Annotated in this window: 57 protein-coding genes (2 of these 57 running past the window's edge); all 57 read right to left on the minus strand. The window is 41.8% G+C overall.

The features are described 5' to 3' along the window. Positions 1–1,382 carry the 5' portion of a DNA translocase FtsK gene (locus AC3ZVC_RS20760; RefSeq protein WP_490065045.1) on the minus strand. 961 nt of this gene lie to the left of the window's left edge, so the window shows 1,382 of its 2,343 coding nt (coding positions 1–1,382); its start codon is at positions 1,380–1,382; its stop codon lies beyond the left edge, outside the window. 173 nt (positions 1,383–1,555) lie between these two features. Further along, positions 1,556–1,777, minus strand: coding sequence for a YlzJ-like family protein (locus tag AC3ZVC_RS20765; protein WP_144542549.1), 222 nt, complete (start codon positions 1,775–1,777; stop codon positions 1,556–1,558). Next, positions 1,774–2,526 (minus strand): ClpP family protease, encoded by a 753-nt coding sequence (locus tag AC3ZVC_RS20770; protein ID WP_214728503.1) that lies wholly within the window; start codon positions 2,524–2,526, stop codon positions 1,774–1,776. The genes AC3ZVC_RS20765 and AC3ZVC_RS20770 overlap by 4 nt, the downstream gene beginning before the upstream one ends. A gap of 155 nt (positions 2,527–2,681) precedes the next feature. After that, positions 2,682–4,349 (minus strand): ribonuclease J, encoded by a 1,668-nt coding sequence (locus AC3ZVC_RS20775; protein WP_490065046.1) that lies wholly within the window; start codon positions 4,347–4,349, stop codon positions 2,682–2,684. Positions 4,350–4,822: 473 nt separating this feature from the next. Further along, positions 4,823–5,689, minus strand: a complete 867-nt coding sequence (dapA, locus tag AC3ZVC_RS20780) for a 4-hydroxy-tetrahydrodipicolinate synthase (protein ID WP_490065047.1) — start codon at positions 5,687–5,689, stop codon at positions 4,823–4,825. A gap of 154 nt (positions 5,690–5,843) precedes the next feature. Further along, a complete protein-coding gene (dapG, locus tag AC3ZVC_RS20785) occupies positions 5,844–7,088 on the minus strand; it encodes an aspartate kinase (RefSeq protein WP_490065048.1) in 1,245 nt (414 codons plus the stop codon). 44 nt (positions 7,089–7,132) lie between these two features. Beyond that, complete coding sequence (gene asd, locus AC3ZVC_RS20790; RefSeq protein WP_490065049.1) at positions 7,133–8,182, minus strand: aspartate-semialdehyde dehydrogenase; 1,050 nt, start codon at positions 8,180–8,182, stop codon at positions 7,133–7,135. Between the two features lie 295 nt (positions 8,183–8,477). Continuing rightward, positions 8,478–9,077 carry a dipicolinate synthase subunit B gene (dpaB, locus tag AC3ZVC_RS20795; RefSeq protein WP_490065050.1) on the minus strand — a complete coding sequence of 200 codons (600 nt, stop codon included), beginning with the start codon at positions 9,075–9,077 and terminating at the stop codon, positions 8,478–8,480. Continuing rightward, positions 9,074–9,976: a dipicolinic acid synthetase subunit A gene (gene dpaA, locus AC3ZVC_RS20800; RefSeq protein WP_490065051.1), complete on the minus strand. Its 903-nt coding sequence runs from the start codon at positions 9,974–9,976 to the stop codon at positions 9,074–9,076. The genes dpaB and dpaA overlap by 4 nt, the downstream gene beginning before the upstream one ends. 452 nt (positions 9,977–10,428) lie before the next feature. After that, positions 10,429–10,683: a YlmC/YmxH family sporulation protein gene (locus AC3ZVC_RS20805; protein WP_490065052.1), complete on the minus strand. Its 255-nt coding sequence runs from the start codon at positions 10,681–10,683 to the stop codon at positions 10,429–10,431. A gap of 123 nt (positions 10,684–10,806) precedes the next feature. Further along, positions 10,807–12,042, minus strand: a complete 1,236-nt coding sequence (locus tag AC3ZVC_RS20810; protein ID WP_490065053.1) for a M16 family metallopeptidase — start codon at positions 12,040–12,042, stop codon at positions 10,807–10,809. Positions 12,043–12,083: 41 nt separating this feature from the next. Beyond that, the gene (locus tag AC3ZVC_RS20815; protein ID WP_490065054.1) at positions 12,084–13,100 is read right to left on the minus strand and encodes a polysaccharide deacetylase family protein; all 1,017 of its coding nucleotides are present in this window, start codon (positions 13,098–13,100) and stop codon (positions 12,084–12,086) included. Positions 13,101–13,278: 178 nt separating this feature from the next. Continuing rightward, entirely contained in the window at positions 13,279–15,399 is a 2,121-nt protein-coding gene (pnp, locus tag AC3ZVC_RS20820; protein ID WP_490065055.1) for a polyribonucleotide nucleotidyltransferase, read from the minus strand. A gap of 505 nt (positions 15,400–15,904) precedes the next feature. Then, positions 15,905–16,174 (minus strand): 30S ribosomal protein S15, encoded by a 270-nt coding sequence (rpsO, locus tag AC3ZVC_RS20825; RefSeq protein ID WP_490065056.1) that lies wholly within the window; start codon positions 16,172–16,174, stop codon positions 15,905–15,907. Positions 16,175–16,296: 122 nt separating this feature from the next. Further along, on the minus strand, positions 16,297–17,247 hold the full coding sequence (ribF, locus tag AC3ZVC_RS20830; RefSeq protein WP_490065057.1) for a bifunctional riboflavin kinase/FAD synthetase: 951 nt from the start codon (positions 17,245–17,247) through the stop codon (positions 16,297–16,299). 77 nt (positions 17,248–17,324) lie between these two features. Next, a complete protein-coding gene (gene truB / locus AC3ZVC_RS20835; RefSeq protein ID WP_490065058.1) occupies positions 17,325–18,242 on the minus strand; it encodes a tRNA pseudouridine(55) synthase TruB in 918 nt (305 codons plus the stop codon). A gap of 56 nt (positions 18,243–18,298) precedes the next feature. Then, positions 18,299–18,679, minus strand: coding sequence for a 30S ribosome-binding factor RbfA (rbfA, locus tag AC3ZVC_RS20840; protein ID WP_110065649.1), 381 nt, complete (start codon positions 18,677–18,679; stop codon positions 18,299–18,301). Between the two features lie 17 nt (positions 18,680–18,696). Further along, the gene (locus AC3ZVC_RS20845) at positions 18,697–18,978 is read right to left on the minus strand and encodes a DUF503 domain-containing protein (RefSeq protein WP_009330702.1); all 282 of its coding nucleotides are present in this window, start codon (positions 18,976–18,978) and stop codon (positions 18,697–18,699) included. After that, on the minus strand, positions 18,978–21,194 hold the full coding sequence (infB, locus tag AC3ZVC_RS20850) for a translation initiation factor IF-2 (RefSeq protein ID WP_490065059.1): 2,217 nt from the start codon (positions 21,192–21,194) through the stop codon (positions 18,978–18,980). The genes AC3ZVC_RS20845 and infB overlap by 1 nt, the downstream gene beginning before the upstream one ends. 19 nt (positions 21,195–21,213) lie before the next feature. Further along, positions 21,214–21,516: a YlxQ family RNA-binding protein gene (locus AC3ZVC_RS20855; protein WP_490065060.1), complete on the minus strand. Its 303-nt coding sequence runs from the start codon at positions 21,514–21,516 to the stop codon at positions 21,214–21,216. Further along, entirely contained in the window at positions 21,513–21,797 is a 285-nt protein-coding gene (gene rnpM, locus AC3ZVC_RS20860) for an RNase P modulator RnpM (RefSeq protein ID WP_490065061.1), read from the minus strand. Before rnpM ends, AC3ZVC_RS20855 begins: the two co-directional genes overlap by 4 nt. A gap of 18 nt (positions 21,798–21,815) precedes the next feature. Then, the gene (gene nusA, locus AC3ZVC_RS20865) at positions 21,816–22,973 is read right to left on the minus strand and encodes a transcription termination factor NusA (protein ID WP_490065062.1); all 1,158 of its coding nucleotides are present in this window, start codon (positions 22,971–22,973) and stop codon (positions 21,816–21,818) included. Between the two features lie 189 nt (positions 22,974–23,162). Continuing rightward, positions 23,163–23,630: a ribosome maturation factor RimP gene (gene rimP, locus AC3ZVC_RS20870; protein WP_214725800.1), complete on the minus strand. Its 468-nt coding sequence runs from the start codon at positions 23,628–23,630 to the stop codon at positions 23,163–23,165. 237 nt (positions 23,631–23,867) lie between these two features. After that, positions 23,868–28,178, minus strand: coding sequence for a PolC-type DNA polymerase III (locus tag AC3ZVC_RS20875; RefSeq protein ID WP_490065063.1), 4,311 nt, complete (start codon positions 28,176–28,178; stop codon positions 23,868–23,870). A 574-nt stretch (positions 28,179–28,752) separates the two neighbouring features. Beyond that, positions 28,753–30,456: a proline--tRNA ligase gene (locus AC3ZVC_RS20880; protein ID WP_490065064.1), complete on the minus strand. Its 1,704-nt coding sequence runs from the start codon at positions 30,454–30,456 to the stop codon at positions 28,753–28,755. Between the two features lie 163 nt (positions 30,457–30,619). Beyond that, positions 30,620–31,882: an RIP metalloprotease RseP gene (rseP, locus tag AC3ZVC_RS20885; protein WP_490065065.1), complete on the minus strand. Its 1,263-nt coding sequence runs from the start codon at positions 31,880–31,882 to the stop codon at positions 30,620–30,622. Between the two features lie 122 nt (positions 31,883–32,004). Further along, positions 32,005–33,147 carry a 1-deoxy-D-xylulose-5-phosphate reductoisomerase gene (locus AC3ZVC_RS20890; protein WP_490065066.1) on the minus strand — a complete coding sequence of 381 codons (1,143 nt, stop codon included), beginning with the start codon at positions 33,145–33,147 and terminating at the stop codon, positions 32,005–32,007. 86 nt (positions 33,148–33,233) lie between these two features. Further along, the gene (locus tag AC3ZVC_RS20895; RefSeq protein ID WP_490065067.1) at positions 33,234–34,028 is read right to left on the minus strand and encodes a phosphatidate cytidylyltransferase; all 795 of its coding nucleotides are present in this window, start codon (positions 34,026–34,028) and stop codon (positions 33,234–33,236) included. Positions 34,029–34,044: 16 nt separating this feature from the next. Next, positions 34,045–34,824, minus strand: coding sequence for an undecaprenyl pyrophosphate synthase (gene uppS / locus AC3ZVC_RS20900; protein WP_490065068.1), 780 nt, complete (start codon positions 34,822–34,824; stop codon positions 34,045–34,047). A gap of 357 nt (positions 34,825–35,181) precedes the next feature. Continuing rightward, entirely contained in the window at positions 35,182–35,739 is a 558-nt protein-coding gene (gene frr / locus AC3ZVC_RS20905; RefSeq protein ID WP_490065069.1) for a ribosome recycling factor, read from the minus strand. Next, a complete protein-coding gene (gene pyrH / locus AC3ZVC_RS20910; RefSeq protein WP_490065070.1) occupies positions 35,739–36,464 on the minus strand; it encodes a UMP kinase in 726 nt (241 codons plus the stop codon). Before pyrH ends, frr begins: the two co-directional genes overlap by 1 nt. Positions 36,465–36,604: 140 nt before the next feature. Then, on the minus strand, positions 36,605–37,486 hold the full coding sequence (gene tsf / locus AC3ZVC_RS20915; protein ID WP_214725791.1) for a translation elongation factor Ts: 882 nt from the start codon (positions 37,484–37,486) through the stop codon (positions 36,605–36,607). A gap of 190 nt (positions 37,487–37,676) precedes the next feature. Next, positions 37,677–38,378 carry a 30S ribosomal protein S2 gene (gene rpsB, locus AC3ZVC_RS20920; RefSeq protein WP_490065071.1) on the minus strand — a complete coding sequence of 234 codons (702 nt, stop codon included), beginning with the start codon at positions 38,376–38,378 and terminating at the stop codon, positions 37,677–37,679. A 147-nt stretch (positions 38,379–38,525) separates the two neighbouring features. After that, positions 38,526–39,122, minus strand: a complete 597-nt coding sequence (locus AC3ZVC_RS20925; protein WP_490065072.1) for a DUF6115 domain-containing protein — start codon at positions 39,120–39,122, stop codon at positions 38,526–38,528. Positions 39,123–39,262: 140 nt separating this feature from the next. Continuing rightward, positions 39,263–39,478: a hypothetical protein gene (locus tag AC3ZVC_RS20930; protein WP_490065073.1), complete on the minus strand. Its 216-nt coding sequence runs from the start codon at positions 39,476–39,478 to the stop codon at positions 39,263–39,265. Between the two features lie 39 nt (positions 39,479–39,517). Further along, positions 39,518–40,279, minus strand: coding sequence for a FliA/WhiG family RNA polymerase sigma factor (locus tag AC3ZVC_RS20935; protein WP_490065074.1), 762 nt, complete (start codon positions 40,277–40,279; stop codon positions 39,518–39,520). Between the two features lie 389 nt (positions 40,280–40,668). Continuing rightward, positions 40,669–41,166, minus strand: coding sequence for a chemotaxis protein CheD (locus AC3ZVC_RS20940; protein ID WP_490065075.1), 498 nt, complete (start codon positions 41,164–41,166; stop codon positions 40,669–40,671). Then, positions 41,159–41,803 (minus strand): chemotaxis protein CheC, encoded by a 645-nt coding sequence (locus tag AC3ZVC_RS20945; RefSeq protein ID WP_490065076.1) that lies wholly within the window; start codon positions 41,801–41,803, stop codon positions 41,159–41,161. The genes AC3ZVC_RS20940 and AC3ZVC_RS20945 overlap by 8 nt, the downstream gene beginning before the upstream one ends. A 1-nt stretch (position 41,804) precedes the next feature. After that, positions 41,805–42,278, minus strand: coding sequence for a chemotaxis protein CheW (locus tag AC3ZVC_RS20950; protein ID WP_490065077.1), 474 nt, complete (start codon positions 42,276–42,278; stop codon positions 41,805–41,807). A 117-nt stretch (positions 42,279–42,395) separates the two neighbouring features. Continuing rightward, on the minus strand, positions 42,396–44,432 hold the full coding sequence (locus AC3ZVC_RS20955; RefSeq protein WP_490065078.1) for a chemotaxis protein CheW: 2,037 nt from the start codon (positions 44,430–44,432) through the stop codon (positions 42,396–42,398). Between the two features lie 19 nt (positions 44,433–44,451). Continuing rightward, on the minus strand, positions 44,452–45,552 hold the full coding sequence (locus AC3ZVC_RS20960; RefSeq protein WP_490065079.1) for a protein-glutamate methylesterase/protein-glutamine glutaminase: 1,101 nt from the start codon (positions 45,550–45,552) through the stop codon (positions 44,452–44,454). A 5-nt stretch (positions 45,553–45,557) separates the two neighbouring features. Further along, the gene (locus AC3ZVC_RS20965; RefSeq protein ID WP_490065080.1) at positions 45,558–46,046 is read right to left on the minus strand and encodes a MinD/ParA family ATP-binding protein; all 489 of its coding nucleotides are present in this window, start codon (positions 46,044–46,046) and stop codon (positions 45,558–45,560) included. Positions 46,047–46,096: 50 nt separating this feature from the next. Continuing rightward, the gene (locus tag AC3ZVC_RS20970; protein ID WP_490065081.1) at positions 46,097–46,432 is read right to left on the minus strand and encodes a P-loop NTPase; all 336 of its coding nucleotides are present in this window, start codon (positions 46,430–46,432) and stop codon (positions 46,097–46,099) included. After that, on the minus strand, positions 46,429–47,598 hold the full coding sequence (gene flhF / locus AC3ZVC_RS20975; protein WP_490065082.1) for a flagellar biosynthesis GTPase FlhF: 1,170 nt from the start codon (positions 47,596–47,598) through the stop codon (positions 46,429–46,431). The genes AC3ZVC_RS20970 and flhF overlap by 4 nt, the downstream gene beginning before the upstream one ends. Then, the gene (gene flhA / locus AC3ZVC_RS20980) at positions 47,595–49,631 is read right to left on the minus strand and encodes a flagellar biosynthesis protein FlhA (protein WP_490065083.1); all 2,037 of its coding nucleotides are present in this window, start codon (positions 49,629–49,631) and stop codon (positions 47,595–47,597) included. Before flhA ends, flhF begins: the two co-directional genes overlap by 4 nt. Positions 49,632–49,738: 107 nt before the next feature. Continuing rightward, positions 49,739–50,824, minus strand: coding sequence for a flagellar biosynthesis protein FlhB (gene flhB, locus AC3ZVC_RS20985; RefSeq protein WP_490065084.1), 1,086 nt, complete (start codon positions 50,822–50,824; stop codon positions 49,739–49,741). 4 nt (positions 50,825–50,828) lie between these two features. Then, complete coding sequence (fliR, locus tag AC3ZVC_RS20990) at positions 50,829–51,605, minus strand: flagellar biosynthetic protein FliR (RefSeq protein WP_490065085.1); 777 nt, start codon at positions 51,603–51,605, stop codon at positions 50,829–50,831. Positions 51,606–51,609: 4 nt separating this feature from the next. After that, positions 51,610–51,879 (minus strand): flagellar biosynthesis protein FliQ, encoded by a 270-nt coding sequence (gene fliQ / locus AC3ZVC_RS20995; RefSeq protein WP_053436462.1) that lies wholly within the window; start codon positions 51,877–51,879, stop codon positions 51,610–51,612. A 17-nt stretch (positions 51,880–51,896) separates the two neighbouring features. After that, a complete protein-coding gene (fliP, locus tag AC3ZVC_RS21000; RefSeq protein ID WP_490065086.1) occupies positions 51,897–52,562 on the minus strand; it encodes a flagellar type III secretion system pore protein FliP in 666 nt (221 codons plus the stop codon). Next, entirely contained in the window at positions 52,559–53,221 is a 663-nt protein-coding gene (locus tag AC3ZVC_RS21005) for a flagellar biosynthetic protein FliO (protein ID WP_490065087.1), read from the minus strand. The genes fliP and AC3ZVC_RS21005 overlap by 4 nt, the downstream gene beginning before the upstream one ends. 29 nt (positions 53,222–53,250) lie before the next feature. After that, the gene (gene cheY, locus AC3ZVC_RS21010; protein WP_490065088.1) at positions 53,251–53,613 is read right to left on the minus strand and encodes a chemotaxis protein CheY; all 363 of its coding nucleotides are present in this window, start codon (positions 53,611–53,613) and stop codon (positions 53,251–53,253) included. A 22-nt stretch (positions 53,614–53,635) separates the two neighbouring features. Continuing rightward, positions 53,636–54,940: a flagellar motor switch phosphatase FliY gene (gene fliY / locus AC3ZVC_RS21015; protein ID WP_490068978.1), complete on the minus strand. Its 1,305-nt coding sequence runs from the start codon at positions 54,938–54,940 to the stop codon at positions 53,636–53,638. After that, positions 54,927–55,928 carry a flagellar motor switch protein FliM gene (fliM, locus tag AC3ZVC_RS21020; RefSeq protein WP_490065089.1) on the minus strand — a complete coding sequence of 334 codons (1,002 nt, stop codon included), beginning with the start codon at positions 55,926–55,928 and terminating at the stop codon, positions 54,927–54,929. Before fliM ends, fliY begins: the two co-directional genes overlap by 14 nt. 40 nt (positions 55,929–55,968) lie before the next feature. Then, positions 55,969–56,397 (minus strand): flagellar basal body-associated protein FliL, encoded by a 429-nt coding sequence (fliL, locus tag AC3ZVC_RS21025; RefSeq protein WP_214725774.1) that lies wholly within the window; start codon positions 56,395–56,397, stop codon positions 55,969–55,971. After that, positions 56,387–56,608, minus strand: coding sequence for a flagellar FlbD family protein (locus AC3ZVC_RS21030; protein WP_490065090.1), 222 nt, complete (start codon positions 56,606–56,608; stop codon positions 56,387–56,389). Before AC3ZVC_RS21030 ends, fliL begins: the two co-directional genes overlap by 11 nt. 52 nt (positions 56,609–56,660) lie before the next feature. After that, positions 56,661–57,509 carry a flagellar basal body rod protein FlgG gene (gene flgG, locus AC3ZVC_RS21035; protein ID WP_490065091.1) on the minus strand — a complete coding sequence of 283 codons (849 nt, stop codon included), beginning with the start codon at positions 57,507–57,509 and terminating at the stop codon, positions 56,661–56,663. Between the two features lie 76 nt (positions 57,510–57,585). Then, positions 57,586–57,671 carry the 3' portion of a TIGR02530 family flagellar biosynthesis protein gene (locus tag AC3ZVC_RS21040; protein WP_490065092.1) on the minus strand. Its footprint extends 304 nt past the window's final position, so the window shows 86 of its 390 coding nt (coding positions 305–390); its start codon lies beyond the right edge, outside the window — the gene reads right to left on this strand; the stop codon is at positions 57,586–57,588.

Genomic DNA, 57,671 nt, shown 5'->3' on the forward strand with positions numbered 1-57,671 from the left:
CCGGCAACAAGCAAATGGGGCATTTTATTCAATTCAGCAAGTACAGCTTCACCCGTTATATCACGGCCAAGCCCAATCAGCAGCTTGGAGTCTGGCTTGTCATTTTGTTTGGATTCGATAACTTCCCTTAAAGAAACCATGGCCACTTCCGAGTTCGGCACCTCAATTCCGATTGCTGATTTTCCCGGAATAGGGGCTTCAATACGGATATCCTTAGCTGCAAGTGCAAGTGCCAAATCATCGTTAAGACTGACAATCTTGCTTACTTTTACGCCAACGTCAGGATGGACCTCATACTTCGTTACTGCCGGCCCTAGATGTACCTGTGTAACTCTAGCCTTTACACCAAAGCTTTGGAAAGTTCTTTCCAGCTTTGCTGCATTGGCATGTATCAGTTCATATTCACCGCTTTGATCCGTTTGCCTTGGCAATTTTAATAGCCTTATAGGGGGCAGTTCATAATCCTTATTCTCCACCTCCGTAAACGTAATCGGCGGTGCATTTTCCTCTTCTGATCCTGAGTCTCCCGGATTTTCTGCCGGCTGGGGTTCGGTTGCTACCTGGTGTTCCTCCTGATAGGCCCTTTCAGCAAAACTTGAAATGATTGGCTCAGGAAGCGGTTCATCAGCTGTCTCTGAGGAATTATTAATCGTAATAACGGTCTCTGGTTCTTCTTCAACCTGTGCTTGTGCCTGCTCCTCTTCTCTTCTGGCGCGCCTTTCTTCCCGTCTTTCTCTGCGGTTTTGAGCCCACTCCTTCATATCATTAACAAAAGCCGTCCATTGTTTTTTGCAGAAATTTATGATCGCAGCCATCATTTTGCCTGCAGCATCTCCAAATGTTTTGCCTGTGATCAGGACAAACCCAATTATGATTAATAAAAAGGCAACGATCTTAGAGCCAGCTTCATCAAATAAATAATAGAAAAGGGCAAAAAGAATGGCTCCAATCATTCCACCGCCCAGATCAGTCGTGCTCGTTTCGCCTCCCACTTCCATGCGGAACAACTCCCATGTATTTGCTATTACGCTTGGATCGTCAAACTTGCCGCCATTTGAAAGAAGCTGAAATAATGTAACATGGCTTAATAACAGCAAGGAGCTAATGATTAAATATGTACCGATCAGTTTAGTATGAAATAAGAAGGGAAGAGTCCTCTTCCACATAAGATAACCTGCAAAAATGACTAGCCCTATTAGGCTGAGCATGTACCATTCTCCCATAAAAAAACGGAAGAAAAGAACGGTCGATTTTCCGACAGCGCCCAGCTTAGCGATTGATATAACTGCAAGCGCCAATAAGACGAGCGCAATTAATTCAAATTTCATTGTTCGTTTTAATGTTTCTTTTTTCCTGGATTGTCTTCTCTTTTTTTTGGCCATTTTATCACCTTATCATTTTTCTTATTAACAGTATCATCCAAATTCAATTATGTAATCATTCCGGATTTACCAGCTATGAAAGAAGAAGCAGCCATTTTTTGGCTGCTTCTAAAGTTACTTTTATTATATCACAATGCTTCTTGAGAAGGTGATGATAAAAATATAAAAAGGTCTTAGGATAGCTGGGATAGAGTGATCATGGATCCCGGCGTGTATCTTTCATCCATATAGTGGGATGGGTCACTGCTCATTACCCGCAAAATTCGGCATTCCTGACCTGCATTCATTTCTACAAGAAGAGGGATTCCTTCATAAGACACAATCTTCTGCTTGCCAAAATCATCATTCTCAGTTTGGTAAATCAGTTCCTGAGGCATCATTGTATACAAGATCATTGGACAATCACTTCTTCTTTTGGCTTATTCATATCAATTAATTCATTTAGCTTTGCGAGCGCTGGGCCTACACCGCCAACTTCATCAATCAATCCATATTCAACTGCGTCCCTTCCTACAACGTTTGTTCCTATGTCGCGTGTGAGGTTGCCTTTGTCAAACATGAGGTCTTTAAATTTCTGTTCAGAAACATTTGAATGTTTGGTTACAAAATTAATAACCCTGTCCTGCATTTTATCCATATATTCAAAGGTTTGCGGAACCCCAATCACAAGGCCTGTCAGCCTGATTGGGTGGATGGTCATCGTAGCTGTTTCAGCTATGAACGAGTAATCACATGACACAGCAATAGGTACACCAATTGAATGGCCTCCCCCAAGAACAATGGAGACAGTTGGCTTGGATAATGAAGCAAGCATTTCGGAGATGGCCAGCCCTGCTTCCACATCTCCTCCCACAGTATTCAGAATGACAAGCAGTCCTTCAATTTTAGGATTTTGCTCAATCGCCACAATTTGAGGAATTAAATGCTCATATTTTGTGGTTTTATTTTGCGGCGGAAGCTGTAGATGCCCCTCTATTTGCCCAACAATCGTTAAGCAATGGATTTTGGAATCCTGTGACAGCTGCGGGACATTTGTTTGGCCAAGCTGCTGAATTTTTTCCATAAGGCCTGACGGTTTATCTTCTTTAGGCTGTTCTTGCCCTTCTCCGCTCTCAGTACGGTTATTTTGTATATCGTTTTCCATCCTTATTTCTCCCTTCAAGCAATATATTGTTAGTATGAACTCTGGATAGTTTTTCATGCGTGATAATGTTTGCGGAAGATTTTAAAAGCAGAGCAGATAAAAGTTAACCTAAAAAGAAAAACAGCCCGGCACTTACCAGGCTGCTTCTAAGGCGATTAACCTTCCATAAGGATAGGCAGGATCATCGGCCTCCGTTTTGTTTTTTCATAAAGATATTGATTCAGGCTGTCTCGCATATCCTGTTTTATGCCCGACCAGTCAAATGCTTCTCTGACAAGATTGTGCTCGACCGCTTCTTTTACTATTTTGACTGCTTCTTCAAGCAGCTTTTCTGATTCCCTGACATACACGAACCCTCTTGTAATGATTTCAGGCCCAGCTGAGATTTTTTTCTCGCGTTTATTCAAGGTGACCACAACCAATAAAATTCCATCCTGCGAGAGGAGCTTTCGGTCTCTTAAAACGATGTTTCCAACATCCCCTACTCCAATGCCATCAATCAAAACATTGCCGGAAGGGATTTTTCCGCCAGATAAAATTTTGCCGTTTTTGATTTCAGCTACATCCCCTTTATCCGGGATGAAGATTTGTTCATTTGTTAAACCGCACTCCTTAGCAACCCCTGCGTGGGCTTTCAGCATACGGTATTCACCATGTACCGGAATAAAAAATTTCGGACTCATAAGGTTGATCATGAATTTAAGCTCTTCCTGGCTTCCATGGCTGGAGGTATTAAACGTACCCTTCCCTGAAATCACTTCAGCACCGGCTCTGAATAGCATGTCAACTGTTTTAAAAATAAAGACTTCCGTTCCCCTTAACGGAGATGCGGCAAGCAGGACTGTATCGCCCTTTTTAATATTTACCTGTCTGTGGGACTGCTTAGCCATTTTTTGAAGAGCTTCAATCGGTTCTCCCTGCGAACCAGTCGTGAGTACAGCGATTTCATTGTCTTGGTATTTTCCGATTTCCGAAACGGGAATGATTAAGTCATCCCCTACCTGCAGATATCCCAATTGCAGGGCTATATCATAAATTTTTTGAAGGCTTTTTCCGACAACCGCCACTTTTCTGCCGGTTTCCAGCGCAGCATCAAAAATATGCTGGATGCGGATTAGGTCGGAAGCAAATGAAGCAGCAATTACCCTTCCTTTGGCAGCATAAAAGGCAGCTGTCATTTCTCTGGCAACTTTAGCTTCTGAGTTTGTATATCCTGGCTTTTCTGCTTCAGTGCTGTCGGATAGAAGGCATAGTACCCCCTCTTCGCCCAGGCGCGACATTTTTCCTATATCAGGCTTATAAAGCGAGGCTGCTGCCTGATCAAACTTAAAATCGCCCGTATATACGATAGCACCCTCTGAAGTATGGATGGCAACTCCCACACTGTCCGGAATGCTGTGACTAGTCCTAAAAAAGGTAACTTCAGCCGAATCGAACTCAAGCTTTGAATCTGAATTTATTTCAATAAATTTGGCTTTACCTTTGTATTCCTGTTCCTTCAGTTTTGCCTTTGCAAGCGCAAGCGTCAGCTTTGTCCCATAAACAGGAACATTGACCTTAGCCAATATATAAGAAAGGGCTCCGATATGATCTTCATGCCCATGTGTTAAAAAGATTCCCTGTACCCTTTCTTTATTTTGGACTAGATAAGTAATATCCGGGATTACAATATCAATTCCGAGCATTTCATTTTCAGGGAACATTAATCCAGCATCGACAACGTAAATGTCTTCGTCCACCTCTGCTAAATACATATTTTTCCCCAGTTCACCGACTCCTCCAAGTGCTGTTAACTTGATGCTTTCATTCTGTCTCTTTTTCAATGTACGTTTCCTCCCATGCATGTTCAGCCGATCAAGATCAGTTATCCTCATTATACTTGATGTTCTAAAACCATGACAACCAAATTTATACAAAGGGTAAGCGCTGCCAGGCTTAGAAATACTCAGTATCCTTTGGATATAGATTTCGCGCCTTATAACGGCAGCTTTTTGAAAGGAGCAGTTTTTACTCCTTCACAAACACGGTTTATGTACAGGATTCTGTTCTCTGATTGAGATTTATTAGGGTAATAGAGCGCTTATAAAGACGATTCTTTTCCATGGATGAAGAATATGGGCTTCACAGAGAGTTTATGAAGACGATTTTTCCATGACCAGTCGAAATTTGGGCCGCATAGTGCCTTCATAAAGACGATATTACCTATCGCAAAAGGGGAATGTTCTTCATAGTCCTGCTTTATAGAAGTAGAAAAGCCAATCAGCTTAATATCTGATTGGCTTAACTCTTAATTTAATTATTTGAATAATGCAGCTATTGCATTTCTCTCCTGCTCGGTTAAAGGAACCATCGGTAGGCGGACGGATCCGACATCAAGTCCCTTGATTTGAAGCGCTGTTTTTACAGGCACTGGGCTTGGAGCATTGAAAAGCCCTTCCATAATCGGAAGAATCTGCTGGTGTATTTTTGCTGCCTTTTCATTATCACCGTTAAGATAGGCATTGACCATTTCCTGCATTTCGTTTCCAATTACATGAGAAGCAACAGATACAATTCCTGTTCCTCCAATTGCCATACATGGAAGAGTAAGGCCATCATCACCGCTATAAAGCAAGAAATCGTCATCAGTATTGGCAATTATTTTTGCCATTGCATTCAGATCACCGCTCGCTTCCTTCACTGCAACAATGTTTGGAATTTTGGAGAGGCGGATAACCGTCTCCGGCAGAATATTTACGGAGGAGCGCCCAGGAATGTTATATACCATTAACGGAAGCTTCGTATTTTCTGCGATTGCCTTGAAATGCTGATACAGCCCTTCCTGATTTGGCTTATTGTAATATGGTGCAACGATCATGATCGCATCTACACCAATTTGTTCTGCTTTTTTCGTTAATTCGATTGATTCATAGGTATTGTTGCTGCCAGTACCGGCAATAACGGGTACACGTTTGTCAGCCACCTTTACTGCGTGCTGGAACAGTGCCAGCTTTTCCTCTTTGGACAGTGTTGGGGACTCGCCGGTTGTTCCGGCGACAACGATTGAATCTGTACCGTTTTCGATAAGATGGTTGATAAGCTGTGTCGTTTTAGGGAAATCAATATGTCCCTTATGATCGAACGGCGTTACCATTGCTGTGGATACTCGACCAAATAAAACCATTTTTACACTCCTTGCGGCTGTTCAAAAAGTACGGGGAAAAGAAGCGGTCAAATCTGCTTGCACGTGATGACGGGGCGGCCTCTAACGGGCTGCATCAGCTTTCTTTACTGTACTTTTCACCCATCTTTATGAACTTTTATATTTTTTCAACAAATTAAATATCTGTTCTCTCATATTCTGTCAGATCTTGTTCAAGATGAAAAGCATCATGCAATGCATTTACCGCTTTTGTAAGATCTGCTTGCTTAACCAAAACCCAGATGGTTGTATGGCTGTCTGCGGATTGCAGAATGCGGATACCCTGCTCGGATAGGGCCGTAACAATTCTGGAAGCCACACCAGGAACCCCCTGCATACCTGCTCCGACGACAGATACTTTAGCGCACTCTCTTTCCACCAGCGGATCATGGCCAAGGCTCTTTAGAATGCTAATGGCTTTATCGGTCATTTCTTCAGTTACCGTATAATTTACGCCATTGGGATAAATGTTGATAAAGTCTACACTGATCCCCTGGTTTGCCATTGCCTTAAATACCACTGATTGTAGATCATATTGGTCCTTCTTAGCAAGAACCTTAATCTGGGTTACATTGGATAGGTGTGCTATTCCGGTAACAGACCGTTCCTTAATATCTGTACCTCGTCTATTTTTATTAAGAGTTGTGACAAGAGTTCCGGGACTGTCCGAATAAGTTGAACGGATCCGAATTGGAATCTTTGCCTGCATTGCAATTTCTACTGCGCGAGGATGAATAACCTTCGCACCCTGGTATGCCATGTTGCAGACCTCAGTGTAAGTCACAACTGACAGCGGCCGTGCATTTTCTGCAATTCGCGGGTCAGCTGTCATAATGCCTTCTACATCTGTAAAAATATCAATCCACTCTGCATTTAGTGCCGCACCGAGTGCAGCTGCGGAGGTGTCGCTGCCTCCCCTGCCGATTGTGGTAACATCACCGTTCTTCGAAGATCCCTGGAAGCCTGCCACGACGACTACTTCATGCTCTTCTAATTCTTTTAGGAGCCTGTCACATTTCATATCAATAATTTTTGCGTTTGTATGATCATTATTTGTCCTAAATCCTGCCTGCGCGCCCGTTAAGGCTACCGCATTAATGCCGTTATCTTTGAGCATGTTTGAAAAAACCACACTCGAAATCACTTCACCGCAGGATAAAAGAAGGTCTGTTTCCCGCTTGCTAATCTTGCTGCTGTTTCCTTCTACAAGGGAAAGCAAGGTATCTGTTGCATATGGGTCACCTTTTCGCCCCATTGCTGAAACGACAACTACAACCTTATATCCATCAGCCAGCGCTTTCTGAATATGCTTAAGTGCATGATCACGGCTATCTATATCGCGTACTGATGTGCCTCCATATTTTTGAACGATAATATTCATTAAAACACCTCTAACTTCTCTTTACATGAAGAGAAACTCGTTAACTACTTGACTAAACCAAGCTTAATTAAGCTTTCGGCAATTTGCACGGAGTTCCATGCTGCCCCTTTTAGAAGATTATCAGAAACAACCCACATATGGAAGCCTTTATCCTCATCTAAGTCTTTGCGGATACGGCCTACGAATACATCATTTTTCCCAACACATTCAGCAGGCATCGGGTACATTTGGTTTGCCGGATCATCCTGCAGGACAACTCCTGGTGCATTTTCCAGAAGGCTCTTTACTTCATTCGCCGTTACATCATTTGAATCCACTTCAAAATAAAGTGATTCCGAATGGCCTGTTGCCACCGGAAGGCGCACGCATGTAGCTGCCACTTGCAGTTCCGGCATATGCATAATTTTCTTTGTTTCGTTAATCATTTTCATCTCTTCAAAAGTGTATCCATTATCCTGAAACTTATCAATTTGCGGAATCGCATTGAAAGCAATTTGATAGTGCTTTTTATCGCCTTTGACCGGAAGAATTGCCGGTTCAAACTCTTCATTATTTATAATTGCCTTTGTCTGCTCGTTAAGCTCATCTACAGCTGCTGCTCCTGAACCTGATACAGCCTGGTAAGTAGATACAATCACTTTTTTCAAACCGTACTTTTCCTTAACAGGCTGAAGGGCTACAACCATTTGGATTGTAGAACAGTTTGGATTCGCAATAATGCCATTATGCTTGTTAAGATCCTCTTCGTTAACCTCAGGAACAACAAGCGGCACATTTGGATCCATACGGAAAGCACTTGTATTATCCACCACAATTGCACCGTGTTCAACCGCATGGGGGGCAAGCTCTTGTGAGACACTGCCTCCAGCACTGAATAATGCGATATCCACACCTTTGAAGCTTTCAGGCTTTGCTTCCTGAACGGTAAACTCCTGTCCTCTAAAAGTAACCTTCGAACCTGCAGAACGTGCTGATGATAAAAGAGTTAATTGTGAGATAGGAAAATCTCTGTTTTCAAGTGTTTGAATCATTTGCTGGCCAACTGCACCAGTTGCACCTACTACTGCTACATGAAATCCTTTTTTCTGTTCCAATTTCCTTTTCCCCTTCCAGTACCAATATATTTTTCTAGCAAAATTAGTTTTTTAGTGAAAAAGCAATATGCCCAGAATTCAATAGAACGGCGGCCAAATTAAATTGGCAGCCGCCTTCCTGCCTTTAACGTTAGAATGGCAGGTATCCATTTATATTATCAGCATATTGGCCATAATCCCAAGGTGTTAATAAAGCATTTTTAAACACAGCTTGGAGGTTGGTTATCTTAATAACTTTTATTCTAACATATTCGTTCACTAAAGGACTAAATTTTTTTGCTAGAAAAAATAGGGGCTATTGATCGTCTTTATACCTTTCCACTACAACAGGCTGCAGCTGCTTGCCCTCCATCGCATGCAGAATTGTGTCTGACAATGCAGTCATTCTTGCTACCATCGAATTTGGCTTTTTCACTGGGTCATCCTGTCCGTAAGGGATAAAAAAAATATTTTTGGTTGCCATTAGTCTCATTAAGTTTACACCATTCAAACCAAGCGCATCATTTGTCGAGATTCCCAGAACGACGGGTTTTCCATTTCTAAGTGTGGCTTTTGCCGCCATTAATACCGGTGAATCGGTCATGGCATTTGCAAATTTGCTCATGGAGTTTCCAGTTAATGGAGCAACGACCATGCAATCAAGCGGAATTTTGGGTCCAAGCGGCTCAGCCTTTACGATTGAATCGATCACCTTATTGCCTGTTAAATCTTCAATTCTTTGTACCCAGTCTTCTCCATTGCCGAATCTCGTTTCCGTACTTTTAACTGTAAAGGTAACAACAGGAAGCACCTCTGCACCTGCGTTAACCAGCTTTTCTATTTCCGGAAACACAGCGTCATACGTACAATGGGATCCCGTTAATCCAAATCCGATTCTTTTCCCTTTTAAACTCATATTGTATTCTCCTTTCTCTTTTGCAAATCTTCCCTAATCAATTGAGAAAGAACGTTCGCCAATATTTGCCCTGCCGTCTTTGGAGCGACAATTCCAGGCAATCCTGGGGCAAGCAGAGCTTTCACTCCCCGCTTTTCCGCATAGCGGAAATCAGTGCCTCCAGGCTTGGAAGCAAGGTCAATAATGAGGGTATGTGCCGGCATTTTAGAAATAACAGAAGCTGTTACAACCAAATGAGGTGCTGTATTAATGCAAATATCTGTATCCTTTACCGCATCCTCGATATCTTTTAAGTGAAATGGAGTAAGTCCCATTTCTGAAATCCGGGCAATATGTTCACTCTTTCTTGCCCCTACTTTCACTTTTGCTCCCAAAGCATGGAATGTTCTGGCTACACTCATTCCTACTCTTCCAAGCCCAATAACCGCAATATTGGAACCATGAATGGTAAAATCCGTATGCTGGATAGCCATCATAATTGTTCCTTCAACAGTTGGAATGGAATTGTATATTGCCACGTCATCTCTCTCGAATAATTGCACAAGGCGGCGGTCTGCCTGCTTTGTAATTCCTGTTAAATAAGAATTTGTTATGCCAGAATAAACTGTACAATGCGTAGGGGTTTGCGAAAGTATTTCTTCCTCAAAAACCACCTTTTCATTGGAGAATATCGTCTCAATCTGGCCCTCCAGGCCCGTGCCAGGCACTGGCAGGATAATGGCGTCTATATTGGAAAAGTCCACTTCATCTATTTTTTCTTTTACCGCACCAGAAAACGCATGATCCAGCTGCTCGAAACCAATTAATGAGAGCTTTGCATCAAGCTCTGTTAGTTTCCTGATGATTTCCAGCTGCCTTGCATCACCGCCGATAACTGCAATTTGGGTTCCTGTCAGCATGCAACACTCACCTTCTTTTTTCTTTCTTTCTTGAAGAAAGCATATATTTTTGAAGCCATTTATTCGCCTGGCTTCGGGTAAAAATGTACTCGCACCGGCAACGCCACTGTACAATAGCTGTGGCACGAGACAGCAATTGCATAAGCAGGTTTACCTTTGAATAAAATGTGGCGCATTTCATGGCCGGCAATTTCATGTAAATACCATATAGGAATTGTTATATTGAACTACTTCAACATCTTATGTACGCAAGGCGCAATAGGTGAGTTTTCCACCTAAAAGAAAATGGGTTTATAATTGAAAAGATGAAAGGTAATAACTGAAAAAGAAATGGAGAAAGGAAAACGAGGAATTGCTTAATACATGCCGTTTAAGCGGCGTATGCTAATAAGCTAAACTGCGAGTAGGCAAAAATAAAAAAGGACCCTTCCCGGCCCTTCTTCAGCAGCATTTTATTCAGTTTCTTCGTCATTTTCCGGTATATCGATAATAATCATGTCATTGCCGATTTTTCTGATATGCTGCCAGGAAACCCTGATTTCATCTCCATGCCGTTTGAATCCAAACCATTTCAAAGAGGGGATAAGCAAAGCCTGAATTTGTCCGTTTTTTTCATTAATCTCAAGATCTGTCTGCCCAAGGACTCCCAGCCGTTCTGCCCTTTTTACATCAACGATTTCTTTTCCGCTTAACTCACTTAATCTCATGATCAGCCCTCCTTTTCTTCCTCTATATATCTTTATCTCTTATCCGCCATTTTTAGAAGTCTTGGACAAAAGAAAACAGCCTGGCAGTGGCACAGGCTGTTTTTGAGTATTTTTATACTGATTTTAAAGATTTTTAGGAAGCTCTCCATCCGGGCTGATTAATGCCACAGAGTATTTATCCGTAAATATGGTATTCGCCATATTGTTCACACCCTGCATGGATACGGCATCAATTTCCTCAACAATTTCATCCATAGAGCGGTGGCGCCCAAGCAGAAGCTCATTTTTGCCGTTTCGGCTCATTCTGCTGTTTGTGCTTTCAAGGCTCAGCATTAAGCTGCCTTTAAGCTGTTCTTTACTGTTGTTCAGCTCCTTGTCAGTAATGCCTTCCTTTTTAAGCGTAGCCAGCGTTTCCTGAATGGTGTCAAACAGGACGTCCAGCTGCTTTGCCCCCGTTCCGCCATAAAGCGTCACAATACCGCTATCCTGGAATGCAGAATGATAGGAAAAGACTGAGTAAGCTAATCCTCTTTGCTCCCTCACATCCTGGAACAGACGGCTGCTCATGCTTCCGCCCAGAATATTATTTAGGACAATTAGGTTGTAAATATCCTTATGTCCAACCTGTAATCCTTCAAATCCAAGGCAAAGATGTGCTTGCTCGGTATCCTTTTTGCGGGCAATATGGTTTGAATGGAAATCAGGTTTCTGTTCTGCTCTTTCCCTGCTGCCGCCTTCGTAGGAACCGAAATATTTTTCTACTTCCTTAATAAAGGATTCAGTAATATTTCCGGCAATGGAGATAACGACATTTTCAGGTGTGTATGTTTCATGCATGTATTGTTTCAATGTATCGCCGTTAAACGTTGCAAGTGTTCCTTCAGATCCAAGGATTGGATAACCAAGGGAATGATTTTCATAGATCGCTTTGCTTAAAAGATCATGGACTATATCATCCGGTGTGTCCTCATACATTTTGATTTCTTCGTACACGACATTTTTTTCTTTATTCAGTTCTTCATCAACAAAAGTAGAGTTAAAGAACATATCCGAGAGTACTTCCAGGGCAAAATCCGAATGTGTATCCAGAACCTTTGCATAATAGCAGGTATACTCTTTCGAAGTAAAGGCGTTAACCTGGCCCCCAATGCTATCAAAACTCTCAGCAATTTCCCGGGCAGATCTTGTTTTCGTTCCCTTGAAAAACATATGCTCAAGGAAATGGGAAATTCCGTTATTTTCAGTATCTTCGTTTCGTGAGCCTGTTCCGATCCAAACTCCTATCGCCACGGAACGCACGGTTGGAATATTTTCTAGTACGACTCTTACTCCGTTTTGGCAAGTATATTTCTTTATCAAATAAATTCCTCCTGTTCTGAAACCCTAGACATACGCTTCCATTAGTTTATATCATTAATGTTATTTTTTCCAAAACCCTGATTATTATTTTCCCGATTCTGGATTCTATTTTCACTTAATAGTTCAGAAACCGTCCCAATTTGGAGATTTTTCTGCTTTAGACCCAAGATTAATTGATTCAGCGATTTTTCAGTCGAATCAGTCGGGTGCATTAAAATTAATGCCCCATTATGAACCTTGCTTAAAACCCGATTAATTAGCTGCTCTGGTGATGGCTTTTTCCAATCTACTGTATCAACTGTCCACATAACCGTACCGAGGTTTTCTTGTGCCGCAATTTTGACAATTTCGTCTCTATAGCTCCCGCTTGGCGGGGCAAACCATGTAATCTGCTTACGCGTATTTTCAGCCATGGTGGCTTCAATTACATCGTTGGTCTTCTGGATTTCTTCCCTTGCCTTTGCAGAAGATATCACTTTCATATCTGGATGAGTATATGAGTGATTGCCAACTTCATGGCCGGCATCCATGATCAATCTGGCAAGCTCCGGATTATTCTTTACCCATCTTCCTTCTAGGAAAAAACTCGCAGATACATTATGCTTTTTCAAAGTGGCAAGCATTCCTGATAAATATTCATTTCCCCACGCAACATTTATTATGAAACTGACCATTGGTTTATCAGGATGGCCTTTATATACAGGAGCCGGGGGAAGATCACTTAGCTTTACTTTAGGTTCCACCTGTTTAAAAACAAGCTTTTCTTCGTTAAACTTTTTCCCTGCCTTCATCTTTTTATAGGATGTCTTAACATCAACTGCAATTCCATTGTAGCCTGGTATGGCTTTCCAGACGGGATCTATTTTTGCATCCTGAGCAGGTATGCTGTATTCGGCTGCTTTAGCCTCTATTTCATCATAAAGGGAGTCTTGAGGCTTTGACACCGCCACTGCCCCCGAGTCCTCTTTCAATCCTGCAACGTATTGATCTGTAAGCGGGTTATTGACAAACACTAATGCGATAACAAACATAATAGCAATATGGATAAACTTTCTCATTCTGCATGCCTCCTTCCATTCATATTATGATTTGAAGGGACAAGGTAGAACGAATGGGTTTTGCAAAGTTATGTATTTAGACAGCCGAAACCTCAAGAATTTAAATATGTAAAAAGCCAGGGTTTCCCCTGGCTTTATTGGAATTTCAGCAGGCTGCTGCTTCTTCCGATTTTCTTTATTACTGCTGAGCTTTTTCCTTTTGCTCACGCTGTTCACGCAATACCGCTTTGCGGGAAAGGTTTACGCGGCCCTGCTTATCAATTTCAGTTACTTTTACTAAAAGTTCGTCACCAATGGATACCACGTCTTCCACTTTTCCAACACGCTCTTCAGCAAGTTCGGAAATGTGGACTAATCCGTCTTTTCCAGCGAAAATTTCAACAAATGCACCGAATTTTTCAATTCGTTTTACCTTGCCTAGGTACATTTGTCCAACTTCAACTTCACGTACGATGTCTTCGATGATTTTTTTCGCTTTTTGGTTCATCGCTTCGTCTACTGAAGAAATGAAAACAGTTCCATCCTGCTCGATATCGATTTTAACACCTGTTTCTTCGATGATCTTATTGATTTGCTTGCCGCTTGGTCCAATAACATCACGGATTTTATCAGGATTAATTGACATCATTAAGATCTTAGGAGCATATTCGGAAAGCTCTTTTCTCGGCTGTTCAATCGTGCTCAGCATGGAGTCAAGAATCTGCATGCGGCCTTTTTTCGCCTGCTGAAGTGCTTCCTCAAGGATTTCACGGGATAGGCCTTCAATTTTAATATCCATTTGAAGGGCAGTTACACCCTTGGAAGTTCCTGCAACTTTGAAGTCCATGTCGCCAAGGTGGTCTTCCATACCCTGGATATCAGTTAAAATGGAGTAATGCTCTCCTGATTTAATAAGTCCCATTGCAATACCTGCTACTGGGGCTTTAATCGGAACACCTGCATCCATCATCGCCAAAGTACTTGCACAAATACTTGCCTGGGATGTTGAACCATTTGATTCCAATACTTCCGAAACAAGTCGGATCGTATATGGGAAGTCTTTCTCAGATGGAATAATCGGTTCCAATGCACGCTCACCCAGAGCACCATGTCCGATTTCACGACGGCCCGGTCCTCTAATTGGACCTGTCTCGCCCACACTGAAGTTAGGGAAGTTATAGTGGTGCATAAATCTCTTTTCTTCTTCAATTCCCAAACCATCCAGAATCTGAACGTCTCCAAGTGCACCCAATGTACAAATGCTCAGGGCCTGTGTTTGTCCGCGCGTAAATAATCCCGAGCCATGAGTACGAGGAAGCAAGTCAACTTCAGAAGATAGCGGGCGGATTACATCCAGGCCTCGGCCATCAGGGCGTACTTTGTCTTCAGTAATTAAACGGCGCACTTCTGCTTTTACAATTTTATCAAGGATTTGCTTGATTTGCTTAAGCTTGTCGTCATCCGCTTCTTCTGCTTCATATTTAGCTGTAATTTCTTCTTTTACAGCTTTTATGGCAGCTTCACGCGCATGTTTCTCCTGCACTTGAATTGCAGCAATCATATCCTTCTCACAGATGCCGCGCACTTCAGCCTCAAGATCCTGGTCAACCTGGTATAAAACTACTTCCATTTTCTCTTTGCCAATCTCAGCCGCAATCTCTTCCTGGAAGGCGATCAGGCGTTTAATTTCTTCATGGCCAAACATGATGGCTTCAAGCATAATCTCTTCCGGTACTTCTTCCGCACCAGCTTCAACCATGTTGATCGCATCCTTTGTTCCGGCAACAACAAGACTGATGTCGCTCTTTTCTGCCTGGTCCACAGATGGGTTGATAATGAATTCGCCATCAATACGGCCGACACTTACTCCGGCAATCGGTCCTCCGAAAGGTATATCAGAAACGCAAAGCGCCAATGACGAACCAAACATTGCAGCCATCTCGGATGAACAGTTTTGGTCTACACTCATGACCATGCTGACTACTTGTACATCATTTCTGAATCCGTCAGCAAATAATGGTCTGATCGGCCTATCAATTAAGCGGCTAGCCAAAATCGCTTTCTCGCTTGGACGGCCCTCTCTCTTAATAAAACCGCCCGGGATTTTACCAACTGCATATAAACGTTCCTCGTAGTTCACTGTCAGTGGAAAGAAATCCAGGTTTTTCGGTTCTTTTGATGCTGTAGCTGTACTAAGAACTACAGTATCTCCATAGCGCACTAAAGCAGCACCGTTAGCCTGCTTAGCCAGCTGGCCAATTTCAACGGTCAATTTGCGCCCAGCCCAGTCCAGGCTGTAGACATGTTTATCTTGTCCCATATTTTTACCCCTCTCTGCAATTCACTTGAAGACCGGCGTCTCATCTGCCTGGCCTATTCAATCATTATTTATCCTGCATTGGCTACCGATAATCCTGGACAAGGCACTAAAGTCCTTGTACTTGCATTACCCTCCAATGCTCCTAGCTAACTAAAATCTGAACTGTACCTGCAGCAGATTTAGTTTTTATATAGAAAAGCATTAGATGCTCTTAAATCATAAATAAAATATGCATATTATAGTATGCACAGTTTTCCCGCCCGCTAAAATAAGAAAAGATTATGTATGTACAAAAGAAAAGCGTATGACCCCCGCTTATCGGCGGCAAGTCCCTTGAGCCGATGGCGCCTCCTCCTAAAAGCAAACGCTATTAGCCTTGCGAAGAAAATTATGTCAAAGCCTTGTTTGTGAAGGTGGACAGTGCTAGTAAAAAGCACATGATTTGGAACAAAATTCAACTTTTTAAAGCTAATAAAAAAGCGGGAAAAAATCCCGCTTCTGTTGATTATCGACGTAAGCCAAGCTTATTGATTAACTCACGGTAACGTGCAACATCTTTGTTACGAAGGTAAGTCAATAGGTTACGACGCTTACCAACCATTTTCAAAAGACCGCGACGTGAATGGTGGTCTTTCTTATGAGTACGTAAATGGTCGTTCAAATTGTTGATTTCTTCAGTAAGGACAGCGATTTGAACTTCTGGATATCCAGTGTCGCTTTCATGAGTTTTGAACTCATTGATTAGCTCATTTTTACGTTCTTTAGTGATTGCCATCCGGTTCACCTCCTAATTTTTCAATCCCCTGTTACTGAGCAAGCGTCGGTGACTCGACTTGCCAAGCAAAGGTTCATTTGGTACGTTACTAAGAATACAACTTTTTGTGACAAAAAGCAAGGCTAAACCCTGTTTTTCTCAAAATATTGCATTGCATGCTGTTTATCTTTTCCGATTTGGCCGATCAATTCCTGAACACCCGAAAATTTTTGCTCGCTTCTTAGATGCCTATGCCATTCAACTGTAACTTTCCGGCCATAAATATCTTCGGAGAAATCAAATATATGAACTTCTACCGATGGCTTGTCCTCTTTTTCATTATTGAAGGTGGGTTTATAGCCAACATTGCATACACCTTCATGCCATTTGCCGTCCGTTAAAAGCCTTACGGAGTAAACACCGACCGGCGGAAGGATATATTCATCTAAAAGATCGATATTCGCGGTTGGAAAACCGATTGTCCGCCCTCTTTTATCGCCATGAACGACCACTCCGGAAGTAGTATAATGCCTCCCCAAAAGCTCCGGAAGTTCATCTGTTTTCCCTTGCCGGATGTATTTTCGTATAAGTGTGGAGCTTATTTTTTCATCTCCATTGGAAAGCTTTTCAATAACAGAATATTCGAATTGGCCTCTTGAATGAAACAAAAGTGTTTCCATTGTACCGCGGCCCATGCGGCCATATGAATAATCAAAGCCTGCAACCACATGTTTTGCATTAAGGGCGATCAAATAGTGATCAACGAATTCCTGCGGCAAAAGATTTGCAAATTCTCTTGTAAAATGGACGACAAATAAATAGTCGACGCCCAAATTTGCGATTATGCTGATTTTATCCTGGAGAGGCGTAATATATTCTACATGCTGAACACTTTTTCCCAATACCACTGAAGGATGGGGATCAAATGTCATAACCGCACTTTTTAAACCTTTTTGTCCAGCAATTGCTTTTGCTTGGAGAATGACTTTTTGGTGACCGCGATGCACTCCATCAAAATATCCAAGTGCTATTGCCATCTCAGGCATGTTATTCTTTTCTATATTATGGGGATGCTTAATATGAATTACTTCCATGCTTTAATTTCACCTTTTCTCTACAGAGCCTAGACCTTTAAGAATGCCCAAAAAGACCCTCTTTTTAAACAAGGACTTTAAATATCATTTCTTAACACTTTTACAGGCTTCATCAAACCCTGTTTCCTAGGGTGATGTTCATATATAGCTAACACAAAGCCGTCAAGAGTTTCAATGGCTATAGGACCTTTGGTGTCAAGCAAATGATCAGGGATAGTTAATACCGCCCCATTTTTTACTTTCTCTGCTACTTTATCACTTATTTGAAATTTCGGCAAATGAGAAAGCGCGGCTTCCATAGGCCGGAGAACCTCGGTAAAATTTCCTTTTTCCACCCGATCTTCAATCTCTTCAAAAGTTAAACAATCTTCCAGTGTAAGAGCTGCGGACTTAATTCTTACAAGCTCTGACATATGTGCCGGGTAACCAAGGTCGCTTCCGATCATGACAGCGAGTGTCCGGATATATGTCCCTTTGCTGCAGGCCACACGGAATCGGAAGGTGATGTTCTTACCTGTAAAATCAGCTCTGTCATCCAAAAGCTCAATCGAATAAATATGGACTTGCCTTGAGGGCCTTTCTACTTCAATTCCCTGTCTTGCATATTCATATAGCCTTTTGCCATTTACTTTAACAGCTGAAAACATTGGCGGCGTCTGTGTTATTTCACCAGTTAGGTTTCTCAATACAGCCAGTATTTGTTCTCGGGTAATTGGTGCATTTACATCTTTCCGCTCCACCACTTCACCTGATGCATCTTCCGTTGTAGTGGAAAAGCCAATCGTTACTTCACCTTCATAAGACTTCCCTGCATCTGTTATGTACTCTGCCACCTTCGTTGCCCTGCCAAGACAAATGGGAAGAACTCCAGTTACATCCGGATCGAGTGTTCCGGTATGGCCGATTTTTTTCATCCTTAAAATCTTGCGCAGCCTGAAGACACAATCATGGGATGTCATTCCTTTTGGTTTATAAAGCGGTAAAATCCCTTCCATTATGTATCACCTCATTTTAGAAAAAAATGGATAGACTAATGTCTATCCATTAAAAATTATTCTTCGTCTTTGGCGGAATCTTCGTCTTTGGAACGGCCTTCATCCTGTATCTGATGAAGCAATGACTCAATACGGTTACCGTAGTCAATGGATTCATCAAATTCAAACAGGATTTCCGGTGTTTTTCGAAGCCGAATTCTCTGGCCGATTTCTGATCGGATAAAGCCTTTTGCTTTAGCCAGTCCGCGAAGTGTATTTTCTCTCTGCTCCTCATCACCCAAAACAGAGATAAATACTGTTGCCTGCTGGAGGTCACCAGTAACTTGAACATCTGTTACCGTAACAAATCCAACCCGCGGATCCTTTATTTTCCGGCCGATAATTTCGCCCAGTTCTTTCTTCATTTGTTCTCCAACTCGATTTGCTCTAAGGCTCATTTCTATTTCACCTCTTCTTAAAGCCACTCTAAATCAGTAATGGTCCGTTCAATTTCAGGGAACGAATCAATCATTTTCAGCGCATTTTGCAGCTCATGTTCCGTAGAAACCTGGGTGGACGAAACAGCCACAATGGCAATTTTTGTTCTTTGCCATAGATCCTGGTAATCCACCTCGGATACAGAAACATTGTATCTTTGTTTCAAGCGGGTAAGTATCCGCTGCAAAACAGCACGTTTTTCTTTTAATGAATGTGTGTCATAAATGATACATTCACAGGCAGCAAGGCCAATTATCATTAACGTTCCACTTCCTGCATAATATATGCTTCGATAACGTCGCCTTCTTTTACGTCATTGTAGTTTTTAATGGTAATACCGCACTCATATCCCTGTGCAACTTCTTTAGCGTCATCTTTGAATCGCTTAAGTGCATCTACTTCCCCTTCGAAGATAACAACACCATCGCGAATTAGACGGACACCGCTGTCACGCGTAATCTTTCCATCTGTAACATACGAACCGGCAATTGTACCGATTTTGGAAACTTTGAAAGTCTGGCGGACTTCAGCTTGCCCGATGATTTTTTCTTCGAACTCTGGGTCAAGCATCCCCTGCATCGCCAGTTCAATCTCCTCAATTACTTTGTAGATAATGCGGTGCAAGCGGATATCGACGTCTTCTGCTTCTGCTGCACGTTTCGCATTATTGTCAGGGCGGACGTTAAATCCAATTACAATGGCATTGAAGGCTGCAGCCAATGTGATATCGGACTCATTTATGGCACCCACACCAGTATGAAGGATTCGTACATTAACACCTTCAACATCGATTTTGTTTAGGGCAGCTGTTAAAGCTTCAGCTGAACCTTGAACATCGGCTTTTACGACGATGTTTAAGTCTTTCATTTCCCCTTGTTTCATGTGTTCAAACAAGTTATCAAGACTTACGCGTGTTTTTTCGTTGCGCTGTGCCTGCAATGCCTGCGACGCACGAGCTTCACCAACCTGGCGGGCTGTCTTTTCATCATCAAGGACAACAAATCTGTCACCAGCCTGCGGTACATCATTTAGCCCCGTGATTTCTACAGGTGTAGACGGTCCGGCAGTTTTAACCCGGCGGCCAAGATCATTCACCATTGCACGAACACGGCCAAATGTGTTTCCGACAACGATCGGGTCCCCAACCTTCAATGTACCGTTCTGTACGAGAAGTGTAGCTACTGAACCGCGGCCTTTGTCAAGCTGCGCTTCGATAACTGTTCCAACTGCATTGCGGCCAGGATTTGCTTTATATTCTTCCACTTCACCGACTAGCAGAATCATTTCAAGAAGCTCGTCAATTCCTTCACCCTTAATAGCTGAAATTGGAACAAAGATTGTATCTCCGCCCCATGCTTCAGGAACAAGGCCATGCTCAGTAAGTTCCTGCATGACTCGATCAGGGTTTGCCCCTTCTTTATCCATTTTGTTTACAGCCACAATAATTGGCACCTCTGCTGCTTTTGCATGGTTAATTGCTTCAACTGTCTGAGGCATTACACCATCATCTGCTGCAACAACCAGAATCGTGATATCTGTAATTTTCGCTCCGCGGGCACGCATTGTTGTAAATGCAGCATGTCCCGGTGTATCTAGGAATGTAATCTTTTTGCCATTTTCTTCAACCTGGTAAGCACCAATATGCTGGGTGATGCCTCCGGCTTCACCAGCAGTTACCTTTGTATTGCGGATGGAGTCAAGCAAAGTTGTTTTACCATGGTCAACGTGGCCCATAATTGTAACAACAGATGGACGTTCAATTAACTCCGCATCCTCATCTTCTGTGAAGTATACTTCAAGATCAGTTGTATCAACTAAAACTTCTTCTTCTACTTCAACCCCATATTCACCAGCAATCAATTCGATGGCATCTTTGTCAAGTTCCTGATTAATTGTTGCCATAACGCCAAGCATGAAAAGCTTTTTAATAATTTCCGAAGGTTCGCGGTGCAGCTTCTTTGCCAGTTCCGCTACAGTCAGTGATTCGCTGAAAGTAATTTTTGAAGGAAGCTCCTTCACTTTCTTAGGAGCTGGGGCTGCCTGAGTCTGCTGTTGTTTGCCTTTGTTATTTTTGTTCTTATTGTTGTTTCTGTTATTATTTCTGTTGTTATTATTGTTTCTATTATTGTTGTTATTGCCTCGGTTGTTGCCGGAGAAGTTTTTATTGGACTGGTTGGCCTGTCCCTGGCTTTTCCCTTCACCGGACTTAGTTTGAGGCTTTCCTTTTTGGCCTGATGTATTTTTATCATCAGTCTTATTGGAAGCCGGTTTTGGACTCCCTTGTTGTTTTTGCTGGTTTTGAGGCTGTTGGCCATCTTTTTTGCTGAAAATGCCGTCAAGCTTTTGTACAGCAGCCGGCTCAATTGTTGTCATATGGTTTGAAACCTCAATATTCATGTCTTTTAATTTAGTAATAACATCCTTGCTTGAAATGTTATGTTTTTTCGCATATTCATAAACGCGCATTTTACTCATACTTACACCCCCGCTAGTATTAATCGAGCAACGTTAACAGCTTTTTTGCAAATCCGGCATCTAATACTGCCACAACAACCCGGGCTTCTTTCCCTATAGCTTGGCCGAGCATATCCCGGTTTTCAATCAGCTTATATGGAACCCCGTATGATTTACATTTATCTGTAACCTTTTTTGCCGTATTTGCGGATGCATCTGCAGACAGCAAAACAAGCCTTGCTTTGCCGTTTTTGATATCTTTAACAGCAAGCTCTTCTCCCGAAGAAATTTTCCGTGCCCGATTGGCTAAGCCAAGCAATGACATCCATTTAGTTGAGTTCATTTGGATTGCCGTTTCTCCTTCTCTATTAACTCCAAGAGTTCTTCATAAATAGATTCATCTATGGAAACTTCTAATTGATTGGCTAAGATATTCCTCTTTTTGGCTAGTAACACTGCTTCCTTTTCTTTGGAAAGATAAGCGCCGCGCCCTGATTTTTTTCCGGTCGGGTCTACAGAAACTTCTCCTTCTTTGGAGCGAACGATGCGAACGAGTTCTTTTTTCGGTCTCATTTCACCGGTAGCGACACATTTTCGCAAAGGAACTTTTTTACGGCTGTTCACGATCATTCACCTCTTTCTCTATTCTTTATCCTCTAAAAGGTCTTCCTGAAAAGCGAAGTCTGCATCACTATCATACTCTTCGTTTTCATACTCATCATGGTCAAAATTCAACAATGTTTCCTCACGCGGATAAATCCCCGATTCGCGAGCCTCTGTTTCTGATTTGATGTCAATCTTCCAGCCAGTTAGTTTAGCCGCCAGCCTTGCATTTTGGCCCCGCTTGCCGATCGCCAATGAAAGCTGGTAATCAGGTACGACAACAGTTGTCGCTTTGTCACCTTCATTCACGATAACATCAAGCACTTTTGAAGGGCTTAGCGCATTGGCAACAAATACGACAGGATCTGATGACCATTTAACAATATCTATTTTTTCGCCCTTTAGCTCGTTTACTACCGCCTGGACACGCGTTCCTTTAGGCCCTACACAAGAACCTACCGGATCCACTTCTTCATTGTCAGAATGAACTGAGATCTTGGAACGGTCTCCAGCTTCACGGGCAACAGACTTGATTTCTACAGTTCCATCATAGATTTCAGGAACTTCAATTTCAAATAATCTTTTTAGCAATCCAGGATGTGTTCTGCTTACAAAGATTTGCGGTCCCTTTGTTGTTTTTTCAACTTTTGTGATAAAGACCTTAATGCGATCGTGGGGCTTGTAGTGCTCATTCGGCATTTGTTCATTAGCAGGAAGGATCGCTTCAATTTTGCCAAGACTCACATAGATGAACTTAGGATCTGTACGCTGGACAATTCCCGTCATGATATCTTCTTCACGGTCGATAAATTCAGAATAAATGATGCCTCTTTCCGCTTCACGGACACGCTGTGTAACAACCTGTTTGGCAGTCTGGGCAGCAATGCGCCCAAAATCCTTAGGTGTTACCTCCATTTCTACAACATCTTCCACCTGGTAGTTAGGATTGATTTTTTGAGCGTCTTCCACAGAGATTTCAAGACGTGGATCAAACACTTCGTCTACTACTTCTTTGCGGGCAAATACTCTCATTGTTCCATTTCCAAGGTTTAAATCGATACGCACATTTTGCGCCTGGTTAAAGTTTCTGCGGTAGGCTGACACCAATGCCGCTTCAATTGCTTCGATAATCACATCGCGAGAAATGCCTTTTTCTTTCTCAAGCAATGTCAGAGCATCCAAAAGTTCACTGCTCATGAGATTTATATCCCCCTTTTATTTCTCTTTTAAAAAATGGTCGGAAAAAGCGAAGTCCCAATATGCCGAATAGCAAATTAGCTTAATTAACGGCTCTGTTAGTCTGGCTGTTGATTTTTTACTCCATTTAACATGGTGCTAAAAACCTCCACACCGCTTATTAATAAGCAAGCCCGCAATAGGCCGTCATTAAAAGACAACGGCTAAACGGGCATTGGCTACCTTCTCATAAGGAATTTCCACACTTTTCTTTCGGGTTTTAATTTTAACTTCAACGGTAACGGTCTCACCGTCAAATTGTGTTAAAACACCTTCGAACGTCTTTTCTCCATCAATCGGTTCGTATGTTTTAATGAAGACATTTTTGCCGATTGCTTTCACAAAATCCTGTTCTTTTTTTAGAGGGCGTTCAGCTCCCGGCGATGAAACTTCCAAGAAATAGTTGTAAGGAATCGGATCTGCAGCATCAAGCTTTTCACTTAGCCTTTCGCTTACTACTCCACATTCCTCAATATCAACACCAGTTTCTTTATCAATAAATACGCGAAGGAACCAGTCTTTCCCTTCTTTTACATATTCAATGTCGACTAATTCTAAATGAAGCTCATCCACTATAGGGGTGACTAATTCTTCTACCGTTTCAGTCACTTTGCTCATTCATTTCCCTCCTTTAACTTGGATTCTTAGCTCTTGTTTTTTCATAATTTTATTTAGATATTCAGGAAAAAACCGTACACAACACGAAAGAGTGGGTTGCCCCACTCTTCCTTTTGCGAGAGTTATTCTTAGTATTTCCAATAAAACTATACCATAACCAAATTTTTTATGCAAATGGAATGGCTGTCAGCACAAGGGTTTAGACCATGCCAAGCCCATTTTCTCCTGTTCTTTAAACTAGAAAAGAGACAGTTGGTTTTGATCAGGAAGTGATTCCAGGCAACCGTGATTATCTAAATACTCAATAATGGTCTTAGATACTTTACCGCGCTGCTGCAAATCTTCCTTGGAAAGGAACTCTCCTTCCTCTCTTGCTTTAACAATATTGAAGGCCGCATTTGTTCCCAGGCCTGGAATTGAGTTAAAAGGCGGGATTAAGGAGTTTCCATCGATAATAAACTCATTGGCGCTTGACCTGTATAAGTCTACTTTCTGGAAGTTAAAACCTCTTTCATTCATTTCCAGGGCCAGTTCCATTACTGTTAAAAGGTTTTTTTCTTTTGTTGAGGCATCAAGCCCCTTTGCATTGATTTCATCAATACGGGCCCGGATTGCCTGTGAACCCTTAACCATGGCATCTACATCGAAGTCTTCTGCGCGGACAGTGAAGTATGCAGCGTAGTACATAAGCGGATGGTGGACCTTAAAGTAAGCGATCCTTACCGCCATCAATACATAGGCTGCGGCATGGGCTTTAGGGAACATGTATTTTATCTTTTTACAGGAATCAATATACCATTCCGGCACTTCATTCTTTCTCATTTCTGCTTCCATTTCATCGCTCAGGCCCTTACCCTTACGGACTGATTCCATTATTTTAAATGCAAATGCAGGCTCGAGTCCCTGATAGATTAAATAAACCATTATATCATCACGGCAGCCGATAACTTCACTCAGATTGCAGATGTTGTTATGAATCAATTCCTGGGCATTGCCGAGCCATACATCAGTACCATGAGACAGGCCCGAAATCTGAACAAGTTCAGAGAAAGTCGTCGGTTTTGTATCTTCAAGCATTTGGCGGACAAACCGTGTACCAAACTCTGGTATTCCTAGCGTTCCCGTTTTGCACATGATTTGCTCCTCTGTAACCCCAAGGGATTCCGGCCCGCTAAAAATCTTCATCACTTCAGGGTCGTCAGTAGGAATTGTTTTTGGATCAATTCCGCTAAGATCCTGCAGCATCCTGATGACCGTAGGATCATCGTGTCCAAGTATATCCAGTTTCAGAAGATTATCGTGAATGGAGTGGAAGTCAAAGTGAGTTGTTTTCCATTCGGATGTCCGATCATCTGCAGGGAACTGGATTGGGGAGAAATCGTAGATATCCATGTAATCTGGAACAACGATAATACCGCCTGGATGCTGTCCGGTTGTCCGTTTTACTCCGGTACAGCCGGAAGCCAGCCTGTCAATTTCCGCTCCCCTTATTTGCAGGTTGTTATCCTGCTGATAAGCTTTTACATACCCGTAAGCTGTCTTATCCGCAACAGTTCCTATTGTTCCTGCACGATAGACATAATCTTCCCCGAACAGAACTTTTGTATAGTTATGGGCTCTCGGCTGATATTCGCCCGAGAAGTTCAAGTCGATATCGGGAACTTTGTCCCCTTTAAACCCAAGGAAGGTTTCAAATGGGATATCATGTCCATCTTTTTTATATATTGCACCGCAATTCGGACAATCCTTATCAGGCAAGTCAAAGCCTGATCCTACTGAACCGTCGTTGAAAAACTCGGATGTTTTGCATTCCGGGCAAACGTAATGCGGAGGCAGGGGGTTCACTTCAGTAATTTCCGTCATGGTAGCTACGAACGAGGATCCGACTGACCCACGTGAACCAACGAGATAGCCATCATCCAGTGATTTTTTTACGAGCTTGTGTGAAATTAGATAAATAACGGCAAAGCCATGGCCGATAATACTCTTCAGCTCTTTTTCCAGGCGGGCTTCCACAATTTCCGGAAGCTGATCTCCATAAATTTTCCTGGCCATCCCATAACTCATGCTGCGCATTTCTTCATCTGCGCCTTCGATTTTAGGCGTATACAGATCATCCTTGATCGGTTTTATCTCATCAATCATATCGGCAATTTTATTGGTATTCTCTACTACTATTTCTTTCGCTTTCTCTTTTCCGAGGAAAGAGAAGGCATCGAGCATTTCATTCGTTGACCTGAAGTGAACATCAGGCAACTTATGGCGGTTCAGCGGATTAGCTCCTCCCTGGGAATTAACGAGAATCTTTCGATAGATTTTATCATTAGGGTTAAGATAATGTACATTTCCTGTAGCCACTACCGGAAGTCCCAGCTTGTCCCCAAGCTTAACAATATTACCGATAATCTCCTCCAGCGCTTTTTCATCTCTAACCAGTTCAAGCTCCAAAAGATGGGCATATACTTCTTTCGGATGGACTTCAAGATAATCATAGAATTGCGCCGTATCTTCCACTTCATCAGGAGACTTCTGCATCATGCCTTCAAAAACTTCACCTTTGTCACAGGCGGATCCAACCAAAATTCCTTCACGATGCTTTTGCAGTACAGATCTCGGTATACGGGGAACTCTGTAAAAGTACTCCATATGAGCAATTGATACGAGCTTAAAAAGGTTTTTCAAGCCTGTTTCTGTCTGAGCAAGCAAAGTGCAATGGTATGGTCTTGCCCGCTGATAAGCATTACCCTGGCCCATATTATCATTAAATTGATCATGGAATTCGATCCCTTTTTCATCTGCATGCTTCAGCATTTTTAAAAGCAGATAACCTGTAGCTTCGGCATCGTAGATAGCGCGGTGGTGTTGGGTAAGTTCAACGTCAAACTTTTTTGCCAGTGTATTCAGACGATGGTTTTTCATGTCCGGATATAAAAAGCGGGCAAGCTCCAGCGTATCAATAACCGGATTAGGCGCCTTCCCTATGCCGATCTTTTTATAGCCGACATTCAGGAAACCCATATCGAATGAGGCGTTATGGGCTACCAAAACAGCATCCCCTGCCCACTCATGGAAATTTTGCAGAACCTCTTCAACTTCCGGTGCATTTTCAACCAGATCATCCGTTATTCCTGTCAAATTAATGGTTGTGGCGGAAAGCGGATGATGAGGATTTGCAAAAGACTCAAACCGGTCAATGATTTCACCATCATGTATCTTTACAGCCGCAAGCTCGATGATGGTATCGTAAACGGCTGATAAACCTGTTGTTTCAACGTCAAAAACCACATACGTATCTTCAGTTAGTTTGCGATGGGCGTCGTTATAAGCAATCGGCACACCATCATCAACAAGGTTAGCTTCGATTCCATATAGAATTTTGATGTCATTCTTTTTCCCTGCACCGTATGCTTCAGGGAATGATTGGGCTACTGCGTGGTCTGTAATGGCTATTGCTTTATGCCCCCATTTTTTTGCTTGGGAAACCAATGCGCTCACTGATGACACGGCATCCATCTGGCTCATTGGGGTGTGAAGATGCAGTTCCACTCTTTTTTCATTTGCAGGAGCAGTATCCTGCCTTTGAATAGGCTTAATTTCATTGATATCATTGCCAATCATGACCAGGTCACGGACAAAGGTATCATTCTGTATGCTGCCGCGCACCTTAACCCACATGCCTTTCTGAACATGCTGGAAAAGGGCTGCATCCTCTTTGTCACGCGAGAACATCTTTACGAGAATAGAGCTAGTGTAGTCAGTAACTTTAAAAGTTAATAGTGTTCTGCCGCTCCGGAGCTCCCTTGTTTCAGCGGCAAAAACGTATCCTTCAATCGCTACTCGCCGCTCTTCATCTACTATATCGATCAATTTGCGATAATCCGCATCATCTTTAATCGTAAGACCGATTGTTAGAGGGCCCTTAGGAGCTGAATTATCAGCTGATTCTGCTTCAGCTTCTTTCTTTTGCATTTCAATTGCTGCCTGTAGTCCCCGCTCCTGGTCCTCTTTCCGTTTTGCCTCCATGAACTTTTCATATTCTTCATTAGAGCCTTCTGCTGAAACCTCTGTATCAATTACCAATGCTGGAAACCCAAATAGCTGAAGTACATCTGAAATAGTGCCAGCATATTTCTTTTTAATTGAAAGTCCTTCCAACTCATTTCGCACCTTGATGATAATCTTATTGCCCTGTACAGAAGGAACTTGTTCATTCAAGAGCTTGATTAGCGGTGGTGCCATGCCATCCATCTCCTGAATGCAGCTGTGCCAGTATTCAAGAACAAGCTTTTCAGTAAAATCCTGATTTTTCACAGAAATGCTATAAGAGATTTCTGCAATATGGGAAAATGACTTTTCCAGCTGATCTGTAAAGCGGCTATAGACACTGCAAGGCAAAATGCGAGGAAAGACAAAATAAAAATGCCATTTCCTCGACTGTCTTTCCACTACGACCCTTTCAATCTGGGCATCATGAAAGTGTTGAACAAAGGCATCTTCGGTAAGCTGCATCTGCTGGAGCAAGAGCTGGAATCTAGACGGTTCGCTCATCTTTCTCTCTCCCATCAAATAAATAATCTATGTCTCTATTTTTTAATTTGGTTCTTTTCAAAGGATTGTTGTTTTTAAATGGATCTTGTTAATGGCTCTTTTCTCAAGATTGTAGTTTTTGTTTATGAATTCGTTGATTTCCGCTGCGGGCACTCAGCGAACCCGCGGGGAGGGTTCCGAGCCTCCTCGGCTTCGCCTGTGGGGTCTCGCACTTCCCTCTCCTCCCGCAGGACACTGAATTTGCTTCCCTGAATAAACACCGCACGAAGGAATTCGAGGATCAAGTGCCCTCCGCTACAATCAACTAAGTTTGTTAAAATGCGTTTTCCTTCAAAAAGGCAACAAACTTTGCGAAAACAGCCTTAAATTTTTAAATAAACAATATTGTAAATTCATTAGGCTATATACGTAGCCAGATTGACAGACGAACTTAATTATAACATATAGACACGTCTTAGAAACTTCAAATATCTTCTTGTGATTGAAAAAACGGATCCCGTCTTGGAATCCGTTTATCAAGTCAAACATAATAAGGATACATTATCGGCTTTAAATAGGAGCCTGTTAATCCAGCTTAAAGTGCTGACATCATTTCAGCAATTTTTTCTGCAAGCTGATCTTTATGGATTTCCTGCATGTCGCCTGTTTTCCTCACCTTTACTTCAACAATTCCTTCTGAAGCCTTTTTGCCAACAGTAATACGGATTGGCAAACCGATAAGATCAGAATCTGCAAATTTGACCCCTGGACGTTCCTGGCGATCATCCATTAAAACCTCATAGCGATTTTGCTTTAGCGTAGAATATAATTCCTCTGCTAGAACAGCCTGAGATTCATCCTTCATATTAATAGGAATCAGGTGAAGGTCATATGGTGCAAGCGCATTCGGCCAAACAAATCCATTTTCATCATTGAATTGCTCAGCAACCGCAGCCATTGTCCGCGATACGCCTATACCATAACATCCCATAATCATAGGCTGGGTTCTGCCGTTTTCATCTAAGTAAGCTGCTTCCATCGCTTCACTGTAACGTGTGCCCAGCTTAAAAATATGGCCAACTTCAATACCCTTGGCAAATTGGATTGTACCTTGTCCATCTGGAGAAGGGTCCCCCTCTTGAATGAACCGAAGATCTGCATATTGGCTGACATTAAAGTCACGGTCTGGGTTAACATTTATATAATGGGCACCCTCTTCATTGGCGCCGCAAACTCCATTAACAATTGCTTCTACTGCTTGATCGGCAACAACATCAATATCCTTTACACCGATTGGCCCTAATGATCCTACCGCACATCCTAGCACTTGCTTTGTTTCTTCAGCTCCTGCAAGATCTACCGCGGCAGCATCAAGCAGATTTTTCAGCTTGATGTCATTTACTTCATGGTCTCCGCGCACAAGAACAAGAACATATTTTTCATCCACTTTAAAAAGAAGTGACTTAATGCATTGCTCTTTTGCAACGTTTAAATAAGACGATACCTCGTCAATCGTTTTCTGGTTTTCTGTTGCTACCTTCTCAAGTTCTTTAGTTTCCTGATCACTCTTCTTGTAATCAGCAATGACTGGTGCCATTTCAATATTGGCAGCATAATCCGACGTATCAGAATACGCAATCGTGTCTTCCCCTACATCTGACAGGACCATAAATTCATGTGTGTCTTTACCGCCCATTGCACCTGAGTCGGCAATAACCGCTCTAAAATTCAATCCGCAGCGTCTAAATACATTGGAGTAAGCTGTGAAGAGCTTGTCATACATTTCATCAAGGCTTTCCGCTGAAGAATGGAAGGAGTATGCATCCTTCATGATAAATTCACGGCCGCGAAGAAGTCCGAATCGAGGGCGTTTTTCATCACGGAATTTGGTCTGGATCTGGTAAAGCGCCAATGGCAATTTCTTATATGACTTTACAGCATCACGAACAAGGCTAGTTATCACTTCTTCGTGAGTAGCACCCAGTGCGAATTCACGCTCATGGCGGTCCCTCATCCTCATAAGTTCAGGTCCGTATGTATACCAGCGTCCCGATTCCTGCCATAATTCAGCCTGCTGAAGAGCTGGCATTAGAAGCTCAGAAGCTCCCGCATTATCCATTTCTTCCCTGATAATTGCTTCAACTTTTTGCAGGACTTTCTTAGCCAATGGCATATAGCTGTATATTCCGCTTGCATTTTGGCGGATAAAGCCCGCTCTAAGCAATAATTGATGGCTGCGTATTTCTGCATCTGCTGGTACTTCTTTAAGAGTAGGAATAAGCGTCATGCTTTGTTTCATTTAATAGCACCTCTATTTTTATTATCAATATGTAAGCCAGCTCAGCCGGCATCCTATTTTGAATAAAAGAAGGGCAATCCCTGCCCATCCGGAAAATCGGCATTGGCTGATTTCCGGAAAGCCGAAGACTTTACCCTTCTTTTTCATGCAACTTTAGTGAAATTTACAGGAAAAATCTTTGGATATCATTCCAAGTGACCACAAGCATTAACAGCATCAAAAGGGCAAAGCCAATAAAGTGAACCATTCCCTCTTTATGACGGTCAATCGGTTTACCTCTTACAGCTTCAACAGCAAAGAACATCAATCTTCCGCCGTCAAGCGCAGGGATTGGGAGCAAGTTCATAATCCCAAGGTTGATACTCAGAATGCCCGCCCATTTCATCAGATAATAGATTCCTGATTTGGCAACTGTATCTGTAGAAACATAGATGCCTACAGGACCTGATAAAGCATCAATTGAGAACTGTCCTGTTACCAGTTTACCAAGCATGATAAAGATTTCTTTTGTCCAGAAATACGTTTCTTTTGCTCCGTAGGTAATGGCCTTTAACGGTGATTTTTCCATAGGGCTGTAAACACCGATAATCCCAATTTTTTCTCCTTCAACATCCTGAATCTTTGGTGTAACCGGAATGGTTAGCTCATCGCCATTTCTGTCCACCAAGAATTCGAGCTCTTCATTCGGGTTTTGACGGATAATTTCAACAACATCAGACCAGCTTGAAATTTCAGCTCCATCAACACTGTGGACAATATCCCCTTCCTTCAGGCCAGCCTCATAGGCTGCCCCATCAGGAGTCAGTTTCCCAAGTGCAGGCTCATTTGTTGGTATTCCTTGCAATAAAGCAATTAACACAAATACGAAAAACGCAAGCACAAAGTTCATCATGGGGCCGGCGAATATCGCCATCGTTCTTTGCCCCAATGTCTTTGAAGCAAATTGGCGGTCATATGGAGCAATCAGTGTCTCTGCCCCATCTTCAATTAAGACGGCGGAAGGTTTGATCTTAAACACTTTGAGTATTTCTTCCTCTTCGCCCTCCACATACCCTTTAACCACAAGGTCGTGCTCAATATCAGCTTGTTCAACCTCAATGATTCTTGCTTCTGGATATTTATCTTTATTATTCAAAATAATCTTACTTACTTCTTCGTTACCATCCAGGATCAAACCAATGCGGTATCCGGGCTTGATTTCTACCATTTCGGGGTCTTCTCCGGCCATGCGAACAAATCCGCCGATTGGAAGAAGGCGTATGGTATATACTGTTTCATCTTTCTTAAATGAAAACACTTTCGGTCCAAAGCCTATAGCAAACTCCCGGCAAAGGATTCCTGCTCTTTTAGCAAAAATTAAATGTCCTAGTTCATGGAAAAAGACCAACGCCCCAAATATAACGATAAAGGCTATTACTGTACTCAAGTTTTAACCACCTTTGTTTAGAGGTTGTTCAAATCTCGCTGAAAACGATCCATGGCAGCCATTTCAGCCGCTCATTCCGCTTCAAAATTTCCCTAAAGCAGCTTCAGCGTTTGAACTCAAGCTTATAGAAGCGAGTTTACATATTTTCTCGTTTCCAAATCTGTCTCCTGAATCTGGGCAAGACTTGGATTGGAGATATTTTCATGGTTGCTCAATGCTCTTTCGATGAAGTCTTCTATTTGCAAGAATGTTATCTTTCCATCTAAGAAGGCAGCAACAGCAGCTTCATTTGCTGCATTAAGTACGGATGGCATTGTACCGCCGGCTTTGCCTGCTTCATAAGCATACTGCAGACAGCGGAAACGCCCGAAATCCATTTCTGCAAAATGGAGTTTTCCAATTTCAGCAAGGTTCAGCCTATTAGCTGAAGGAAGCGGCAGCCTGTCAGGATAGGTTAGTGCATATTGTATGGGGACTCTCATATCCGGGGTACCCAGCTGTGCAATAACGCTGCTGTCATGGAACTCTACCATAGAATGAATAATGCTTTCCTTGTGGAGCAAAACATCTATTTTGCTGTAATCCATGGAAAAGAGCCAATGGGCCTCAATTACTTCAAGCCCTTTATTCATCATTGTGGCAGAATCAATGGTAATTTTCGCTCCCATTGACCAATTTGGATGATTTAGCGCTTCTTCAACCGTAACATTTTCTAGTTCCTTGCGGGTACGGTCTCTGAAACTTCCGCCAGAAGCTGTCAAAATGAGCCTTTCAATATTCTTCTCCTTCTCTCCCTGCAAGGATTGGAAAATAGCAGAGTGTTCGCTGTCTACTGGAAGAAGCTTAACACCATTCCGTTGTGCTGCTTCCATGACAAGGTGGCCGGCTGTTACAAGTGTTTCTTTATTTGCAATCGCAATTGTTTTCTTTTCCTCAATTGCCTGCAAAGTCGGATCAAGTCCTACACTTCCCAATACTGCATTAACCAGAATATCTGATTTCGGGTAAACTGCCACCTCTATCAAACCATTATGTCCATATGTAAATGTTATGCCGGGGAACTCAGCTTTAAGAGTATCTGCGAATTTTTTTTCTGAAACTGAAACAAGCTCCGGTTTAAAATCGCGGATAATCTTCCTGGCCAGATCTATATTTCTGCCGGCAGACATTGCCGCAAGCTTAAAATCTTCAGGGTGCTCCCTTATTATATCAAGGGTTTGTATTCCAATTGAACCTGTTGCACCCATTAAACTAATATATTTCATAGTCTCCTCCTGTGGAAAAAAGCAAATCTTATCTTCATCTTTCAATTGCTGCTATTAACCAATTGAAAGATGCTTTCATTTATTCTTTATAGCAAGTGAAAAAAATGGAGCAATGGCAATACAAACAATAAGCTGTCAAAGCGGTCCAGGATACCGCCGTGGCCAGGCAGGATATTTCCAGAGTCCTTTACATCATAATGACGCTTTAATGCAGATTCAACCAGGTCGCCTATCTGACCAAATACAGATAGTATTGCAGTAATAATTAAAAGCCCGATCAGGGACTCTTCTATATTTGAGAAAATAATAAACAATACGGCAACTGCAAGCGCACAAATCACGCCTCCCAGCGAACCTTCCACTGTTTTGTTGGGGCTAATTTCAGGCCATAGCTTGCGCTTGCCCATAGACTTGCCTATAAAATAGGCACCTGAATCTGTTGCCCAAATAAGGAATAGAGCAAAAAAGATATAAGTCAAGCCTTCGTCTGCAAAGCGGGTTTCCATAAAATAATAAAACCCTATCCCTACATACAAGGTAGACATGATCGAAAATGCTACATCATCAAACGTAAACTTATTTTTCGTTGCAACAGTATAAGTTAAAAATAGCAGAACACCAAAAAGGGCTACCTCAATTTTAGTATAATTTAAATCATCGAGGATCGGCTGAAATTCTCTTGGCAAAAGAAAAACCCATAATAATAATAAGGAAATAATTCCCGGAATAGAAAACAAACTTAATTTCCTCATTCTTAATAATTCATATAGCGCAATTGACGCCAGCAAATATGCCAGTATAATCATCGGCATGCCGCCATAAATAATAACCGGGAGCAAAACCGCCCCAAAAATGATCGCTGTGATTACTCGTTGCTTCATTAAATTTTCAACACCTTTATTGTACTCCCCCAAAACGCCGCTGCCGGTTTTGGAATACCTCAATCGCTTCCAGCATTTGCTCTTCATCAAAATCCGGCCACAATACATCTGTAAACCAAAATTCAGTGTACGCGAGCTGCCAGAGCATAAAGTTACTAAGCCTGATTTCACCGCTTGTTCGAATTAACAAATCGGGGTCTTTAAGCCCGCTTGTCATAAGATACGATGAAAACTTCTCTTCATTTAAGTCATTTTCATCCATTATACCACTTTTGCAATCTTTTAAGACATGCTTGACAGCTTCAAGTATTTCCGCTCTGCTGCCATAATTAAGCGCAAAGTTTAATACCAGCCCCGTATTGTTTTTTGTCTCTTCCATCGCTTTAGCGACTGCATTGCGGGTATGGGCAGGCAAGTGATCCATATAGCCAATCATTCTCACCTGCACATTTTCCTCGACCAGCTCCGGTAGGAAAGTCCCCAAAAATTCCTCAGGCAATTTCATAAGAAAGTCAACTTCCATTTTGGGCCTCTTCCAATTTTCCGTAGAGAAGGCATATAACGTTAAGGTTTTTACACCAATTTCATTGGCAAACTTTGTGATTTTCCGGACAACCTTCATGCCTTCATGATGTCCCGCAATTCTTGGAAGGGCTCTTTTTTTGGCCCATCTGCCATTCCCGTCCATGATAATGGCTACATGTTCAGGTATTTGCAGTTCCTTCATTTTTTCTACTCTCTCTCGGAAATCGGAAGAACTGTTTTGGGACTTCCATAACTTCATTTTATCAAACATATGACTGCTCCTTTAAAATAGGTTAATCCTCCGATAAAAGATAAATCAGAAAAGCGCAATGCGCCTAAGCTGGACATCCGTCCTGCTAATTTATAATAATTGTATCTTTTAGAGATTATTTTCAACTGGTAAAATTATGATATTTCCTATTTCCGCATGCTAATATCATACCAAAAATAAAAAAATATATCTCTATAAAAGAGTATGTATTCAAAACAAAATTAAGAATTTGCCGGTAAGCCTCTTAGGGATGTTCCTATACTGCCAGCATAAAGAGCCGCGCTTCAATAAGTATAGTTATTTCCCAAAGTGTAAAAAAACCCCCTATTGATAGAGGGTTCGTCATATATGGCAAAATCAAACTTCAAGGATTTCTTTTTCTTTATCCTTTGTAATGGCATCGATCTTGCTGATATGTTCATCAGTAAGCTTTTGAATATCATCAGAGAATCCGCGAAGGTCATCTTCTGTGATTTCCCCGCTTTTTTCAAGCTTTTTAAGATCATCATTGGCATCGCGGCGCACGTTGCGGATCGCCACTTTCGCTTCTTCAGATTCCTTTTTCACAACCTTTACAAGCTCTTTACGGCGCTCTTCAGTCAGCTGAGGAATAGCCAGCCTGATCACACTGCCGTCATTGGAAGGATTCAGGCCAATATCAGACTTTAGGATCGCCTTCTCAATTTCGCCAAGAATTGTTTTATCATATGGCGTAATAACTAAAAGACGTGCTTCAGGAGCAGATACTCCTGCAAGCTGGTTAACAGGTGTTGGAGCACCATAGTAATCTACTGTGATTCGATCAAGCAAAGAAGCATTTGCCTTACCGGCACGGATACTTGCAAGCTCACGTGTATATGCTGCAATTGCTTTTGTCATTCTTTCTTTTGCATCTGCAATAACTTGTTTTGGCATTATTTTTTCCCCCTAACGATTGTTCCAATTGTTTCACCCAATACGGCGCGGTTAATATTGCCTGTTTCCATGATTGAAAATACAATTAACGGAATATTGTTATCCATGCATAAAGAGGATGCTGTTGAATCCATAACAGCCAAACCTTCCTTCAATACATCAAGATAGGAAAGCTCGTCATATTTCTTGGCATTTTTGTCAATGCGAGGGTCTGCTGAGTACACGCCATCCACATTGTTTTTAGCCATCAAAATCACTTCTGCTTCAATTTCTGCAGCTCTTAATGCAGCTGTTGTATCAGTCGAGAAGTAAGGGTTACCGGTTCCCGCAGCAAAGATTACAACCCGTTTTTTCTCAAGATGGCGGATCGCTCTTCTGCGGATATATGGTTCAGCAACCTGTCTCATTTCAATAGACGTTTGAACCCTTGTTTCTACGCCGAGATTTTCCAGGCTATCCTGTAATGCAAGTGAGTTCATGACAGTAGCAAGCATGCCCATATAGTCGGCATTTGCTCTGTCCATCCCCATTTCCTCTCCGATTTTGCCGCGCCAGATGTTTCCGCCGCCAACAACTACAGCTACCTCAACACCTAAGTCAGCCAGATCCTTGACCTGAACAGCAATCGATTTAATTACAGAAGGATTTATTCCGAAACCTTGCTCTCCTGCTAAAGCTTCACCACTTAATTTTAAGACCACGCGTTTGTATTTAGGGCTGCTCATAAGAACCTCCATATGTAGATTTAGAAACCTCAAGCGCCTTTGAAAGGCACAAGGCTAGATCATAATTTAATCTTTTCTTGAAAAACAGGGAACACAAAGTGTTCCCTGAATCATAGCTGTTATCGCTGTTTTAATTACTATTATTTTTTAACCTGGTTCATTACTTCTTCAGCGAAGTTGTCTTCACGCTTTTCGATGCCTTCTCCAACTTCATAGCGAATGAACTCACGGATTTTTCCGCCTTTTGATTCAACGAATTTGCCAACTTTTTGATCAGGGTTTTTAACAAAAGCCTGGTCGTTTACGCAAACATCTTCGAAATATTTACCTAAGCGGCCTTCAACCATCTTAGCCACAATATTTTCTGGCTTGCCTTCGTTAAGAGCCTGCTGAGTTAAAACTTGGCGCTCGCGCTCAACTTCTTCCTGTGATACTTCATCACGGGAAACATATTTAGGGTTTAGGGCAGCAATGTGCATTGAAACATCTTTCGCTGCTTCTTCATCAGTTGTACCTTCAAGAACGGTTAATACACCAATGCGTCCGCCCATGTGCAGGTAAGCACCGAAAGCATCGTTGTCAGTTTTTGTTTTGATTTCAAAACGGCGAAGAGAAAGCTTTTCACCAATTTTAGCGATTGCAGTATTGATGTGAGACTCTAAAGTAGATCCGTTAGCCATTGTTTGGCCAGCTGCTTCTTCAACAGAAGATGGCTTATTTGCAAGCAAATGTTCAGCTAATTCTTTTACAAGAGTTTGGAACCCTTCGTTCTTAGCAACGAAGTCTGTTTCAGAGTTTACTTCAAGGATAACTGCTTCGTTTCCGTCCACTTTAACTGTAGTAAGACCTTCAGCAGCAATGCGGTCACCTTTTTTAGCAGCTTTAGCGATTCCTTTTTCACGAAGGAAGTCGATTGCTTTTTCCATATCGCCTTCAGTTTCCTGAAGAGCCTTTTTGCAGTCCATCATGCCTGCGCCTGTTTTTTCACGAAGTTCTTTAACCATTTGAGCAGTAATTGCCATTATAAGATCCTCCTTAAAATGAGTTATGTAATTATATCTTTACCATATATAGCTGTATGGAAAACAAAACTTTTCCCATTCTTTAAAAAAAGGTGATAAAGGGTGCTCCCTATTATCACCTTCTTTAAATCAAGAAAAAGCACTCTGGAACTGTCCAGTTCCAGCGCCACAAGGCGCTCCCGCTTTTCTATTAAGCAGTTGTAACTTCTTCACCTTGTTTAGCTTCAAGGATAGCATCAGCCATTTTGCCTGTTAATAGTTTAACAGCGCGGATAGCATCATCGTTTGCAGGGATTACAACATCAATTTCATCCGGATCACAGTTAGTGTCAACGATACCAACGATAGGAATGTTTAATTTATGTGCTTCTGCAACAGCAATGCGCTCTTTGCGAGGATCAATAATGAATAGAGCATCTGGAAGGCCCTTCATGTCTTTGATTCCGCCTAAGAACTTCTCTAAGCGCTCTTGCTCTTTCTTCAATTGAACAACTTCTTTTTTAGGAAGAACTTCGAAAGTTCCGTCTTCAGACATTCTTTCGATATCCTTTAAACGTGAAATACGCTTTTGAATTGTTTCAAAGTTAGTTAAAGTTCCGCCCAACCAGCGCTGGTTTACATAGAACATACCAGAACGGATAGCTTCTTCTTTAACTGAATCTTGAGCTTGTTTCTTAGTACCTACGAAAAGGATTGTACCGCCGTTTCCAGCAAGCTCCTTAACGAAGTTGTAAGCTTCTTCTACCTTCTTAACAGTCTTTTGAAGGTCGATGATGTAGATGCCGTTACGCTCAGTGAAGATATACTTCTTCATCTTAGGGTTCCAGCGGCGAGTTTGGTGTCCGAAATGCACACCAGCTTCAAGTAATTGCTTCATTGAAATTACTGACATTTTGTGTTTCCTCCTAATGGTTTTTTTTCCTCCGCTCATATCATTTTTAGCCGGCAACTGCATATGTACAGCACCATCCGGCTAAATCCATAAGCGTGTGTATTAACACCATTTGTTAATATAGCACAAGTGTTTTTGACAATCAAGCTATTCTTGCTGATTTTGGCGAAATTTAAGCATTAATGCAATTTCCGTTCTGCCTTTACCTAATGTCTTGGCAATTTCGTCTTCCGTCAGGCCCTGCTTTTTTAATACCAAAACGTTATCAAGCAGTGATGATGTTTGATGCTGCTGTGCTTCAGAATCGCTCTGTTTTTCCACTTTCGCAGCTGATGCTTTACTTTCAAATCCAGAAACAGATTCATCTTTTAATTCTATTTGTTTATCTGCTTGATCACTATTCTTTTTATAAGCTTTCACTGCCTGGTTGGCTGATGCCTTTGCAAGGCGGTTAGGCATATCCTTTGTTTCTGCCTTTTTTTGAGCCTTTACCAGTTTCTCTTTCGATTCAGCTTTTTCAGTCAATGCATTTATGTTAAGCTGAGAAACCCTTTTAATAAATTCATCGTTTTCTTCCTTCATCTGCACGAGGTAAGTGGAAATGACCTCTTCCATTTCATTAAATAACCTCTCCTGCTTTTTCTCCGTTTCCATTAGCTTGTTTTGCCGGAGAAACAGGAGGATAATTGCCAAAAGTGCCATGATATTCAATAACAGGCTTATCGCTAACAGAAAACCAGTCATACTATCCCTCTATCCGCTATAATCAATAACCTTCCCTTTATAAGGGTGGCCCTGTTCCTTATTGCTTTCTTTTTTTTGTTTTTCTTTTTGGTCTGGTTCGTCCCAGCCTATGTGATTGATTTTATCTTCTTTGCTAAGATTTAAATTTTGTTTTTGTTCCCGGGATATTGCACTGATAGGGGGTCCTGGCAAATCTTTTTTATCGCTTCTTCATTAATCCCAAAGGTTATTTTATCCCTGGCAAGAAGATTCTTTATTATTTCTGATGAGATCCCTATTATTTCATTGCTGACTATGGGCTGCAGCATGGCAGATAAACGATTTCTATCAACTAAAATCTGAAACTGAATTTCCATACTGATTCCTTCTTTCTCCAGATAGCAGCAGGGCATATTTTATAAAACTTTTTCCAGCGACTGTCTGAGCTTAAATATAGCTTTGGAATGAATCTGGGATATTCGCGAAGTTGACAAACCCATCACTTCGCCGATTTCTGTTAAAGTTAATTCTTCCTTGTAAAATAAACTAATAACCAGCTGTTCTTTTTCATTCAATTGCAGGATTCTTTCGGCCATTTCTTCCAGTATCTCATTTTTCAATACCTTTTCTTCCGGTATAACTGCTTTGTCATCCTTAATGGCAAATGAACCGCCTTCTTTATCATCAGAATCGCCAGGCTGTTCATCGATTGATAAAACGTTTGCATAAAAGTGTTCGTTCATTACTGTATAAACTTCTTCTTCCCCCATATAAACCTCGTCGGCAATTTCCCCTACCGTGGCATTTCGCATCAGCCGCTGCTCAAGCTTTTCCATAGCCGCTTCAATTTTTTTGGCCTTCTCCCTTGTACTCCGGGGAAGCCAATCTTCCTTTCTTAATCCGTCTAAAATCGCACCCCGGATTCGAAAGGAAGCGTATGTATCAAATTTTAAATCTCTCTTAGGATCAAATTTTTCCAAGGCATCGTATAATCCTATCATACCAAGGCTTCGTATATCGTCTCTTGAAACACTTTTAGGAAGGTTCACTGATATTCGCTGCACATGATAGCTTACGAGAGGCATATATCTCTTCGCAAGAAAGTTCCCCGCTTGAGCATCACGAGAGTCGACCCATTTAGCCCAGTATGTATTTTCTTCAATCGTTAGCTCTGCCATGGCCATCCTCCTCAAACGTTCCCATTTCTATTAATTATCGTTAATATATCAAAATATTCCCTCTAACAATATTAAAACTCAGGCTGTATCCAGCTGATAATCCAAGGCTTTTACTACTGAACAATAAGGTTTATATAGGGATCGAAAAAAACAGTTACCTTCCGGGTGCTGGTTTGGATCTATTAAATTTGCCTGTTGATTTCCGCTCAGGAGCTAGCGGACAGCGGGCGGTCCGACAGCGCACTCGCGCATACAGGGTCTCCCCTTGACACGCTCTAATCAATAGGATTCCAAAATCAACAATGAACTTTAACACAGCCTATGGATATAAAACTATTTTAATTAGGCCAATTAAGACAGGTATTCATCCATCAATTATTTAGCAGCCCTTAAATCATGAATTCACCTTTATTGACAGTCCGGATATTTAATTTGCCTGTTGCCGGGTTGAATTCAATGGTTCTTCCGCTGTTTCCGCCTACATCTTCTGCGATAATGTCAATCTTTAATAATGTCAGCTCCTTTTTCACAGCTTCCACGTTTCTGGGACCGATTCTCATTAAATCACTGCTGGAAGAAAACTGAAACATTTGGGCTCCTCCAGCAATCTTTGCTTTTAAACAGGAAGACCTCGCGCCGCTCTTTGACATGAGGCTGACGAGTTCCCTGATTGCCGTATCGGCATATTTAGCTGAATTAAAGGCAGCTCCTTTAGAAAGAGATGAGTCGGGTAGCATCACATGGGCGAGCCCAGCAATCCCGAAGCTAAGATCAAATACGACAACTCCTACACAGGATCCTAATCCTGATGTCCTGATTAAATCCGGCGTTTTAACAATATTCATCTCTGCTATACCAACTTTTACTGTTTCAAGCAGCTTATGCATGATCCTGGACTCCCAATGCTTTAAAAATAATTTGAAAGGACTCAGGGTCCGGAAGCAGGAAGAAATGGCCTTTAACGGAATCTCCGCCATATGGGCTTTCTTCGTTCAAAGCCGTATCGATCACGATGGCATAATCGCTTACTTGGGAAATTTCAAGCAAACCAGTGCCAATAATCGCTCCGACCATATCAATGCTAAGCATGGGCACAGATGGAAATAAGGACAGGTTTGTAAAATCAGATAAGGAAGATAAATAAGAACCTGAAAGGATATTCCCTAGTTCTTGCAGGGCAGATAAAGCTAGTTCATTGTAAGGCGTTTCTTCTGCATTGAAAACAAGGCTCCCTGGCAATGCTTGAATAAATATCTCAGCCTGTTTCAGAGGCAGAACGAAGAACATGCTGCCAGGCGCATCTCCTTCAATTCTCAGAAATACCCCGGCCACTACATTCTCCGAACCCCCGGCCATGTCCATCATTTCCTCAAAAGAAACAACCCTTACATCCGGAACTGTCATATCTATTTTTTTATCGAGCAGAGTAGAAAGAGCCGTCGCAGCATGGCCTGCACCAATATTGCCGATTTCTTTTAAAATATCCAAATGCATCGAGCTGATATTTTTTTTTATAAAATTCATCTTACATTCCTTCTGTTTCGCTCTGGATTGCCAGTTCATCAGGATTAAGAACTTTTTCCAAATCTATTAATATCATTAATCTTTTATCAATTTTTGTAACACCTTTTATAAAATCTGCCTCTTCGGCACCGACAACCTCAGGAGGAGGCTCAACTGATTCTACGGATACATCGATTACATCATTGGCAGAATCAACGATCAGACCCACCTCCATACCTTCCAAAATGGTAATTATAACTCTGGTATGGTCGGTATACTCGGCCTCCTCAAGATTAAACCTGCTTCTTAGGCTGATGATTGGTGTAACAACCCCCCGCAGATTTATTACCCCTTTTACAAAGCCGGCTGTACGCGGAACTCTTGTTATAAACTGCACCTTTTCGATCGAACGTACCTGGTTAACTGGAATAGCATATTCTTTATCTTTCAACTGGAACACGATTAATTTTAAATCTGCCACTGCCGCCTCAGACATTCCGGTCACTCCTTTGCTGGATAGCTCTGTTAAATTCGCATGCTGGTTATAGTAAACAGAGCATTATAACTAAACTCTTAAATTAATAGTAAATATGGGATCACATATTCTATGGCATTATTTAATCAAAGCATTGCAGTCTACAATTAAGGCAACCTGGCCATCTCCAAGGATGGTCGCTCCTGAAATGGCAAATACATTGGTTAGATAGTTTCCAAGCGATTTTAAAACGACCTCTTGCTGACCAATAAATGAATCTACAATCAGCCCAGCCATCTTTTCGCCTTTCCTGACTATGACAATAGATAAAAATTCGCCTTCCTGGTTCTCCGAAGGAACATTAAAGATTTGTTTCAATGAAAGAAGCGGGACAACCTTTCCTCTGAAGTCAATCACTTTCTGGTTGTGCGCACTCAGGATATCACCTTTTTTTATTATGGCTGTTTCAATAATGGAAGAAAGAGGAATGGCAAATTTTTCTTCTTCAATCTCAACCAGCATGACAGAAATGATTGATAAGGTTAGCGGAAGCTGAATATAGAAAATGGATCCCTGTCCAACTTTTGAATCAATGGATACTGAACCGCCTAATGATTCGATTGTATTTTTTACAACATCCAGGCCAACTCCGCGCCCGGAAACATCTGATATTTTTTCAGCAGTAGAGAAACCGGATGCAAATATTAGCTCATAAGCCTGCTTGTCTGTTAAAGCCGCAGCGGCTTGTTCAGTAATAATGCCGTTTTTAAGAGCTTTACTGATCACCTTTTCTTTGTTAATGCCGGAACCATCATCCTCAATTTCGATGAATACATGATTGCCGCTGTGATAAGCTTTTAGAATGACACTTCCTTCTTCACTTTTTCCATTTGCTTTACGAAACTCAGGCGTCTCTACCCCATGATCGAGCGCATTGCGGATTAAATGCACAAGCGGATCACCAATTTCATCAATGACTGTTCGGTCAAGCTCAGTCTCTGCACCAACAATTTCGAGGTTGATTTTTTTATTTAAATCCCTTGCCAGCTGCCTTACCATTCTTGGGAAGCGATTAAATACTGTTTCGATTGGAACCATTCTCATGTTAAGGATAATATTTTGCAAATCACCCGAAATCCTTGACATGTGTTCTACAGTCTCATGCAGCTCCTGATTGTTTACTTCCCGGGATATTTGCTCAAGCCGTCCCCTGTCAATAACAAGTTCTTCAAACAAATTCATCAGGATATCCAGTCTTTCAATATTTACCCTGATCGTTTTATTGCTTGCCTGCTTGGCTGCAGGCGCTTTCTTTTCTTCCTTTGGCAGGGTTGCATCTACTATGGAATCTGCAGATGAAGAAGGGGGCCGAGCTTCTTCCTCTTTTTCAGGCTCTTGCTGGCGCAGGTCATCAAGAGATAGCGGCATAACGTCTGCTTTCTCAACTTCAGACACCTTCAATAGTTTTTGCTGGATATCCTCCCGGGATTCCTGAGTCACAATTGTGATAGAGAACTCCTGGTCAAATTGCTCTTCTTCGAGTTCCTCTACAGGTGGAGTTGCTTTAATTACTTCCCCCACTTTCTCAAGCACATCGAAAACCATATAAACTCTTGCTGCCTTCAGTAAACAATCATCCCGCAATGCAATCGATATTTCATATGTTTCAAACCCTTGCTCCCTTGATTGTTGGATGACAGTCAATTCAAATTCATCATAGGTGCTTTTCACAGCTGCTGAAGGTTCTGCGAGTGCCACAGCAGTTTCTGTTTTTGCTTCAGCCTGTGCAGGGCTTTTTCCCATTTCAATCAGTTTTAATTTGGCAATAGCTGTTGAAACGTCTCTTTTGCCGTTTCCTCCTTCAGCAATGGAATGGACCATTGCTTCGAGGTCATCGACAGCCAAAAAAATAACATCCAGAATTTCTGCATTCACTTTAATTTTCTGATTTCTGATGGCATCAAGGACATTCTCCATTTGGTGGGTAAGGTTTGCGAGGTCCTCATATCCCATTGTTGCCGACATGCCTTTCAGTGTATGTGCCGATCGAAAAATCTCGTTAATGATATTAATATCTTCGGGTTTTTTCTCTAATTCAAGAAGCTGTTCATTACATGCCTGCAAATGCTCCTTGCTTTCTTCAATAAATACCTCTAAATATTGGTTCATATCCATGTGCCTGCACCCCTCGGCCTTAAACATATTTCAATATGGATTCTGCAATTCGATCAACATTTTGTACATCATCTATTAATCCAGCCTCAATTGCTGCTCTTGGCATCCCAAAAATAATTGAAGTTTCCTTAGATTCAGCAATCGCTATTACATTGCTGCTTTTTTTTATAGCAGCTAGGCCTTCTCTGCCGTCTGCCCCCATACCAGTCATAATAACTGCTATCATCCGAAAACCCTTCAGTTCACTCACAGATTCAAACATAATATCCACTGAGGGACGATGTCCGTTTTTAGGAGGAGATTGATCCAGGTGAAGCACCAGGTCTCGCCCTGAACATCCCACTTTCAAATGGAATCCACCAGGAGCAATATAGGCTGTGCCTTTCTCAAGGATATCCCCTTTCTCTGCTTCCTTTACAGTCAATTCGGACAAGCCATTCAACCTGCTGGCCAGTGATTTGGTAAATCCTGCGGGCATATGCTGGACAATTAAGACTGGAGCATTCAGATCTCCTGGGAGCTTTGTTAAAACTTTTTGAAGGGCTCTTGGGCCGCCGGTTGATGTGCCTATACAAATAATTCGTTTATCATGTGTACTTGATTTAATAGCTGCACCAATTGATTGATCAATAGACTTATTTAGTTCTATTTTACTATAATTCCGCTCGATTTTCGTATGGTTTTTTCCAGCGGAAGAAATATTGCCCAAATTCTTAATATTGGCCTTGCATGCCGAGACGACTTTCTCTGCTAATTCGGCTTTTATTTTATGTAAATCCAGAGAGATTGATCCTGATGGCTTCGCAATAAAATCCACTGCACCATACTCCATCGCGGCGAATGTATTATCAGTGCCTTCTTTCGTTGTACTGGAAAGCATCACAACCGGTACTGGCCGTGTTTCCATAATAATCTTTAATGCTTCTAACCCATTAAGGACTGGCATTTCAACGTCCATGGTTACAACATCCGGATTTAATTCTTTGATCTTCCTAAGTCCGTCTTCTCCATTTCTTGCTGTGCCCACAACATTCAGTCGGGGATCCTGAGATAAAAAATCGGCAATAAGTTTCCTCATAAAGGCCGAATCATCTACAATAAGCACGCTGATTCTCTTCATGTGATTCACTGCCTTTCAAAAAGAAATTTCTTTAGCTTTTCTATAAATTGGTAGGAATGATTATTCCCTGATGCCGAATCGGCTGGCCGGCTGCCCACTTTATCAGCCATAAGTTGAATAGCTTTCGCAGCAGGAGATTTTTCATGGTAGAGGATAAAAGGAATTTGTCTTTTTACCGCCTGCTGGATGTAGCGGTCATCAGGAAGAATACCAAGTAAGAAAGATTCTCTTCCCAGGAATCTTTTTAAAACATCGGAAAGTCTCTTAAACGTATCCTGACCTTCCTTTTCACCTTGTGCCTTGTTTATGACTAAATAAAAAGGTATACTGTTATCCAGCAGATGTATTTGCTTCATAGCCGAATAGGCATCAGTAATCGAAGTAGGCTCAGGTGTGGTAATCACTGCAATTTCCTGTACCGAAAGGATGAATCTTGCTGACTCCTCAGTAATGCCCGCACCCATATCAAAAATCACATAATCATAGTTTCCCAAGAGGGCAGCCAGCTCCTCAGTAAATCTGGCAATTTGTTCATCCTCAGGTTTTAGTATATGGGAAAGCCCCGTCCCCCGGCAATATAGCTGAGCCCATTTGGGCCTTCTGATACAATATCGTTTAAAGATCGATTCTTTTCAAAAAAATCGGCTATAGAGTAAGTGGATGTTCTTCCCATCAGAATATCAAGGTTGCCCATTCCAATATCCATGTCAAATAATAAAACTTTATCGCCTTTTTGGCATAGGGAAATAGAAAAATTCAAAGAGAAATTTGATTTCCCCACGCCCCCTTTTCCGCTGACAACTGCTAATGTTTTGGACATAGGGCGATGGCTGCTATCCTCGAGCAGCCTGGCTCTCAGCTTCTCTGCCTGGTCGTTCATTTTATCGTCCCCACTAGTTGCTTTACAATAACATTCGGCTCTGCAGAAAGGATATCATCCGGGACATCCTGGCCATTTGTTATGTATGCTGCACCTTTTCTATATTTATGGATTAAGTTATACATTGCTCCATAGGTTGAGGTTTCGTCTGCTTTCGTAAAGATCAGCTTATCAATATCAATGATGGAAAATTGCCTGTAGATATCCTCCATATCCCTCTGTTTCGCTGTAAGCGAGAGAACTAAAAAGGTTTCCATATCATTTTTAAAATCAATAACATTTTGCAAATCTTCTACATACTGTTTATTTCGGAAATTTCGGCCAGCTGTATCAATTAAAATTAGATCATTTTCTTTAAGCTTTTCTGCTGCTTCCTTGAAATCTTCTATTGTATAGCAAACCTCCAGAGGCACGTTTAAAATTTTGGCATAAGTTTTTAATTGATCGATAGCCGCTATTCTATAGGTATCTGTTGTAATAAACGCAACCTTTTTTTTATGCTTTATTACACACTCTGCTGCCATTTTTGCCAGTGTGGTAGTCTTGCCAACCCCAGTTGGCCCTGCAACATTGATATATTTTTTGGTAAAAGATATTCCCCCAAAAGTAATTCCATCTATCTCTCTTTCCAGCTCTGTTTCCGTCCACTCAAACACTTCAGAATCCCCTGCACCTGCTCCGTTCTGATACCATTTTTCAAGCAATGCGAAAAGAACTTGATTCTGAAGGTTTTTCTCCAGTTCTTGCTCATTAAGAATGGCCTGAACTTTCTTGATTGCCTCAGGATAGGATGGACCGCTTTGTTGGGTGGCAGCCAAATTGGACATCATTCGTTTCAGGTCGCTAATTTCCTTTATCAGTTCATCCGATGGCTTGATATCTGATTTCAGGTTAGCATTTCTTGTTTGTTCCTCTGCTTTCTTCTGAGATTGGTATGAAGAAGTCCTTTTCTGTGGAGAAGCAGGCCTTGTTAGAGGCTTCTTCTCTATTTCACGCTTTGGATCTACCGCTGCCATCACTTCTATGCTTCTTTTTTTAAAAAAGCCGAGTACTCCGCCAGTATGAACAACTCTTGAATTTAAAATAACTGCCTCATTCCCAAGCTCTGCCCGAATTTGTTTCATTGCATCAGGCATTGAAGATGCTATATATTTTTTTACCTTCATTCAACATTCACCACCCCAACACTTTGAACTTCCGCATTTGCTTCAAGCTCGTTATAGGATAGAATCGGTATTTGCGGAAAATACCTTTCCGTTAATTGCCTTACATACATTCTTACAGCCGGTGAACATAGCACTATCGGTGTCTGCTCCATCAGCGAAAGCTGCTCCACCTGTGAAGCAATGGACTCCAGTATGTTCTGGGAGGCTGCTGGGTCTAGGGATAAATAATTCCCATGCTCCGTCTGCTGGATGCCATCCGCAACCAATTTTTCAACCTTTCCGGAAAGGGTCACTACTTTTATCGAGTCACCCTGCTGTGAAAACTGGTTTGTGATTTGCCGTGCCAAGGACTGACGGGCATATTCTGTGAGCAAGTCTGTATCGCTTGTCGTTTTAGCAAAATCAGCAAGCGTCTCAAAAATCACAGGAAGATTCCGTATTGATACGTTTTCTCTTAAAAGTTTAGCCAATACCTTCTGAACTTCACCCACTGATAACGGATTTGGTGTAACCTCTTCGACAAGGATCGGATAACCTTCCTTAACATGGTCTATCAGCTGCTTTGTTTCCTGTCGCCCTAACAGCTCGTGGGCATTGCTCTTGATCACTTCTGTAAGATGTGTCGAAACTACAGAAGGTGGATCTACAACCGTATAGCCAAAGATCTCTGCCTGTTCCTTCATTTCTTCTGTTATCCATTTAGCCGGTAACCCAAAAGATGGTTCTATCGTATCTATTCCTTCAATGCTGTCATCATCAATACCGGGGCTCATCGCCAAGTAATGATCAGGCAAAAGCTCCCCCCGTGCCATTTCATTCCCTTTAATTTTCAGCCTGTATTCATTCGGCTGGAGCTGAATATTATCACGAATCCTTACAACTGGAATAACTAACCCGAGTTCGATAGCCAGCTGCCTGCGGATCATGACAATCCTGTCAAGGAGATCCCCGCCCTGATTTGCATCAGCAAGCGGAATAAGTCCATAGCCGAATTCAAATTCAATAGGATCCACATTCAGCAAGTTAACCACACTTTCAGGGCTTTTCATTTCATCGGTTTCAAGTTCTTCCTCCATTTCCAGCAATTGTTCTTTGTCTGGCTCAGGAGTTCGGGCTATCATATAACCTCCAAAAATTAATAAGCCGCCGATTGGCAATGTTAGAATAATGCCAATTGGGGTGAATAATCCTAAAAGAATAATGGTTCCGCCAGTTACATATAGCATTTTAGGATACGCAAACAGCTGTGAAGTAATATCTTTGCCAATGTTTCCATCAGATGCTGCCCTTGTAACAACAATCCCTGTTGCAGTAGAAATTAGAAGTGCCGGTATCTGGCTGACAATTCCATCCCCCACCGTTAGCATCGAATATTTTACAGCTGCCTCTGCAATCGGAAGCCCGTGCTGTATCATCCCAATGATAATTCCAAACATTAGGTTAATGAGGGTAATGATGATCCCCGCGATGGCATCCCCTTTTACAAACTTGCTCGCTCCATCCATGGAACCGTAAAAATCGGATTCCCGGCTAATTTTTTCACGCCGTTCACGAGCTTCGTGCTCTGAAATTATCCCTGCATTTAAGTCGGCGTCAATACTCATTTGTTTTCCTGGCATAGCATCAAGAGTAAAACGTGCTGCAACTTCAGAAACCCTCTCAGATCCCTTGGTAATAACAACAAACTGAATGATGACGAGTATTAAAAATACAACCAGTCCGACAATGACATTTCCTCCCGTAACAAAAGAACCAAATGTCTCAACGACCTTCCCGGCTTCCCCTTCAGAAAGAATCGAACGGGTTGTTGATACATTCAAGCCCAGCCGGAATAAAGTCATTAACAATATTAAGGAAGGAAAAATTGAAAACTCAAGCGCTTCTTTCATGTTCATTGCTGTTAACAGAACCATAAGCGCAAGTGCAATATTAATAATAATCAGTACACTTAAAAGCCAAGGCGGAAATGGAATAATAAGCATGGCTACAATTAAAATTACACTCATCAAAACTGATAAATCTCTTAGTGGCATAGAATTTCTCTCCTTACATGAAAAGCAGAAGCGCTTTGGCCGCCATTTTTCATGCTTCCAAAGACAAGCTATTACTTATGGATCATTATGGGATATATTTACTAGGATCAAATTTTGTTTTTTGTTCTGTATACATAAGCAAGAATCTCAGCGACGGCTTTGAAAAACTCTTCCGGGATGGCATCCCCTATCTCCGCCTGGCTGTATAGCGACCTTGCAAGCGGCCTGTTTTCGACAGCGATCACATCGTGTTCTTTTGCTATTAATTTAATCTTTTGTGCAACAAAGTCTACCCCTTTTGCTACTACAATGGGTGCGTCGCTCTTTGTTTCATCATAAGTTAGGGCAATGGCATAATGAGTTGGGTTGGTGATGACAACATCCGCTTTGGGAACCTCCTGCATCATTCTTCTCATCGCCATTTCCCGCTGCCTTTGTTTAATCTTAGACTTTATTAGGGGATCCCCCTCAATATTTTTGTATTCATCTTTCACATCCTGTTTGGACATACGGATGTTTTTTTCAAAGTCATATTTTTGATAGAGGTAATCCAGAACCGACAAAAACAAAAGGGCAGCCGATGCTATTAACCCCACCTGGACTGTCAGGCTGGCAATTGTAGCCATCGCTGCCCCTACAGATTTTTGAGAGAGAATTAGAATTTCATCTATCCTTAGCCATAAAACAGTAAATGCTGCCATTCCTACAAAGGCAATTTTCAATATGGACTTCAGGAGCTCTACAATGGCTCTCATGGAAAAAATTCGTTTAAAGCCTTTGATCGGATCGAGCTTTTCAAGCTTTGGCTGTATTGCTTCTGTTGAAAAAAGGACGCCGACCTGCATGAAGTTAGCGGCAACACCGGCAACCATGGCAATCAGCATAATAGGTCCCAGAAAAAGCACCAATTCTTTTAAAATATCAAGAAAAATGATCTGTATGTTCGCTTCCGTTAATTCCATCATCATATAATCGCTAAATGAATGCGTAAAAATATAGAGAATAATATCCTTCAAATATGAGCCTGCAAACAGGAGAAAAAGAAATACAGCCAATAATACAAATGCTGTATTGACATCCTGGCTTTTGGCAACCTGCCCTTTTTTCCTGGAATCCTGCTTCTTTTTCGGTGTGGCTTTTTCTGTTTTCTCTCCAGCAAAATACTGCAGATTCAATGATAACAATAACTTCATATCATCATGAACCTCCCATAAGATCCATTAGTCCCCTCATCGTGTCCAGCATTGCTGCAAAGAGCTGGGATACTGCAAAGAGCAATACACTCATGACAGCGATAAGGATAATGAAGCTGACACCAATTTTCAAAGGAAGCCCGACGACGAATACATTTAGCTGAGGCACCGTTCTTGCTACAACCCCAAGTGCAACATCCACAAGGAAAAGACTCCCAACAACAGGTATGGACATTTGAAAAGCAATGACGAACATGGTATTTAGGGCCCTTATTACATATTCAGCCATGTTTTCGTCTCCAAAAGGAATCCAGGGCTGCTCCAACGGGATAAAACTGTAGCTGTAAAATACGCCATCAAGCATGAGGTGGTGGCCATTTACCGTCAATAGAAAGAATAACGCAATTGTATATAAATACTGTCCCATCAGCGGACTTTGAGCACCTGTTTGCGGGTCAATCACATTTGCTATGGCAAACCCCATCTGGAAATCAATGAATCCTCCCGCAATCTGTATGGCTGAAAGCATTAAATAAGCAATAAAACCGATCATCAGTCCTACCAGGGATTCTTTTATAATCAAAAGAAAATACGTTCCGCTGATTTCCAGTGATGGCACTTCCATTCCCAAAAACATAATCCAGGCCAGAAAGAAACCAAGGCCTATTTTATGTGAAGCAGGTATGGATCGGTATGAAAAAAGGGGCATCATCAAAAAGAAAGATGTCACCCTCACAAAAATAAGTAAAAAACCAGGGAAAGCAGGCAAAAAGTCTAACATGCCATCAACCTACAAACCTAGTCAAATTAGAGAAAATCTCATTCGCGTATGAAAGCATATGGCTAAGCATCCACGGGCCAAAAAAAACAACACCCACAAGAACTGCTACGATCTTTGGTATAAATGCCAATGTCTGCTCCTGTATTTGGGTTGTAGCCTGAAAAATACTGACGACCAAGCCGACCACAAGCGCCAGGATAAGCAAGGGGCCGCAAATTAAAAGTACGGTGATGATCCCTCTTTCTGCAATGGATATTACTGTTTCTGGAGTCATTATGAAAGTTCACCTGCTTAAAAGCTTTGTAAAAGAGATTTAACTACAAGGTACCAGCCGTCTACCAGCACAAATAACAGAATTTTAAACGGCAATGAAATCATGACTGGCGGAAGCATCATCATCCCCATTGACATAAGGACGCTCGCGACCACCATATCGATGACAAGAAACGGAATAAATATCATAAATCCGATTTGAAAAGCGGTTTTAATCTCACTAATGGCAAAAGCAGGCACAAGGGCCGTTAAGGGAATATCTTCAATGGAAGAAGGTGCTTCTGCCTTGGAGTATTCAAGAAACAAAGCCAAGTCTTTCTGTCTCGTATGTCCACTCATAAACTCTTTAAAAGGCATGGAAGCTTTTTCATACGCTTCTTCCAGATTAATTTCTTCATTAAATAATGGTGTTAGAGCCTGCTCATTTACCTCTTGGAGTGTAGGTGCCATTATAAAAAATGTCAGGAACATGGAAAATCCGATTAATACCTGGTTCGGTGGCATTTGCTGGGTAGCAAGCGCCGTTCTGACAAAGGAAAGAACAATTACGATTCTTGTAAAGCTGGTCATTAAGATGAGAATACTGGGTGCAAGAGATAGGACTGTAAGCAATAAAAACAGCTTTACAGAGGTTGAAACACCCTCTGGAGAACTGCTGTTGAAAAATTCCATAAATTCACTCATCGGTCGTCTAGCCCTTTCTTCTCTATCTCATCAAACAGCTTTCTTCTGCCCTTTTTAATTTCATCAAGCTGCTGTCCGAGCAGCGCACTGAATTTAGGGTTGTTTTGATTGCTGTCACCTGATTGTCTTGTTCTTTTCATCACCTTTGTCACAATATCGCTTGGGCGGATAAAGTGTTCCAATTTGTCATTGTGCTCTGTGATGATCTGACTGTATTCTTCCGAATCGTCAATTTCCCTTAACAGCTGTATATTCTCTCCTACCCCCACTACAAGAATCCGGTTGCCTACTTTAATTAACTGAACAGATCTGTTGGAACCCAAAGCAGTACCGCCCAAATTTTCAACAATCTGTGAACGATTGTATACCTTGCTTTTCTTATTAATGAATTTCAGGAGTATATATAGGAGGGCCACAGTGAAAATTGTTGCCAGTATCATCTTAAAGAAGTCCCAAAATGTGAGGCCGACAGTTCCCCTTTCCTGCTGTGCCGGTATTCCTTTTTCTGATGATATTTCTTCTTTTCCGCATTCCTTGGGATTTTCCATGCATTCCTTAACACTATTATTTAATTGTTCTGCGTGGGCCAGCGGCTGTATGCCCAGCAGAACAATTGATATAAGAAGCAGAAAAGCAAGCATTTTTCTTACATTCAACACAATTTTGCACCCTCTAAAAATAATAGTCACTAGCCCAATGTCTTGCCGATCGCTTCCAGTACTCTATCTGCCTGGAATGGTTTAACGATAAAGTCCTTTGCTCCAGCCTGGATTGCATCTATAACCATTGCCTGCTGCCCCATTGCAGAACACATAATCACTTTTGCACTCGGATTAAACTTTTTTATTTCTTTCAATGCTGTTATTCCATCCATCTCCGGCATAGTAATGTCCATTGTGACCAAATCCGGCTGAGTTTCTTTGTACTTTTCAACAGCTTGGGCACCATCAGCAGCTTCGCCTACTACCTCGTATCCATTCTTTGATAAAATATCTTTAATCATCATTCGCATGAAAGCTGCGTCATCTACAATTAAAATTTTGTGTGCCATATTTCTTTACTACCTCCATGAATTATCTGAGTTTTTTAATACGATCGCTCTGGCTGATAATATCTGTAACGCGGACACCGAAGTTTTCATCAATGACCACTACCTCACCCTGGGCAATTAACCGGTTGTTCACCAGTATGTCTACTGGTTCACCAGCAAGCTTGTCCAGCTCAATGATTGATCCAGAAGCCAGTTCAAGAATTTCCTTTACCGAGCGTTTTGTTCTTCCAAGCTCAACCGTTACCTGAAGTGGAATATCCAAAAGCATATCCAAATTTTTTGTTCCAGTTTCCTGCTTCTGGTATGGTTCGAAACTCGAGAAAACCGCAGGCTGAACATTTGGCTGTTCACCGCCTTGATGAATGCCTCCTAAGTGCTGCGGACTCGAATGCAGCGCTGCCTGTGGCACAGATGCCTGATGCTGTGGATATGGCCCCTGATTCATCGCCTGCTGTGAGTATGTTTCCTGACCAGCTGTATTTCCTGCTTGGGCAAATGTCTGTCCATAGCTTCCACCATGTGTCTCGAGCGGGTTCTCAAACCCTTGATGATGCTGGGGTATTTCCAGTTGTGTTTTGGGCATCAATCGCTCTTCAGCCAAAGTGCTTGATGCTTCTCTTTCTGGAGCCTGTCCCGGATTTAACAATTCGTTTACAAGACTTTTTCCAAAATCGAGTGGAAGAAGCTGCATGATATTTGAGTCTATTAAACTTCCGATTTTAAGCCGGAATGAGATCCTGACAAGCATGTCTTCAGACGGCAATCTTTCAGTGCCTTCTCCTTGAGGCACGTCAAGGATATCAATTGCAGGCGGTGAAATATCTACTTTTTTGCCGAAAATTGTAGACATCGAAGTCGCTGCTGACCCCATCATTTGATTCATGGCCTCCTGGACCGCACTAAATTGGATTTCTCCCATAAGCTCCGGCGGGTTGGTACCATCTCCGCCAAGCATCAGATCTGCAATAATTGCCGCATCTGATTGCTTAATCACTAATAAATTGCTTCCGTAAAATCCTTCCGTATAGTTCACCTGGATCGCCACATATGGATGCGGAAACTCTTCGGATAATTTTCCGCGCAGGACAATTGAAACGGCTGGTGTTGTAATTTCTACTTTCTGATTTAATAAGGTAGATAATGCCGTAGCAGAACTTCCAAAAGAGATGTTGCCGATTTCTCCTAACGCATCCTGCTCCATATGGGACAGGTAATCTTCAGTCTGAAAAAATTCCTCTTTAAAACTTGTTAAATCATCATCATTGTCATCGGCTCCCCTTAACAGAGCATCAATTTCATCTTGTGAAAGCATATCATCGCTCATTATCCCCGTCTCCCCCTTTCACGGTATCCAAAATTTGTATCGCTAATTTTTTGTTCATTTTACCAGGCTGTCCCAAAAATTTCGGAATATCGCCAATCTTTATGACAAGAGGCTGGTCAATCGCCTGAGTTAATTCAATGACGTCACCTACACCAAGGGATAAAAAGTCCTGGATGGCTATATCTGAGATTCCAAGTTCACAAATGACAGGAACTTCTGCTTTGTGTATGTTCCGTTCAATCTTGGCGATTACTTCAGGCTCTCTTTCCTTTTTGTCGGTCTGCATCCAGTAATGGACGGACAGCTTAGGAATGATGGGCTCGAGCACAACATGCGGAATACAGATATTGATCATCCCGCTTGTTTCCCCAATGGTTGTATTTAACGAAATGACCACAACTGTTTCATTTGGCGATACCATTTGCAGGAACTGCGGATTCACTTCAAAGTCTGCCAATAGCGGATCGATATCTGCTATTGTGCTCCAAGCCTCCCTAAGATTTTCAAAAGCCCTTTCAAATGTGGCCGACATAATTTTTGTTTCAATTTCTGTTAAATTATCCACTTTGTTAATGCTTGAGCCTTTGCCGCCCATCAGCCTGTCCATCATGGCATAGGCTACGTTCGGATTTACCTCCATAAGGATTCTTCCATTTAGAGGCGGAACTTCAAACACATTCAGAATCGTCATTTTCGGGATGGACCGGATAAATTCCTCATATGGTATCTGATCAGCAGAAGCGACAGAAATTTGCACATAGGTTCTTAACTGCGCTGAAAAGAAGGTTGTTAAGAGACGGGCAAAATTCTCATGTATTCTCGTTAAACTCCGTATCTGATCCTTTGAAAACCTTAACGCTCTCTTAAAATCATATACTTTTACTTTTTTCTCTGACTGCTCTTTTTTCAGCTCATCCGCATCCATTTCACCTGTTGATAGTGCTGATAAAAGAGCATCTATTTCACTTTGTGATAAAACCTCACCCGACATGAATCCTCACCTCCGTCAATTGCAGTTTCTTATTTGTGTATCACTGGAGGAGAGACTCGGTAATGTACACCTTAACGATCTTTCCTTCTTGCATTAAGCCGTTAATCTTGTTTTTCAAATCTTCCTGCAGCTTGATTTGGCCTTGTTTCCCCTGAATATCCTCAGCTTTCATTTCAGATAATTCCTGAATGATTAGATTTTTCACCTGAAAATCTCTTTTTTCAAGTTCCGTTTTGGCTTTTTTGCTCTCAGTCTGGATTTTGAAAGAGATCCTGATATAATCATCACTTGCCAGGTTCGCTGTAACTTGCGGAATATCCACCGAAGCCTCAAGCACTTCATCAATAGTCGGTTCTTTAGTTCCCTCATCCCCCGTAAATTTCATCACTACCACAAGGGCAATAGCTCCCACCAGGGTGATCGCAACAAGCATAATTAACATAATCATTAACAGCTTATTATTCTTCATTTTCATTTCCCTCCACCAGCTGTTGCCCCAGAAGATTGACAGATTGATAGAATTTTATAATCAATTGCAAAACGGTATCTTCTGATTCCTTTACAACATACTTCTTGCCATTTGCGAGCGTAATCGTCGTATCTGGAAATGACTCTACTGTTTCTATGTACAACGCATTTAAAATAAATCCTTTGCCGTTGAGGCGAGATACTTTAATCAATGTCTTTATCAGGGCTAAAAGCTATAGCCTTTAGCCCTGTCCCTCCCTTAACTTAGCGTTTTAAATTAACAAGCTCCTGCAGGATTTCATCTGATGTTGTAATGATTCTTGTATTAGCCTGGAAACCTCGCTGGGCTGTGATCATTTCAGTGAACTCTTCGGATAGGTCCACGTTGGACATTTCAAGGGCCCCGGCAACGATTGAGCCAGCACCCGTATCACCTTCTGCTATACCTATTAAAGGTTCGCCCGAATTTGTTGTTTCTTGATAATTATTGCTGCCTACTTTTTCTAGACCACCGGTATTTGAAAATTTTGTAATAGCTATTTGTCCAGCAGTCTGCAATTCTCCGTCCTTATCAACATATGTAATGGTACCGTCACTTCCAATGCTGAAGCTTTTTGAATCAGCAGGAATGTTAATCGGTGCTTCCGTTTCGGTAACCACTCCATCCGCAATGGTTTTAACACCTACTAAATACTTACCTTCTGCGTTTACTATGTCTCCACTGGAATCAAGATAAAAGTTTCCGGAACGAGTATAGGTGCTTCCTACTATTAATCCATCACTGCCATTTGCAACTTCAAAAAATCCATCTCCTGAAATGGCCAGGTCCAATGATCTTCCTGTTGTCTGTAAACTGCCCTGAGTGTGGATTGTATCGATTGTCGATAACTGTGATCCAAGACCAACCTGTTTAGGGTTTACTCCACCCTTTAGAGGTGCTACAGTTGTCGGGGCACTTGCACCAGAGATGCTCTGACTCACCATATCCTGAAAAGTCACTCGGCCTTTCTTATACCCAAAAGTATTCACATTCGCGATATTATTGCCGATCACATCAAGCTTTGTTTGGAAGTTTTTCATTCCGCTTATTCCTGAGTACATTGAACGTAGCATTTGTTGGTTGCTCCTCTCGTTATGCTGCTTCTGTCAGTCTGCAGCTTAGGCTTCCTGTGAAGGTCCAGCCTTAAATTTATTGATCCAAAATAATGGTTCCATTGATATTTGTGAAAATTTGCGTTCCGGCTTCCTCACGATCCATCGCCGTAATCACGGTAT

It is taken from the genome of Cytobacillus sp. C11.1, assembly GCF_058145115.1.

Coding starts and splice junctions, on each gene's coding strand:
- AC3ZVC_RS20765 (WP_144542549.1), bottom strand. CDS start 1,777: ATGATCTTGTATACAATGATGCCTCAGGAACTGATTTACCAAACTGAG.
- AC3ZVC_RS20770 (WP_214728503.1), bottom strand. CDS start 2,526: ATGGAAAACGATATACAAAATAACCGTACTGAGAGCGGAGAAGGGCAA.
- dapA (WP_490065047.1), bottom strand. CDS start 5,689: ATGGTTTTATTTGGTCGAGTATCCACAGCAATGGTAACGCCGTTCGAT.
- dapG (WP_490065048.1), bottom strand. CDS start 7,088: ATGAATATTATCGTTCAAAAATATGGAGGCACATCAGTACGCGATATA.
- dpaB (WP_490065050.1), bottom strand. CDS start 9,077: ATGAGTTTAAAAGGGAAAAGAATCGGATTTGGATTAACGGGATCCCAT.
- dpaA (WP_490065051.1), bottom strand. CDS start 9,976: ATGCTGACAGGAACCCAAATTGCAGTTATCGGCGGTGATGCAAGGCAG.
- AC3ZVC_RS20805 (WP_490065052.1), bottom strand. CDS start 10,683: ATGAGATTAAGTGAGTTAAGCGGAAAAGAAATCGTTGATGTAAAAAGG.
- AC3ZVC_RS20815 (WP_490065054.1), bottom strand. CDS start 13,100: ATGAGAAAGTTTATCCATATTGCTATTATGTTTGTTATCGCATTAGTG.
- pnp (WP_490065055.1), bottom strand. CDS start 15,399: ATGGGACAAGATAAACATGTCTACAGCCTGGACTGGGCTGGGCGCAAA.
- rpsO (WP_490065056.1), bottom strand. CDS start 16,174: ATGGCAATCACTAAAGAACGTAAAAATGAGCTAATCAATGAGTTCAAA.
- ribF (WP_490065057.1), bottom strand. CDS start 17,247: ATGGAAGTAATTCATATTAAGCATCCCCATAATATAGAAAAGAATAAC.
- truB (WP_490065058.1), bottom strand. CDS start 18,242: ATGGAAGGGATTTTACCGCTTTATAAACCAAAAGGAATGACATCCCAT.
- rbfA (WP_110065649.1), bottom strand. CDS start 18,679: ATGAGCCTTAGAGCAAATCGAGTTGGAGAACAAATGAAGAAAGAACTG.
- AC3ZVC_RS20845 (WP_009330702.1), bottom strand. CDS start 18,978: ATGATAATTGGCCTTGCTGCCTGTGAATGTATCATTTATGACACACAT.
- infB (WP_490065059.1), bottom strand. CDS start 21,194: ATGAGTAAAATGCGCGTTTATGAATATGCGAAAAAACATAACATTTCA.
- AC3ZVC_RS20855 (WP_490065060.1), bottom strand. CDS start 21,516: ATGAACTCAACTAAATGGATGTCATTGCTTGGCTTAGCCAATCGGGCA.
- nusA (WP_490065062.1), bottom strand. CDS start 22,973: ATGAGCAGTGAACTTTTGGATGCTCTGACATTGCTTGAGAAAGAAAAA.
- rimP (WP_214725800.1), bottom strand. CDS start 23,630: ATGAGCAAAGTGACTGAAACGGTAGAAGAATTAGTCACCCCTATAGTG.
- AC3ZVC_RS20875 (WP_490065063.1), bottom strand. CDS start 28,178: ATGAGCGAACCGTCTAGATTCCAGCTCTTGCTCCAGCAGATGCAGCTT.
- AC3ZVC_RS20880 (WP_490065064.1), bottom strand. CDS start 30,456: ATGAAACAAAGCATGACGCTTATTCCTACTCTTAAAGAAGTACCAGCA.
- AC3ZVC_RS20890 (WP_490065066.1), bottom strand. CDS start 33,147: ATGAAATATATTAGTTTAATGGGTGCAACAGGTTCAATTGGAATACAA.
- AC3ZVC_RS20895 (WP_490065067.1), bottom strand. CDS start 34,028: ATGAAGCAACGAGTAATCACAGCGATCATTTTTGGGGCGGTTTTGCTC.
- uppS (WP_490065068.1), bottom strand. CDS start 34,824: ATGTTTGATAAAATGAAGTTATGGAAGTCCCAAAACAGTTCTTCCGAT.
- frr (WP_490065069.1), bottom strand. CDS start 35,739: ATGCCAAAACAAGTTATTGCAGATGCAAAAGAAAGAATGACAAAAGCA.
- pyrH (WP_490065070.1), bottom strand. CDS start 36,464: ATGAGCAGCCCTAAATACAAACGCGTGGTCTTAAAATTAAGTGGTGAA.
- tsf (WP_214725791.1), bottom strand. CDS start 37,486: ATGGCAATTACTGCTCAAATGGTTAAAGAACTTCGTGAAAAAACAGGC.
- rpsB (WP_490065071.1), bottom strand. CDS start 38,378: ATGTCAGTAATTTCAATGAAGCAATTACTTGAAGCTGGTGTGCATTTC.
- AC3ZVC_RS20925 (WP_490065072.1), bottom strand. CDS start 39,122: ATGACTGGTTTTCTGTTAGCGATAAGCCTGTTATTGAATATCATGGCA.
- AC3ZVC_RS20930 (WP_490065073.1), bottom strand. CDS start 39,478: ATGGAAATTCAGTTTCAGATTTTAGTTGATAGAAATCGTTTATCTGCC.
- AC3ZVC_RS20935 (WP_490065074.1), bottom strand. CDS start 40,279: ATGGCAGAGCTAACGATTGAAGAAAATACATACTGGGCTAAATGGGTC.
- AC3ZVC_RS20940 (WP_490065075.1), bottom strand. CDS start 41,166: ATGCATAAGCTGCTTGAAACAGTAAAAGTTGGTATAGCAGAGATGAAT.
- AC3ZVC_RS20945 (WP_490065076.1), bottom strand. CDS start 41,803: ATGAATTTTATAAAAAAAAATATCAGCTCGATGCATTTGGATATTTTA.
- AC3ZVC_RS20950 (WP_490065077.1), bottom strand. CDS start 42,278: ATGTCTGAGGCGGCAGTGGCAGATTTAAAATTAATCGTGTTCCAGTTG.
- AC3ZVC_RS20955 (WP_490065078.1), bottom strand. CDS start 44,432: ATGGATATGAACCAATATTTAGAGGTATTTATTGAAGAAAGCAAGGAG.
- AC3ZVC_RS20960 (WP_490065079.1), bottom strand. CDS start 45,552: ATGAAGAGAATCAGCGTGCTTATTGTAGATGATTCGGCCTTTATGAGG.
- AC3ZVC_RS20970 (WP_490065081.1), bottom strand. CDS start 46,432: ATGAACGACCAGGCAGAGAAGCTGAGAGCCAGGCTGCTCGAGGATAGC.
- flhF (WP_490065082.1), bottom strand. CDS start 47,598: ATGAAGGTAAAAAAATATATAGCATCTTCAATGCCTGATGCAATGAAA.
- flhA (WP_490065083.1), bottom strand. CDS start 49,631: ATGCCACTAAGAGATTTATCAGTTTTGATGAGTGTAATTTTAATTGTA.
- flhB (WP_490065084.1), bottom strand. CDS start 50,824: ATGAAGTTATTGTTATCATTGAATCTGCAGTATTTTGCTGGAGAGAAA.
- fliR (WP_490065085.1), bottom strand. CDS start 51,605: ATGTTAGACTTTTTGCCTGCTTTCCCTGGTTTTTTACTTATTTTTGTG.
- fliQ (WP_053436462.1), bottom strand. CDS start 51,879: ATGACTCCAGAAACAGTAATATCCATTGCAGAAAGAGGGATCATCACC.
- fliP (WP_490065086.1), bottom strand. CDS start 52,562: ATGAGTGAATTTATGGAATTTTTCAACAGCAGTTCTCCAGAGGGTGTT.
- cheY (WP_490065088.1), bottom strand. CDS start 53,613: ATGGCACACAAAATTTTAATTGTAGATGACGCAGCTTTCATGCGAATG.
- fliM (WP_490065089.1), bottom strand. CDS start 55,928: ATGTCGGGTGAGGTTTTATCACAAAGTGAAATAGATGCTCTTTTATCA.
- fliL (WP_214725774.1), bottom strand. CDS start 56,397: ATGAAGAATAATAAGCTGTTAATGATTATGTTAATTATGCTTGTTGCG.
- flgG (WP_490065091.1), bottom strand. CDS start 57,509: ATGCTACGTTCAATGTACTCAGGAATAAGCGGAATGAAAAACTTCCAA.